Source organism: Nocardioides lentus (assembly GCF_039529515.1).
GTDB lineage: Bacteria > Actinomycetota > Actinomycetes > Propionibacteriales > Nocardioidaceae > Nocardioides > Nocardioides lentus.
In genome coordinates this window covers 1-55779 of the sequence record NZ_BAAAMY010000010.1, presented here as the reverse complement: position 1 = coordinate 55779, position 55779 = coordinate 1, and the positions used below count along the sequence as shown (strand labels likewise).

Annotated in this window: 57 protein-coding genes (1 of these 57 only partly in view); 20 read left to right on the top strand and 37 right to left on the bottom strand. The window is 73.5% G+C overall.

All coding sequences use genetic code 11. From position 1 onward, the window contains the following. Together sucB and ABD158_RS16905 are read left to right on the top strand one after the other, a co-directional pair. Positions 1-1096 carry the 3' portion of a 2-oxoglutarate dehydrogenase, E2 component, dihydrolipoamide succinyltransferase gene (gene sucB / locus ABD158_RS16910; RefSeq protein ID WP_344008788.1) on the top strand. Its footprint begins 881 nt before the window's first position, so only the last 1096 of its 1977 coding nucleotides appear in the window; its start codon lies beyond the left edge, outside the window; it ends in the stop codon at positions 1094-1096. 28 nt (positions 1097-1124) lie between these two features. Beyond that, positions 1125-2015, top strand: a complete 891-nt coding sequence (locus tag ABD158_RS16905) for a TIGR01777 family oxidoreductase (RefSeq protein WP_344008786.1) — start codon at positions 1125-1127, stop codon at positions 2013-2015. A gap of 380 nt (positions 2016-2395) precedes the next feature. On the opposite strand, the gene ABD158_RS16900 is transcribed toward ABD158_RS16905, so the two are convergent. Beyond that, positions 2396-3025: a hypothetical protein gene (locus tag ABD158_RS16900; RefSeq protein ID WP_344008784.1), complete on the bottom strand. Its 630-nt coding sequence runs from the start codon at positions 3023-3025 to the stop codon at positions 2396-2398. Between the two features lie 69 nt (positions 3026-3094). Here ABD158_RS16900 and lipB point away from each other — a divergent pair, with 69 nt between their 5' ends. The 5 genes from lipB to ABD158_RS16875 are packed head-to-tail and all read left to right on the top strand — an operon-like array spanning position 3095 to position 7259. Next, positions 3095-3841, top strand: coding sequence for a lipoyl(octanoyl) transferase LipB (gene lipB / locus ABD158_RS16895; RefSeq protein ID WP_344008783.1), 747 nt, complete (start codon positions 3095-3097; stop codon positions 3839-3841). Positions 3842-3855: 14 nt separating this feature from the next. After that, the gene (locus ABD158_RS16890) at positions 3856-4596 is read left to right on the top strand and encodes a hypothetical protein (protein ID WP_344008782.1); all 741 of its coding nucleotides are present in this window, start codon (positions 3856-3858) and stop codon (positions 4594-4596) included. Between the two features lie 29 nt (positions 4597-4625). Beyond that, a complete protein-coding gene (locus tag ABD158_RS16885) occupies positions 4626-5498 on the top strand; it encodes a hypothetical protein (protein WP_344008781.1) in 873 nt (290 codons plus the stop codon). Positions 5499-5534: 36 nt separating this feature from the next. Continuing rightward, positions 5535-6449 (top strand): lipoyl synthase, encoded by a 915-nt coding sequence (gene lipA / locus ABD158_RS16880; RefSeq protein ID WP_344008794.1) that lies wholly within the window; start codon positions 5535-5537, stop codon positions 6447-6449. A 60-nt stretch (positions 6450-6509) separates the two neighbouring features. Further along, the gene (locus ABD158_RS16875; protein ID WP_344008780.1) at positions 6510-7259 is read left to right on the top strand and encodes a DUF4191 domain-containing protein; all 750 of its coding nucleotides are present in this window, start codon (positions 6510-6512) and stop codon (positions 7257-7259) included. Between the two features lie 66 nt (positions 7260-7325). Here ABD158_RS16875 and ABD158_RS16870 read toward each other — a convergent pair whose 3' ends face one another. Genes ABD158_RS16870 through ABD158_RS16855 form a run of 4 tightly spaced genes read right to left on the bottom strand, consistent with a single transcriptional unit; the run spans position 7326 to position 9608 of the window. Then, positions 7326-8090 carry a hypothetical protein gene (locus ABD158_RS16870; protein ID WP_344008779.1) on the bottom strand — a complete coding sequence of 255 codons (765 nt, stop codon included), beginning with the start codon at positions 8088-8090 and terminating at the stop codon, positions 7326-7328. Positions 8091-8093: 3 nt separating this feature from the next. Beyond that, positions 8094-8753, bottom strand: coding sequence for a SatD family protein (locus tag ABD158_RS16865; RefSeq protein WP_344008793.1), 660 nt, complete (start codon positions 8751-8753; stop codon positions 8094-8096). Positions 8754-8805: 52 nt separating this feature from the next. After that, on the bottom strand, positions 8806-9216 hold the full coding sequence (locus tag ABD158_RS16860; protein WP_344008778.1) for an RDD family protein: 411 nt from the start codon (positions 9214-9216) through the stop codon (positions 8806-8808). Positions 9217-9257: 41 nt separating this feature from the next. After that, positions 9258-9608 carry a hypothetical protein gene (locus ABD158_RS16855; protein ID WP_344008777.1) on the bottom strand — a complete coding sequence of 117 codons (351 nt, stop codon included), beginning with the start codon at positions 9606-9608 and terminating at the stop codon, positions 9258-9260. Positions 9609-9776: 168 nt separating this feature from the next. On the opposite strand from ABD158_RS16855, the gene glnA reads away from it, so the two are divergent. Beyond that, positions 9777-11207 (top strand): type I glutamate--ammonia ligase, encoded by a 1431-nt coding sequence (gene glnA / locus ABD158_RS16850; RefSeq protein WP_344008776.1) that lies wholly within the window; start codon positions 9777-9779, stop codon positions 11205-11207. A gap of 110 nt (positions 11208-11317) precedes the next feature. Here glnA and ABD158_RS16845 read toward each other — a convergent pair whose 3' ends face one another. From ABD158_RS16845 to ABD158_RS16770, 16 genes are all read right to left on the bottom strand, one after another. Beyond that, positions 11318-11665 carry a type II toxin-antitoxin system PemK/MazF family toxin gene (locus ABD158_RS16845; RefSeq protein WP_344008775.1) on the bottom strand — a complete coding sequence of 116 codons (348 nt, stop codon included), beginning with the start codon at positions 11663-11665 and terminating at the stop codon, positions 11318-11320. Next, positions 11652-11882, bottom strand: coding sequence for a ribbon-helix-helix domain-containing protein (locus ABD158_RS16840; RefSeq protein ID WP_344008774.1), 231 nt, complete (start codon positions 11880-11882; stop codon positions 11652-11654). Before ABD158_RS16840 ends, ABD158_RS16845 begins: the two co-directional genes overlap by 14 nt. A gap of 72 nt (positions 11883-11954) precedes the next feature. Then, positions 11955-12386 (bottom strand): organic hydroperoxide resistance protein, encoded by a 432-nt coding sequence (locus ABD158_RS16835; protein WP_344008773.1) that lies wholly within the window; start codon positions 12384-12386, stop codon positions 11955-11957. 56 nt (positions 12387-12442) lie between these two features. Beyond that, entirely contained in the window at positions 12443-13132 is a 690-nt protein-coding gene (locus tag ABD158_RS16830) for a LeuD/DmdB family oxidoreductase small subunit (RefSeq protein ID WP_344008772.1), read from the bottom strand. Next, positions 13129-14394, bottom strand: a complete 1266-nt coding sequence (locus ABD158_RS16825; protein WP_344008771.1) for a 3-isopropylmalate dehydratase large subunit — start codon at positions 14392-14394, stop codon at positions 13129-13131. Before ABD158_RS16825 ends, ABD158_RS16830 begins: the two co-directional genes overlap by 4 nt. A gap of 7 nt (positions 14395-14401) precedes the next feature. Further along, a complete protein-coding gene (locus ABD158_RS16820) occupies positions 14402-15298 on the bottom strand; it encodes an isocitrate lyase/PEP mutase family protein (RefSeq protein WP_344008770.1) in 897 nt (298 codons plus the stop codon). Positions 15299-15305: 7 nt separating this feature from the next. Beyond that, complete coding sequence (locus ABD158_RS16815; protein WP_344008769.1) at positions 15306-17003, bottom strand: FAD-dependent oxidoreductase; 1698 nt, start codon at positions 17001-17003, stop codon at positions 15306-15308. Further along, a complete protein-coding gene (locus ABD158_RS16810; protein ID WP_344008768.1) occupies positions 17000-17962 on the bottom strand; it encodes a phosphoglycerate dehydrogenase in 963 nt (320 codons plus the stop codon). Before ABD158_RS16810 ends, ABD158_RS16815 begins: the two co-directional genes overlap by 4 nt. Next, the gene (locus ABD158_RS16805; protein WP_344008767.1) at positions 17959-18924 is read right to left on the bottom strand and encodes a cyclase family protein; all 966 of its coding nucleotides are present in this window, start codon (positions 18922-18924) and stop codon (positions 17959-17961) included. Before ABD158_RS16805 ends, ABD158_RS16810 begins: the two co-directional genes overlap by 4 nt. Then, positions 18921-20561 carry an alpha/beta fold hydrolase gene (locus ABD158_RS16800; RefSeq protein WP_344008766.1) on the bottom strand — a complete coding sequence of 547 codons (1641 nt, stop codon included), beginning with the start codon at positions 20559-20561 and terminating at the stop codon, positions 18921-18923. Before ABD158_RS16800 ends, ABD158_RS16805 begins: the two co-directional genes overlap by 4 nt. After that, positions 20558-21364, bottom strand: coding sequence for an ABC transporter ATP-binding protein (locus ABD158_RS16795; RefSeq protein WP_344008765.1), 807 nt, complete (start codon positions 21362-21364; stop codon positions 20558-20560). Before ABD158_RS16795 ends, ABD158_RS16800 begins: the two co-directional genes overlap by 4 nt. A gap of 9 nt (positions 21365-21373) precedes the next feature. Beyond that, positions 21374-22204: an ABC transporter ATP-binding protein gene (locus ABD158_RS16790; protein WP_344008764.1), complete on the bottom strand. Its 831-nt coding sequence runs from the start codon at positions 22202-22204 to the stop codon at positions 21374-21376. Next, the gene (locus ABD158_RS16785) at positions 22201-23160 is read right to left on the bottom strand and encodes a branched-chain amino acid ABC transporter permease (protein ID WP_344008763.1); all 960 of its coding nucleotides are present in this window, start codon (positions 23158-23160) and stop codon (positions 22201-22203) included. The genes ABD158_RS16790 and ABD158_RS16785 overlap by 4 nt, the downstream gene beginning before the upstream one ends. 4 nt (positions 23161-23164) lie before the next feature. Next, positions 23165-24046 (bottom strand): branched-chain amino acid ABC transporter permease, encoded by an 882-nt coding sequence (locus ABD158_RS16780; protein WP_344008762.1) that lies wholly within the window; start codon positions 24044-24046, stop codon positions 23165-23167. A 73-nt stretch (positions 24047-24119) separates the two neighbouring features. After that, entirely contained in the window at positions 24120-25319 is a 1200-nt protein-coding gene (locus ABD158_RS16775; protein ID WP_344008761.1) for an ABC transporter substrate-binding protein, read from the bottom strand. A 186-nt stretch (positions 25320-25505) separates the two neighbouring features. Continuing rightward, positions 25506-26270: an IclR family transcriptional regulator gene (locus ABD158_RS16770; protein WP_344008760.1), complete on the bottom strand. Its 765-nt coding sequence runs from the start codon at positions 26268-26270 to the stop codon at positions 25506-25508. Between the two features lie 117 nt (positions 26271-26387). Here ABD158_RS16770 and ABD158_RS16765 point away from each other — a divergent pair, with 117 nt between their 5' ends. Then, positions 26388-27935: a hypothetical protein gene (locus tag ABD158_RS16765; RefSeq protein WP_344008759.1), complete on the top strand. Its 1548-nt coding sequence runs from the start codon at positions 26388-26390 to the stop codon at positions 27933-27935. Positions 27936-27964: 29 nt separating this feature from the next. Further along, positions 27965-28252 (top strand): hypothetical protein, encoded by a 288-nt coding sequence (locus ABD158_RS16760; protein ID WP_344008757.1) that lies wholly within the window; start codon positions 27965-27967, stop codon positions 28250-28252. 146 nt (positions 28253-28398) lie between these two features. Here the strand turns inward: ABD158_RS16760 and ABD158_RS16755 are convergent, their stop codons facing one another. Then, positions 28399-29349, bottom strand: a complete 951-nt coding sequence (locus tag ABD158_RS16755; protein WP_344008755.1) for a class II glutamine amidotransferase — start codon at positions 29347-29349, stop codon at positions 28399-28401. 123 nt (positions 29350-29472) lie between these two features. Between ABD158_RS16755 and ABD158_RS16750 the strand changes: the two genes are divergently transcribed. After that, positions 29473-30294 (top strand): ScoMcrA-related endonuclease, encoded by an 822-nt coding sequence (locus ABD158_RS16750; protein ID WP_344008754.1) that lies wholly within the window; start codon positions 29473-29475, stop codon positions 30292-30294. A 120-nt stretch (positions 30295-30414) separates the two neighbouring features. Here the strand turns inward: ABD158_RS16750 and pgm are convergent, their stop codons facing one another. Together pgm and glgC are read right to left on the bottom strand one after the other, a co-directional pair. Further along, a complete protein-coding gene (pgm, locus tag ABD158_RS16745; RefSeq protein ID WP_344008753.1) occupies positions 30415-32055 on the bottom strand; it encodes a phosphoglucomutase (alpha-D-glucose-1,6-bisphosphate-dependent) in 1641 nt (546 codons plus the stop codon). A 73-nt stretch (positions 32056-32128) separates the two neighbouring features. Beyond that, entirely contained in the window at positions 32129-33394 is a 1266-nt protein-coding gene (glgC, locus tag ABD158_RS16740; RefSeq protein ID WP_344008752.1) for a glucose-1-phosphate adenylyltransferase, read from the bottom strand. A gap of 358 nt (positions 33395-33752) precedes the next feature. On the opposite strand from glgC, the gene glgA reads away from it, so the two are divergent. The 3 genes from glgA to ABD158_RS16725 all read left to right on the top strand — a co-directional run bounded on the left by glgA (position 33753) and on the right by ABD158_RS16725 (position 39675). Beyond that, positions 33753-34940 (top strand): glycogen synthase, encoded by a 1188-nt coding sequence (glgA, locus tag ABD158_RS16735; protein ID WP_344008750.1) that lies wholly within the window; start codon positions 33753-33755, stop codon positions 34938-34940. A gap of 90 nt (positions 34941-35030) precedes the next feature. Continuing rightward, the gene (locus ABD158_RS16730) at positions 35031-38087 is read left to right on the top strand and encodes a DEAD/DEAH box helicase (RefSeq protein WP_425573226.1); all 3057 of its coding nucleotides are present in this window, start codon (positions 35031-35033) and stop codon (positions 38085-38087) included. 76 nt (positions 38088-38163) lie between these two features. Further along, positions 38164-39675, top strand: coding sequence for an AMP-binding protein (locus ABD158_RS16725; RefSeq protein WP_344008749.1), 1512 nt, complete (start codon positions 38164-38166; stop codon positions 39673-39675). A gap of 32 nt (positions 39676-39707) precedes the next feature. On the opposite strand, the gene ABD158_RS16720 is transcribed toward ABD158_RS16725, so the two are convergent. From ABD158_RS16720 to ABD158_RS16695, 6 genes are all read right to left on the bottom strand, one after another. Then, a complete protein-coding gene (locus ABD158_RS16720; protein WP_344008748.1) occupies positions 39708-40517 on the bottom strand; it encodes a GntR family transcriptional regulator in 810 nt (269 codons plus the stop codon). A gap of 9 nt (positions 40518-40526) precedes the next feature. Beyond that, positions 40527-41576 carry a 4-hydroxythreonine-4-phosphate dehydrogenase PdxA gene (pdxA, locus tag ABD158_RS16715; protein WP_344008747.1) on the bottom strand — a complete coding sequence of 350 codons (1050 nt, stop codon included), beginning with the start codon at positions 41574-41576 and terminating at the stop codon, positions 40527-40529. Beyond that, positions 41573-42850, bottom strand: coding sequence for a four-carbon acid sugar kinase family protein (locus tag ABD158_RS16710; RefSeq protein WP_344008746.1), 1278 nt, complete (start codon positions 42848-42850; stop codon positions 41573-41575). Before ABD158_RS16710 ends, pdxA begins: the two co-directional genes overlap by 4 nt. Continuing rightward, entirely contained in the window at positions 42847-43866 is a 1020-nt protein-coding gene (locus tag ABD158_RS16705; protein WP_344008745.1) for a 2-keto-3-deoxygluconate permease, read from the bottom strand. Before ABD158_RS16705 ends, ABD158_RS16710 begins: the two co-directional genes overlap by 4 nt. A 350-nt stretch (positions 43867-44216) precedes the next feature. Beyond that, complete coding sequence (locus ABD158_RS16700) at positions 44217-45188, bottom strand: catalase (RefSeq protein ID WP_344008744.1); 972 nt, start codon at positions 45186-45188, stop codon at positions 44217-44219. 100 nt (positions 45189-45288) lie between these two features. Continuing rightward, a complete protein-coding gene (locus ABD158_RS16695; protein ID WP_344008743.1) occupies positions 45289-45471 on the bottom strand; it encodes a hypothetical protein in 183 nt (60 codons plus the stop codon). Between the two features lie 121 nt (positions 45472-45592). Here ABD158_RS16695 and rraA point away from each other — a divergent pair, with 121 nt between their 5' ends. Then, complete coding sequence (gene rraA, locus ABD158_RS16690) at positions 45593-46066, top strand: ribonuclease E activity regulator RraA (protein WP_344008741.1); 474 nt, start codon at positions 45593-45595, stop codon at positions 46064-46066. Between the two features lie 24 nt (positions 46067-46090). Here rraA and ABD158_RS16685 read toward each other — a convergent pair whose 3' ends face one another. Next, positions 46091-46447, bottom strand: a complete 357-nt coding sequence (locus ABD158_RS16685) for a nuclear transport factor 2 family protein (protein WP_344008740.1) — start codon at positions 46445-46447, stop codon at positions 46091-46093. Between the two features lie 78 nt (positions 46448-46525). On the opposite strand from ABD158_RS16685, the gene ABD158_RS16680 reads away from it, so the two are divergent. Continuing rightward, positions 46526-47413, top strand: coding sequence for a MerR family transcriptional regulator (locus ABD158_RS16680; RefSeq protein WP_344008738.1), 888 nt, complete (start codon positions 46526-46528; stop codon positions 47411-47413). A gap of 7 nt (positions 47414-47420) precedes the next feature. Then, positions 47421-48281, top strand: coding sequence for an Fpg/Nei family DNA glycosylase (locus ABD158_RS16675; protein WP_344008737.1), 861 nt, complete (start codon positions 47421-47423; stop codon positions 48279-48281). A 12-nt stretch (positions 48282-48293) separates the two neighbouring features. On the opposite strand, the gene ABD158_RS16670 is transcribed toward ABD158_RS16675, so the two are convergent. Then, complete coding sequence (locus ABD158_RS16670) at positions 48294-49481, bottom strand: 4-hydroxybenzoate 3-monooxygenase (protein WP_344008736.1); 1188 nt, start codon at positions 49479-49481, stop codon at positions 48294-48296. Positions 49482-49567: 86 nt separating this feature from the next. Between ABD158_RS16670 and ABD158_RS16665 the strand changes: the two genes are divergently transcribed. Together ABD158_RS16665 and ABD158_RS16660 are read left to right on the top strand one after the other, a co-directional pair. Further along, the gene (locus ABD158_RS16665) at positions 49568-50068 is read left to right on the top strand and encodes a 2'-5' RNA ligase family protein (protein ID WP_344008735.1); all 501 of its coding nucleotides are present in this window, start codon (positions 49568-49570) and stop codon (positions 50066-50068) included. Positions 50069-50177: 109 nt separating this feature from the next. Further along, on the top strand, positions 50178-51338 hold the full coding sequence (locus tag ABD158_RS16660) for an FUSC family protein (RefSeq protein WP_344008734.1): 1161 nt from the start codon (positions 50178-50180) through the stop codon (positions 51336-51338). 7 nt (positions 51339-51345) lie between these two features. Here the strand turns inward: ABD158_RS16660 and ABD158_RS16655 are convergent, their stop codons facing one another. From ABD158_RS16655 to ABD158_RS16645, 3 genes are all read right to left on the bottom strand, one after another. After that, positions 51346-51828, bottom strand: a complete 483-nt coding sequence (locus ABD158_RS16655; protein WP_344008733.1) for a DinB family protein — start codon at positions 51826-51828, stop codon at positions 51346-51348. Between the two features lie 76 nt (positions 51829-51904). Beyond that, a complete protein-coding gene (locus ABD158_RS16650; RefSeq protein WP_344008732.1) occupies positions 51905-52846 on the bottom strand; it encodes an alpha/beta fold hydrolase in 942 nt (313 codons plus the stop codon). 60 nt (positions 52847-52906) lie between these two features. Continuing rightward, positions 52907-53332 carry a hypothetical protein gene (locus tag ABD158_RS16645; protein ID WP_344008731.1) on the bottom strand — a complete coding sequence of 142 codons (426 nt, stop codon included), beginning with the start codon at positions 53330-53332 and terminating at the stop codon, positions 52907-52909. 150 nt (positions 53333-53482) lie between these two features. Between ABD158_RS16645 and ABD158_RS16640 the strand changes: the two genes are divergently transcribed. Then, positions 53483-54241, top strand: coding sequence for a response regulator (locus ABD158_RS16640; protein ID WP_344008729.1), 759 nt, complete (start codon positions 53483-53485; stop codon positions 54239-54241). 34 nt (positions 54242-54275) lie between these two features. On the opposite strand, the gene ABD158_RS16635 is transcribed toward ABD158_RS16640, so the two are convergent. Next, positions 54276-54662, bottom strand: a complete 387-nt coding sequence (locus ABD158_RS16635; protein ID WP_344008728.1) for a hypothetical protein — start codon at positions 54660-54662, stop codon at positions 54276-54278. Then, a complete protein-coding gene (locus ABD158_RS16630; RefSeq protein WP_344008727.1) occupies positions 54652-55470 on the bottom strand; it encodes a signal peptidase I in 819 nt (272 codons plus the stop codon). Before ABD158_RS16630 ends, ABD158_RS16635 begins: the two co-directional genes overlap by 11 nt. Positions 55471-55779: the final 309 nt, after the last annotated feature.

The following is a 55779-nucleotide window of genomic DNA, read 5'->3' as shown; positions in this document are numbered from 1 at the left end:
GCCAGCCGACGCGCAGGCGCGGACCGCGGGCTCCGAGGCCCCGGCGCCCACCAAGGACCGCCAGGCCGAGCAGCCCGTGCGCGAGGAGGCCTCCTCGGTCGACTCCGGCGCGGCCAAGGCCACCGACAAGCCCGGGACCGGCTCGGGCGGCGACGGCCACGGCTACGTGACCCCGCTGGTCCGCAAGCTCGCCGCGCAGCACGACGTGGACCTGTCCCAGGTCACCGGCTCCGGCGTCGGCGGCCGCATCCGCAAGCAGGACGTGCTCGACGCGGCCAAGGCGCGCGAGTCCGCCCCCGCCGAGGCCCCCGCCGCCCCCGCGGCGTCCGCCCCCTCGGGCGGGTCGTCCTCGGCCGCCCAGGCCCCGTCGAACGACCCCTCGCCGCTGCGGGGCACGACCGAGAAGATGTCGCGGCTGCGCAAGGTCATCGCCAAGCGGATGGTCGAGTCGCTGCACACCTCGGCCCAGCTCACGCAGGTCGCCGAGGTCGACGTCACCAACATCGCCCGCATGCGCGAGGCGAAGAAGGCCGACTTCCTCGCCCGCGAGGGCGTCAAGCTGACCTACCTGCCCTTCTTCGCGAAGGCCGCGATCGACGCGCTCAAGCAGCACCCGTCGCTCAACGCCACGATCGACGAGGAGGCCGGCGAGGTCACCTACTACGACCGCGAGAACGTCGCGTTCGCCGTCGACACCGAGAAGGGCCTGCTCACGCCGGTCGTCAAGGACGCCGGGGACCTGTCGATCGCCGGGCTGGCGAAGAAGATCGCCGACGTCGCGGAGCGCACCCGGACCAACAAGATCGGTCCGGACGAGCTCGGCGGCGGCACCTTCACGGTGACCAACCTCGGCAGCTTCGGGGCCCTGTTCGACACCCCGATCATCAACCAGCCGCAGGTCGCGATCCTCGGGCCCGGCGCCGTGGTGAAGCGCCCCGTGGTGATCGACGACCCCAACCTGGGCGAGACGATCGCGGTGCGCCACATGGTCTACCTCGCGCTGACCTACGACCACCGCCTGGTGGACGGCGCCGACGCCGGCCGCTTCCTGCGCGAGGTCAAGCAGCGCCTCGAGGCCGGACAGTTCGAGGTCTGAGCGTCATGACGGACAGGGTGGTGTCGCGGTGAAGGTCGTCGTCTCGGGGTCGTCGGGATTCCTCGGCACCCACCTGGTCCGCCGGTTGAAGGAGCGCGGCCACGAGGTCACCCGCCTCGTGCGCCGTGCCTCCGAGGCCTCGGACGAGTCGACGTGGGACCCCTACGAGGGTGCCGTGGACCGCACCCTCGTGGGGACCGCCGACGTCGTCGTCTCCCTGGCCGGCTCCCCCACCGCGGGCAACCCGCACTCGAAGAAGTGGGCCGCCGAGCTGCGCGAGAGCCGCGTGACGACCACGCGCCTGCTCGCCGACGTGATCGCGGAGGCGGAGAGGCCGCCGGCGTTCCTGGCCGGCAACGGCATCTCCTACTACGGCGACCGCGGCTCCGAGGTGCTGACCGAGGACGCCGACTCCCGCGAGGGCTCCCTGCTGACCGACGTCACCCGCGACTGGCAGGAGGCCGCGGAGCCCGCCGTACGGGCGGGGGCGCGGACCTGCGTCCTGCGCACCGCGCCGGTGATGGACCGGCGCAGCGCGCCGCTCAAGCTGCTCCTGCCGCTGTTCAAGGCCGGACTCGGCGCGCGGCTGGGCGACGGCAGCCAGTACTTCCCGATGATCTCGTGCCGCGACTGGGTCGCCGCCACCGTGTTCGCCGCCGAGCACGACGAGGTGTCGGGCCCGCTGAACCTGTGCTGCCCCGACACCCCGACCAACGCCGAGTTCACGCAGGCCCTGGCCTCGGCCGTGCGCCGCCGCGCGTTCCTCGCGGCCCCGGCGTTCGTGGTCGACAAGGCCGGCGGCGCGATGTCGGGCGAGGTGCTCGGCTCGATGCGCACCCGCCCGAAGGCCCTCGAGGACGCCGGCTTCACCTTCCGCGACGTCGACGTCCGCGACGTCATCGCCACCGGCCTGCGCTGACCCCCGGCCCCACCGGAGGTCGAGGCGCGAGGGACCCCCGGTCTGACCGGAGGTCGGGGCGCGAGGGCCCCCCGGGCCCCACCGGAGGTCGAGGCGCGAGGGCCCCCCGGGCCCCACCGGAGGTCGAGGCGCGAGGGCCCCCCGGGTCCCACCGGAGGTCGAGGCGCGAGGGCCCCCCGGGTCCCACCGGAGGTCGAGGCGCGAGGGCCCCCCGGGTCCCACCGGAGGTCGAGGCGCGAGGGCCCCCGGGTCCCACCGGAGGTCGAGGCGCGAGGGCCCCCCGGGTCCCACCGGAGGTCGAGGCGCGAGGGCCCCCCGGGTCCCACCGGAGGTCGAGGCGCGAGGGCCCCCCGGGCCCGAGCCACGAGACCCCGCAACCCTCAGACCGGCTCCACCTCCGCCAGCAGCCACTCGCCGTCGACGCGGCGCCAGGTCAGCAGGTGGTCGGTCGGCTGGTCACCGGGCAGCGCCGTGGGTCTGACCTCGTCGCCGACGACCAACCCCCCGACGACCTGGTCGGTCACCGCCATCACCCGGGTACGACGGTCCGCGCGGCGCAGGTCCGCCCTCAGGACCTGCGTGGTGAGGTCCTCGACGACCAGGCCCCGCTCGACGTACGACGCCAGCGCGGCGACGTCGCGCTCCTGCGCCGCCGAGCCGGGCGCGTAGAGCGCGGCGAGGTCGTCGAGGTCGCCGTCGGCCCAGGCCCGCGCGCGGGCGGCGTCGAAGCTGCGGAGCATGCGCAGCCCCGGCGGCGTCGCCGGCTCGGCCAGCAGCGGGTCGCTCGGGGTCGCGGCGACGGGGGCCACGTCCGGGTAGCGCTCCGCGGGCTCGTCGACGCTCGCAACCACCGCCACCGCGCCGACGACGACGGCCGCGACGAGGATCCCGACCAGGAGCACGACGGGCGCCCCGGTGCGGACCGGGGGTGCCTCCCGGGCCGGGGTGGTCCCGGTGGGTCGGGCCGGGCGCAGCGGTCGGGGGCGACGACGGGGGGCGGCGTGGCGCATGCCTCGAGCCTGCCCCCGCGGCGACGACGTCGCATCCACTCATCCACAGGCCCGGCGTAGCCTGGCCGCGTGGACGCAGCGGACCTCGACGTACGGCTGGTGGGCATCGGCGACGACGCGGTGGACTACCGCGACGCCTGGGAGCTGCAGCGCGAGGTCCACGCCGGTGTCGTCGCCGGTGGCCCCGGGACCGTGCTGATGCTCGAGCACCCACCCGTCTTCACCGCCGGCAAGCGCACCCGTCCGGCCGACCACCCGGCCGACCCGGGCGGCGCCCCGGTCCTCGACGTCGACCGCGGCGGCACCATCACCTTCCACGGCCCCGGCCAGCTCGTCGGCTACCCCATCGTGCGGCTGCCGCAGCACGTCTTCGTCGTCGACTACGTCCGCCGGGTCGAGGAGGCGCTGATCGGCGTCTGCCGCGAGCTCGGGGTCACGACCGCGCGCGTCCCGGGCCGCAGCGGCGTCTGGCTGCGCGCCGACGAGCCCGGCCGCGGCACCCGCCCCGAGCGCAAGATCGCCGCCCTCGGCATCCGGGTCTCCAAGGGCGTCACCATGCACGGCTTCTCGCTGAACTGCGACGTCGACCTCGGCTGGTTCGACCGGTTCACCCCCTGCAGCATCGACGACGCCGGGGTCACCTCCCTGTCGGCCGAGCTCGGCCGCGACGTGACGGTCGCCGAGGTGCTGCCGGTCGTCGAGCGTCATCTGCGCGGGCTCCTGGCCTGGGAGCCGTACGACGCGACCCCCGACTACGAGCCCCGGCCGGACCCGGTCCGTGGCCCCCGTGTCGAGGTCCTCGCGCCGGGCGCCTGACCGGGTCGGCCGCCGTGCTCGCGGACCGCTCCTCCGGCGTGCGCGGGCTGGTCGTCGCCGTGGTGGTCGTGACGACGCTGTGGACCGTGGCGTCCGTGGCCCTGCTCCGGGCCGCAGCGGCCTCGGAGCGGCTCGTCACCGACACCGGGGGACGGCTGGTGCCCGCCACGACCTGGGACGCGGCGGCCGAGGCCATCGCGTCCGCCGGCACCGTGGTCCAGCCCGCCGTGCTCGTGCTCGCGGCCGTCGCGGTGCGCCGCGCCTCGCGGGTGGGCCCGTGGCTGCTGGTCGCCGCGGTCGCGCTGCTGCCGCCCCTCGTGCTGGTGGTCGCCGCGGTGCCTGGCTCCGGGGAGCGCGCCGGGCTCACGGCCGCCGCGGGGCCGGGGGTGGGCCGGTGGGCGCTGCTGATGCTCGCGGTGGCCGTGTGCGGCGCGCTGGCCGGTCTCGCCGCGCGCCACCACCTCCCCTCGGTCGTCGCGGCGGCCCTGGTGGTGCCCACCGCGGTCGCGGTCCGCGCCGTCGTGCGTGACGTCTCGGCGGCTCCGGCCGCGTCGGCCGGGCTGCCCGCGGTCGCGCGGGAGTCCGTGCTGCTGGGCGGCACCCGGATCAGCAGCGCCGGCGGTGAGGCGTACGTCGGCGCGCTCGAGGGCGGCGTCCGGGTGGTGGTCCTGATGCTCGTCGCCGCGGCCGTGGCGGCGTCCGCCGCGGGCTTCCTGCGGGTGCTGCGCCAGGACGACGCCGAGCAGCAGGTGTAGCGCCGGCTCCTCCGGGGAGGCTGCGCGACATGGACCTCCGCGCGGCCGCCCGGCCCTCCCCCCGGCGTACGTGGGTGCTGGCGGTGCTCGGGGTGGGCGTCTGGACGGCGCTCGTCGCCCTGCTCGCCGGGGCGTACGTCGTGGAGGCGACCTCGGAGTCCGTGCCGGCGATCAGCCAGTGGTCCGACGTGGCGGACGGGCTGGCGATCACGACCCTGCTCGCCGCCCTCGCAGTCACCGCGTCGCTGCGGCGCCGCGACGCCGGTGCCCGGCAGCTGGTGCTCGCGGCGCCGCTGCTGGTGCTCGTGCCCCAGGTGGTGGTGGCCGTGCGCGTCGCGGTCCTGTGGCGGGCCGAGGCGCCGGAGCTGCCGCTGGCCGGCGCCGTCAGCCCGTCGGTGACGCCGGTGGGCGCCGGTCTCGGGGCGTACGTCGGGGCCGTCGCCGCCGGCGGCCTGAGGCTGCTGCCCCTGGTCCTGCTCGCGGGTGTGCTCGGCCGCCTCGCCGGACGGCTCGGTTCCGCCGGTGGGCTCGTCGTGGCCGCCGCTTGGGTGACGGCGCTCGTGGCGACCACGGAGGTCTCCGGGACGCCGTCGTACGCCGCCACCCGGCCCGACTCCGGCCTGCGCACCGCGATGGAGGTCGTCGTCACCGGGGAGCCCGAGCCGTTCGTGCCGCAGACGGACGTCGGGTGCCACCCCCTGGTGGGTCCGCTGTGCGGCGAGGACCTGTCGCTGGGCCCGGCGTACCTGTATCCCGCGGCCGCGCTGCTGGCGGTCGCGGCGCTCGCGGTCGCCTGGTCGCGGGCCCTGGACGCGGCCACCGGCGCGACCGTGCGCCACACCCGGCGGCACGCGCACGACCGGGCCCCGGACGATGACGGCCCGCGCACGGCCCGGACGTAGAGTGGGCGCGTGACCATCGCACCCGACGGACGCAAGATGCTGCGCCTCGAGGTCCGCAACAGCGAGACCCCGATCGAGCGCAAGCCCGAGTGGATCAAGACCCGCGCGAAGATGGGTCCGGCCTACAAGGAGCTGCAGGACCTCGTGAAGGGCGAGGGCCTGCACACCGTGTGCCAGGAGGCCGGCTGTCCCAACATCTTCGAGTGCTGGGAGGACCGCGAGGCGACCTTCCTCATCGGTGGCGACCAGTGCACCCGCCGCTGCGACTTCTGCCAGATCGACACCGGCAAGCCGCAGCCGCTCGACCGCGACGAGCCCCGCCGCGTCGCGGAGTCGGTGCAGAAGATGGACCTGCGCTACGCCACCATCACCGGCGTCGCCCGTGACGACCTGCCCGACGGCGGCGCGTGGCTGTACGCCGAGACCGTGCGCGTGATCCACGAGCTCAACCCCGACACGGGCGTCGAGAACCTGATCCCCGACTTCAACGGCAAGCCCGACCTGCTGCGCGAGGTCTTCGAGTCGCGGCCCGAGGTGCTGGCCCACAACGTCGAGACGGTGCCGCGGATCTTCAAGCGGATCCGCCCGGCGTTCCGCTACGACCGCTCCCTCGACGTGATCACGCAGGCCCGCGAGTTCGGCCTGGTCACCAAGTCGAACCTGATCCTCGGCATGGGCGAGACCCGCGAGGAGGTCTCGACGGCCCTGCAGGACCTGCACGACGCGGGCTGCGAGCTGATCACGATCACCCAGTACCTGCGCCCCTCTCCGCGCCACCACCCCGTCGAGCGGTGGGTGAAGCCCGAGGAGTTCGTCGAGCTCAAGGACGAGGCCGACCAGATCGGCTTCTCCGGCGTGATGAGCGGGCCGCTGGTGCGTTCGTCCTACCGCGCCGGCCGGCTGTACCGTCAGGCGATGGACGCCCGGGCCACCACCCCGGCGACCGCCTGACACAGCCCCGTCCGCGTCGGCGACGACACGGGCGCCCGAGCCGCGAGAGGCACCACCCCGATGTCGAGCACCACCCCGAAGCCGTCGCGCGCGGAGAAGCGCGCCGCGAAGAAGGCCGCCAAGGCCAACGGTCAGCCGGGTCGCATCGCGCAGATCCGCGACACGTACCGGATGACCAAGAAGGGCGACCCGAAGATCGGGCCGATCCTGCTGGCGACGTTCGTCGTCGGCGCCCTCGTCGGCTTCGGCATCTTCTGGTTCATCCCCGGCCCCCGGCTGCTGTTCTCGATCCCGGGCGCGCTGCTGTTCGGCCTGCTCGCCGTCGTCATCGTCTTCGGGCGCCGCGCGCAGAGCTCGGCGTACGCGCAGATGGAGGGGCAGAAGGGGGCCGCCGCCGCGGCGCTCAGCATGCTCAAGCGCAACTGGAAGACCGACCCCGCCGTCGGCTTCAACAAGCAGCAGGACGTCGTGCACCGGGTCATCGGCCCGCCCGGCATCGTCCTGGTCGGCGAGGGTGACTCCCCCGCGCGCCTGCGCACGCTGATGACCTCCGAGCGCAAGAAGCACGAGCGCGTCCTCGGCGACGTGCCCGTCAGCGAGGTCGTCTGCGGCCGCGGCGACGGCGAGGTGCCGCTGCCCAAGCTGGTCAAGCACATCCAGAAGATGGACAAGAAGGTGAAGCCCGCCGAGCTCACCGACGTCCGCGCCCGGATCAAGGCCGTCGACGCCCGCCGCGGCGCCGTCCCGCTCCCCAAGGGCCCGGTCCCGACCTCGATGAAGGGCATGCGCGCCAACATGCGCGGCCGCTGAGCCCTCGCCCACCGGCCCGGCACCCCGGGTCCCGACCTCCGGGCCCCCGTCCTCAGCCCGTGGTCCTCAGCCCGCGCTGGCGACGAGCGCCAGCGAGCCCAGCGCCAGGGACCAGCTGACGAAGCTGCCCACGAGGAAGTACTCCGTGAGCGCGTGGATGGCGACCTGCTCGCGGCGCGACGACAGCTCGGGCCAGCGCAGCAGGCCCTTGGCCGCGATCACGATGCTGGCCGCGGTCACCTCGCCGGCGAGGCCGAGGCCGAGGATCACGAGCCGCTCCATGGGTCCGAGCAGCCGCCCGCCCTTGAGCTCGACCGCGGGGTGCTCGGCGGAGTCCACGAGCTGCGGGGCGGCGGTGCGGGTGGCGCCGAGCACGAGGCGCACGACGAGGTTGGCCGTCGACAGCTGCACGGCGGCGACCGCGGCGACCATCAGCAGGCGGTCCGGGTCGTCGGCGGCTGCGTCCCACGGCAGCGCCGCCGCCCAGCGCCGGAACGGGCCCGCCACCTCGTCGGCCAGCGGCGACAGCAGCAGCGCCAGCGTCACCCCGACGGCCAGCACCGTCAGCGCGAGCGCGGCGTCGACGGGGCGGTCGGTGTCGCCCGTGCCTCCCGCGTGACCGGTGGCCCGTCGTACGGCGAGGCTCCAGGCGACCACGACCGCCGAGGCCCCCAGCAGCACGACGATGTCGCGGGGCCCGGCGCCGACCAGCACGCCGAGGAGCGGCACGACCAGGGCCCCGACCAGCTCCGGCACCACCGGTGCGGACCAGCGGCCCCGGACCAGGTCCACGACGGCCACACCCAGGAGCAGCAGCGCCAGCCAGACCACGAATCACACCCCTCTCAGCAGCTGCTCGGCGGCGAGGAGCGCCGCGAGCCCGTCCCCGCGGACCCGCTGGGAGACGGCGGACGCCGAGATGCCCTCGCTCTCGGCGAGCTCGAGCTGCGTCCGGCCCTCCAGCAGACCCAGGAGAAGCCTGGCGGAGCGCACCGACATCGGTCCGGCGACCTGGTCGCGACACACCAGCAACGCCTCGACGAGCGCCGGGTCCGGCCCGGGCACGGCGGCCTGCGGGTCGGCGCGGTACGCCGTGCGCCGGTGCCGCAGGCCGCCCCGGGCCGCCTCGGCCTCGACGGCGACGATGGCGTCGCGCGCCGCCCACCAGGCGGGGCCGTCCTCGATGCCGCCGGCCGCGTCGACCTCGGTGACCTCGCCCCAGCCCACGCCGAAGCGGACGTCGACGCCCGGCTCCCCCGTCAGCAGCATCAGGCGCAGCCACAGCGTGGCGTGCAGGGCCTGCCCGACGCCGGCGAAGGCGCCCTGGAACTCGTCACCCACCGTGACCCGCAGCGGCGAGAGCGCTCCCAGCCGGTCCGCACCGCCCAGCACCGCGACGACCCGCTCGTGGAGCAGCCGGCGGTCGACGGCCGCGCGGGAGGACACGAGGTCCGCGATCACCACCGCCCGCGGTGATGAAGTCTTCTGCTTCATTGTCACCGAATGAAGGTATCACCTTCACATTGCGCGGATGAAGCGCAGTGCTTCAGCGGCGCGGCAGCCTCACGGTCCGCGTCGCGGCGATCACGTCGTGCAGACCCCGGCCGTCGGGCTGGAACACCAGCGGCGGGATCACCAGGGCGATCATCACCTGCCGCAGCAGGATGATCGCGGGCCACGCCGCCGTGGGGCGCCCGATCGGGGCCGTGCGGAGCCCGGTGACGAGCTTGCCGAAGGATCCGCCCAGCAGGATCGTGAGGACCGCGCTCTCGAGGATGAAGACGCCCAGGGTGTAGAGCCCGGGCGCCGGGTCGCCGGAGGCCGAGTAGTAGCCGTCGAAGCCCAGGAAGAGCAGCACCACCAGCGTCGAGGCGACCCAGTCCACGACCAGCGCGACCATGCGTCGCGGCCAGCTCGCGTACGACGGGTCGACGGCGGTGTCATCGGTGTCGGCCACGGCTCCACGTTATCCGGGCGCCGGTACCGCCCGGCGGGTGCTCAGGACGTCTGCGCCCAGCCCGCGACGGGCAGCGCCAGGTACACGCCGACGCTGCAGCCGTCGACCTGGGCGAGGACGGCGTCGCGGAGCCGCTCGCAGCGCGCGTCGCGATCGGCCGCGCGGCTCTCGTGGTGCTTCGAGTGCACGTGGACCACGAGGTCGAGGCCCCCGGAGTCCAGCGGTCCCCGCGCGCGGAACCGGAGGTCGACGTCGCCGGGCCCGAGCGGGTGGTCGTAGGGCTCCTCGGGGCACGCCACCGCGAGGGAGACCGCGTGCGGCAGGGCCGCGGCGAGCCGGCGCAGCCGCGCCTCCCCCACGCTCGCGGCGTGCACGACCTCGACGATGGGCACGGCGGCAACCTAGCGCCCGGTCCACCCCCGGGAGTCCTGTAACACGCACGAAACAAACGGGATACGGTCGGGAAACTGCCCGTCCCTAGGTTGGTCACGATCCCGGGGGCACCCTCGCCCCCGACCGCTCCTACCCCACCGGCCCGCGCCAGCGGCCAAGGAGGATGAATGTTCGCGAACAGCGACGAACTGCTGAAGTACATCAAGGACGAGGGCGTCGAGATGGTCGACGTCCGCTTCTGCGACCTGCCCGGCATCATGCAGCACTTCACGGTGCCGGTCTCGTCCTTCGACCAGTCGGTCTTCGACGACGGCCTCGGCTTCGACGGGTCCTCGATCCGCGGCTTCCAGGCCATCAACGAGTCCGACATGCAGCTGTTCCCGGACCCGACCACGGCGTACATCGACCCGTTCCGCACGGCGAAGACGCTGAACGTCAACTTCTTCATCCACGACCCGATCACCGGCGAGGCCTACTCCCGCGACCCGCGCAACATCGCGCGCAAGGCGCTGGCCTACCTGGCGAGCACCGGCATCGGCGACACGGCGTACTTCGCCCCCGAGGCCGAGTTCTACATCTTCGACTCGGTGCGCTACTCCACCGACGTCAACGCCGGCTACTACCACATCGACTCCGTCGAGGGCTGGTGGAACTCGGGCAGCGAGGGCCAGGGCGGCGAGGCCAACCTGGGCTACAAGACCCGCCTCAAGGGCGGCTACTTCCCCGTCGAGCCCTACGACCACTACTCGGACCTGCGCGCCGAGATGGTCAAGCACCTCGAGGCCTGCGGCCTGCAGGTCGAGCGCGCGCACCACGAGGTCGGCACGGCCGGTCAGGCGGAGATCAACTACCGCTTCGACACCCTGCTCAAGGCCGCCGACGACGTCATGAAGTTCAAGTACCTCGTCAAGAACACCGCCTGGGCGGCCGGCAAGTCGGTCACCTTCATGCCCAAGCCGATCTTCGGCGACAACGGCTCCGGCATGCACGTGCACCAGTCCATCTGGAACGAGGGCTCGCCCCTGTTCTACGACGAGACCGGGTACGGCGGCCTCTCGGACATGGCGCGCTGGTACATCGGCGGCATCCTCAAGCACGCCCCGTCGCTGCTGGCGTTCACCAACCCGACCGTGAACTCCTACCACCGCCTGGTGCCCGGCTTCGAGGCCCCGATCTCGCTGGTCTACTCCTCGCGCAACCGCTCCGCCTCGGTCCGGATCCCGATCACCGGGTCCAACCCCAAGGCCAAGCGCATCGAGACCCGCTTCCCCGACCCCTCGGCCAACCCCTACCTCGCGTTCTCCGCGCTGCTGCTCGCCGGCCTGGACGGCATCAAGAACAAGATCGAGCCCGCCGCCCCGATCGACAAGGACATCTACGAGCTGCCGCCGGACGAGATGGCCGAGATCGACCAGGTCCCCACGAGCCTCAACGCCGTCCTCGACGCGCTCGAGGCCGACCACGAGTTCCTCCTCGTGGGCAACGTGTTCACCCCGGACCTGATCGAGACCTGGATCGACTACAAGCGCACCAACGAGATCGCGCCCGTGCAGCTGCGCCCGCACCCGCACGAGTTCGAGCTCTACTACGACATCTGAGCCACCCGCTGAGGTGGTCGAGCCTGTCGAGACCACGACGACCGCCGGTCCCCGCACAGGGGGGCCGGCGGTTCGTCGTCGTCGGGGTTGCGCCGCACGGACGAGGCTCCTCAGAGCTGGAGGTGCAGCCGCAACGCGTCGTCCAGCTGACGCTCCACGGCGAGTGGGATCCGGCCCACCACGGCGCCGATGCGCTCGACCGCGACCGACCGCACCTGCTCGGCCTGCGCCTTCGAGTCCCGCCGCAGTCCGGTGTCGGCTGCGGGGAGCAGCACCTGGAACGGCAGCACCCGATCGGTGCTGCTGGTGACGGGCACGACGGTCAGGACACCGCGGCCGAGCCGTGCCGCCGCGGCGTTGGCGTCGTCGTTGCTGACGAGCACCGCGGGGCGACGCTCGTCGGCCTCGCTGCCGCGGGACGGATCGAGGTCGACGAGCCTGATCTCACCGCGGCGCATCGGGGACGCCGTCACCGTCGACCGCGGACCACGCCTCCGCCTCGGTCGAGCGCTCCCACTCCTCCCACGCCTCGGCGTAGGACTCCGTGAGACCGGGGTGCGGCAGTCGCCGGACCGCCTGCTGGACCGCCGCGGAGCGCGACGGCAGACCCTCCTGCTCGACGTACGCGTCGAGCGCCGCGACGTCCGCGTCGGTCAGGCTCACACTCAGCTTCACACCGCTGATGCTACCGCGGTGGCACCGGCACCCAGCTCACCCGACGGGACCGCGACGGTCGGCGCCACCCGGTCACGCGGTGGCGACCGCCCGGACCTCGACGTCGATGTTGCCGCGGGTGGCGTTGGAGTAGGGGCACACCGCGTGGGCGGCGTCGGCCAGCTCGACGCAGGTCGCCTCGTCCACGCCGGGGATCTCGACGGTCAGGACCACGGCCAGACCGAAGGCCTCGCCCACCGGACCGATGCTCACCTCGGCGGTGACCAGGGAGCCGGACGTGTCGATCCGGCGCTTGCGCCCGACGGCACCCAGGGCTCCCTGGAAGCAGGCCGCATAACCGGCGGCGAACAGCTGCTCGGGGTTGGTGGCGCCGCCGGGGCCGCCCATCTCGGTGGGTGGGGCCAGGTCGACCTCGAGCAGGCCGTCGTCGGTCCTGGCCCGACCGGCGCGGCCACCCGTGGCGCTGGCCCGTGCCGTGTAGGCGATGCGGTCGAGAGACGTCATGGAGGGACTTCCTTCTGTCGTGGGCGTGATCTGGTTCGCGTCGGAGACGGGGGCGCCTACCCGGCGGCGGTGGACCCGTCGGGGGTGACGCCGTCGGCGGCGGGCGACGCCGCGGGGGTCGTGCGGACCGCGAGCGGGCTCTCGACGTCACCCACGGGCGCGGCGGCGGGTGGCGGGGTCGGGCTCCCGGGCCCGTACTGCTGCTTGAGCAGGTTGAGGCCGCCGCCGGCCTCGGTGACGTTCACGGCGTGCCGGCTGGGTGGGGTGCCCTGCACCGTCCGCCCGGTGCGGGTCACCGTCACGCTGGCGGACTTCCAGTCGACGACCACGTCGTCCCAGCGCTCCACCAAGTCACTGATGCCCGGGACCGTGACCATGGGCATGCCCTGGTAGAGCTCGCCGCGCCAGAAGCCGGGGGCGAAGCTCTCGGCCACCACGGCGACGATCCCGGCGTTGCGCATCGCGATCATGGCCGGGTAATGGGGGTGGCCGTAGCCGAAGTTCCGACCGCCGACGATCACGTCGCCGTCCCGCACGTCGTCGACGAAGGCCGGGTCGTACGCCGTCATCAGGACGGACCGGAGCTTGTCGGGGTCGTAGTACTTGATGTTCTCGACCCCGATGACGAGGTCGATGTCGAAGTCGTCGCCGAAGACCCAGGCCACCCGGCCGCGGAAGACGGACGGGACGGCGGGCCCGGTGGCCGGGGCGGACGAGGCCGGGCCGGTGTCGGTCGAGGCGCTCACGCCATCACCTCCCGAGGGTCGGTGACGACGCCGCGGAGGGCGGAGGCGGCCACGGTGTAGGCGGAGCCCATGTAGATGTTGGCGTCCGTGGAGCCCATGCGGCCGGAGATGTTGAGCACCCCGGTGGAGATCGCGTTGTCACCGGGCGAGAGCGGCGAGGCGTACCCGACGCAGAAGTCGCAGGAGGCCTCCGCCACGTTCGCCCCGGCGGCCTTCAGCACGTCCAGGAGGCCCTCCGACGCGGCCTGGTCGTAGATCCGCTTCGAGGTCGGCACGACGTTGAAGGTCACGCCGTCGGCCACCCGACGGCCCTCGAGGATCTCGGCGGCGGCGCGGATCTCCTCGATCCGCCCGCTCGCGCAGGAGCCGATGTAGGCGTGCTGCAGCGTGGTGCCGACGAGGTCCCCGACCGGCTTGGTGTTGCGTGACTTCGCCGAGCCCGGGAGCACGACCTGCGGCGACAGCGCCGACAGGTCCACCTCGTGGGTCGCGGTGTACACGGCGTCCGGGTCGCTCCAGACGGGCTCGAGCTCCTCGCGCTGCACGGACCGGGAGTACTCCAGCGACAGGTCGTCGGGGTTGAAGATCGCGGACACGGCACCGGTGAACATCGCCATCGCGCACAGTCCCTGGCGCCGGTCGATGGACATCGACTCCGCTCCCGGACCGACGTACTCCATCACCTGGTGGGCGCAGGCGTCGGCGCCGTGCTCGGCGATGATGTGGTGCAGCAGGTCGCGGTTGTCGACGCCGTCGGCGAAGCCGCCCTCGAGGTGGAACCGGGTCGAGGCGGGGACGTCGAGGTGCACGGCCCCGCTGACCCACGCCTCGAGCAGGTCCTTGCGGACCCCCCAGCCGAGGGCGCCGAAGGCGCCCAGGCCGGAGACGTGCCCGTCGAAGTGCACCAGGAAGCGACCGGGGGCGGCGTAGCCGAGCTCGGCCGCGACCTGGTGGCCGATGCCCGCCCCCTCGTGGACGGCGACCCCGTTGAGCCGCGCCCAGTCGCGGGTGACGTCGTGCATCTCCTTCTCGCGCTCGTTGTTCCTCGTCGTCATGTGGTCGATGAAGAGCACGTAGCGCTCGGGCTCGCGCACCCGGTCGATGCCGAACTCCTCCTTCATCTGGCGGAACATGACGTCGGTGTAGCCGGGGTAGTCGTAGGCGATCATGTAGTCGGGGCGGAACGGGTGGTTCTCGCCGGCGCCGACGCGCTCGAGCCGGCCCGCGCGGGCCAGGATCTTCTCGGTGATGGTCGAACCCATGGGGGTCTCAGAGCTCCTCGGGGTCGGGCAGGTACTGCTGCTGGCGGCGCTCGATCTCGGGGAAGCCGATCATCTGCACGAAGTCCTCGTGCGCCATGTAGCGACCGGAGACGTCGGGCAGCGGCTCGCCGGCGGTGAGGCGGGTGAAGGAGTCGCGGACCGCCGTGGCGGCGGCGAGGATGCCGTGGGTGGCGATCATCGCGACCTTGATGCCGGCCTGGGCCATGGCCTCGTCGGTGAACTCCCGCTCGACCCACGTCCAGGCGGTCAGGGAGGCGACGAGCGGCACGCCGGTCAGCTCGTGGCAGCGCTGCCACTCCTCGAGCCCGGTGAAGGTCTTGGACACGGGCATGATCAGGTCGGCGCCCGCGCCCACGTACGCCTCCGCCCGCTTGAGCGCGTCGTCGCCGACCGCGTCGGTGCGGGCGATCAGGAGGACGTCGTCGCCCAGCCCGTCCTTCGCGGCGCGGACCTTGCCGGTGGCCTCCGCGATGGGGGTGACCTCCACCGGGTCGCCCACGCAGACCGGACAGCGCTTGGGCGAGACCTGGTCCTCCATGAAGACCGCGGAGACCCCGGCGCGACGCATCGAGGCGGCCGTCCTGCCGGCGTTGATGGCGTTGCCGTAGCCGGTGTCGATGTCGGCGATGATCGGCAGGGAGGACGCCTCCCTCATCCTGCGGACGGCGTCGACGCCCTCGGTGGCGGTGAAGACCTCGGCGTCGGGCATGCCCAGCGCGGCGGCGACGGCGAAGCCGGACGCGCACAGCGCCTCGAAGCCCGCCTGCTCGGCCAGTCGTGCGGAGAGGCCGTCCCACACGCCGGGGGCCTTGACGACGCCCTCCCGGGCGATCAGGTCGCGCAGCGGTGTCGGCCCCGTGACGGGGCTCGGGTTCGCGCTCATGTGGAGCTCACTCCTTCGGTTCGGACGTGGGTCGCGCCGGGGCGCCGCGGGTCGCGGCCCCCGTCGGGTGGCCGACCATGTGGTTGGCGGCGCACCAGGCGTAGGTGAAGTTGCGGGTGTTCGCGAGGCCGGTGACGTAGCCCTTGAGCTCGCGCGTGGCCGCGGCGTTGCCGGAGGCGTAGAGGCCCGTGACGCTCGAGCCGTCGCGTCGCAGGACCCGCGCGTCGGCGTCCACGGCGAGGCCGAGGGAGCTGAGGCCGACGCCCAGGACGCGCAGCGGGAGCGCGTGGAACGGGCCGGTGGAGACCGGGCCCAGGTTGGGGTGGGGGTAGCGGGGGTCGCCGTACGCCGCCTGCGCGAACGGCAGGTGCCCGCGCTCGAAGTCCTCGTCGTGGCCGACCTCGGCGAACCGGTTGAACCGGTCGACGGTCGCGGCGAGTCCGACCGGGTCGATGCCGGTGCGCTCCGCCAGCTCCTCCAGGGTGTCGGCCGTGGTGACCGCCTCGGGGTACGGGTCGCCGGGAGCGAGGGGCCCGAGCGGGTACTGGCGGCGGAAGCGGTCGTCGACCACCAGCCAGCAGGGGAAGTTCCGCCACCGCTTCCGGGCGGCGTCGTAGGTGCGGATGCCGCGGATGAGCGCGCCGTAGTAGCTCTCGTCGCCGAAGCGCTCGCCGTCGCGGTTCACGACGAGCGAGTGGGGGAAGCCGAGGTTCTCCAGCAGCTGGCTGTAGAGCGGCTCGTCGGTCCCCGGGTGCACCGCCTCGTCGAAGCGTGCGCCCAGCACGACGAAGGGGTCGGCGCCCCGCACGACGGTGGCGCCGACCTGCTGGCCCAGGGCGAGCCCGTCGCCGGCGACCACGGGAGGGGCCGCCTCGATCAGCTCGGGGAGGTCCTCGAGCTCGGCGGCGTCGGGCGCGTTGCCGTAGCCGCCGACGGCCAGCAGGACGCCGCGTCGTGCGCGGACCTCCACCGGGCCGGCGGGGCCCTCGGCCACCACCCCGACGACGCGGTCCACTCCCCCGTCACGCTCGGTGAGGAGCCTGCTCACCCGGTGCTCCAGGCAGCACTCCACCCCGCGGCGCACCAGGGCCTCGCGGACGAAGGCGGCGGCCAGGCCCAGGCCGTGGGTCAGCAGGTCGTCGCCCTCGCGCTCGCGGGCGAGCGCGAGACGGGCCGCGACGTCGCCGCCGAGCACGTGGTGGAACTCGTCGCGGCTGACGCCCGTGCGGTAGTAGACACTCGGCCGGAGCCGCCCGCGCCAGGCTCCGAGCTCGGCGCCCGGGACGACGCACTCGAACAGCCGGCCCTCGGTCGTCGAGCCGGGTCCGGGACCGTAGAGGTCCGAGGCCCGGCGTACCGGGGTGAAGGGCACGCCCGCCTCGGCCAGCGAGCGGGTCGCGGCGACCGCCGACTCCAGGTAGGCGCGACGGGCCGGGCGGTCGACCGGGCGTCCCTCGCCCTGCACGTGGTCGAGGTAGGTCTCCGTGGCCTCGAGGGTGTCCCCGCCGCCGCTCGCCTCGTCGAGGTGGTTGGCACCGGCCCAGCACCAGCCGCCGCTGTAGGCGGCCACCCCGCCGACCATGGTCGAGCGCTCCAGCACCAGGACGCGGGCGCCGAGGTCGTGAGCCCGGATCGCGCCCGCGAGGCCGCCGAGGCCCCCGCCGACGCAGACCACGTCGTACTCGTCCTTGTCGGGTCCGGTCATGAGGCGCTCCTGGGGTGCGGTGTGGTGCGGGGCCGTGCGAGCGCGTCGATCACGCGGTGGGCGCACTGTCGGCCCACCGCCCTCACCGACGACTCGGAGTAGCCGGCCCCGTGGGGCGAGAGCAGGACCCGGGGCGCCTCGAGGAGAGGCGAGCCGGAGGGCAGCGGCTCCTCGGCGAACACGTCGAGGGCGGCACCTGCGAGGTCCCCGCGGTGCAGGGCGGCGACGAGGGCGGGCTCGTCGACCACCCCGCCCCGGGAGCAGTCGACGAGGACCCCCTCGGGGCCCAGCAGCGCGAGTCGGCGGGCGTCGACGAGTCCACGGGTCGCGTCGGTGAGGGGCACGTGGACGCTCACGGCGTCGGCGGCCGCGAAGAGGTCGTCGAGCGGCACGGGCTCCGCCCCCGCGGCCCCGACCTGGTCGTCGTCGACCGCGGGGTCGTGGGCCAGGACCCGCATCCCGAGGGCCGTGGCGAGCGCGGTCAGCCGCCGCCCGACCCGGCCCAGACCCAGGACGCCGAGGGTCCTGCCGTCGAGGCCGGGGCCGACGACGGGGGCCCAGCGGCCGGCGCGGACCGCGCGGTCGTTGTCGCCCAGGCCGCGGCTCAGGTGGATCAGCTGGCCCACGGCGTACTCGGCGACCGCGTGGGCGTTGCCGTCCGGTGCGTTGACGACGGCGATCCCCCGGGCGGCGAGCCAGACGTGGTCCACGTTGTCGGTGCCGGCGCCGTTCTTGGCCACCACCCGGAGCCGGGTCGCGTGCCGGAGCAGGTCGGCCCCGACGGGCTCGAAGCCGAAGATCCAGGCGTCCGTCGTCGTGAGCGCGGCGACCAGCGCGTCCCCCCGCAGTCCGGGAGCCACCTCGACGTCGCAGCCGGAGTCCTTCAGCAGGGCCACCGCCTCGCGGTCGCGCACGCCGAAGCTCGGCGAGGTCGACAGGACCGACCACCGCGCGCTCACAGCACCGCCACCGGGGAGAGGGGGCTGCCGGTGCCGCCGGGGATCCGCAGGGGCGCGGCGACGAGCAGGACGTCGCTGGTCGCCCGCTGCGCGAGCTCCTCTGCGAGCTCCTCCAGGTCGAGGTTGTGCAGGAGGTGCACGCCGAGGTGCACGAGGGCCAGCACGTGCACGGGCAGCGGGTGCGCGGCGTCGAGGGCCGGGAAGGTGTCACCCGGGCCGTCGGTGCCCAGCAGGCCGCAGTCGAGCTCGCCGACCACGCGCATCGCCGAGGGGTGCAGCCCGGCGATCGCGCCGTACTTCTGCTCGGCGCTCCGGCCCTCCGCGTCGGCCGCGCGCCGGTGGCCGGCGACGGCGCGGGGACGTCCGGTGCGCACGAGCAGCGCGTCACCGGGTCGGACGTCGGGAGCGGCCGCGCGCAGGTCCTCCTCCGTGACGGCGTCCCCGGGCTCGAGGTGGTCGACACCGCGCAGGCGAGGGACGTCGACGAGGACGCCCCGGGTCACGACGGGGCCGCCGGTGACCTCCAGGTCGCTGACCCGTGCCCCGTCGAGGTCGGCCATGGCGGCGAACTCGCGCCCGTTCCAGCCGGTGCCGTGCAGGCCGACGTGGCACAGGGCGTCCATGTGGGTGGTGTCGAGGCCGTGGCACTGCACGTGGAGCTGGTCGCTCGCCGCCTGCACCGGGCCTCCTGCGTTGGAGCCCCAGGCGGTGATCATCTCGTGCCGGGCCGCGGAGCCCAGGGCCTGCGGGTAGTACGGCGGCGCGCCGGGGTCGAGCGGGGCGCCGAGCGGCACGACGGCTCCGCTGCGGGCGGCGGCGAGTCCCCGGCGGACGTTGTCGTCGGTGACGAGGTTCAGGGTGCCGCGCTCGTCGTCGGGGCCCCAGCGTCCCCAGTTGACGCGGACGCCGAGGTCCTCGGCGTAGCGCCGGGCGGCGGTCGGGTCGTGCGCGGAGGCGCTCACCGCAGGAACTCCCGGTAGAGGTCCATCGTGGCCCGTGCGGCGTCCGCGTCGGGGTCGGGCCACCAGACGGTCTCGGGCGTGGCCACGAGCGTGAGGAGGTCGCCGGGCACCAGGTCGGCCGCGTCCTGCAGGGTGTTGGCGAGCATGTCGTGGGGACCGGCCGTGATGATCGCCGGCCGGGTCAGCAGCGGCAGGCGGCCGCGGGTGTCGTAGTCGAACGCCGCCCGGTAGGCGCGGTCGTAGGTCTCGCCGCTCTCGAGGATGCCGACGGCGTACCGCTGGAGGTCCTCGGCGCGGGGCAGGCCGATGGCGCGTGCGGAGGCGTGGTCGACCGCGTACCAGGGCCAGAACAGGAAGGCGTCGCGGCGCCAGGCCCAGGCCCGGGGCAGGTGGGAGCCGAAGCGGTCCGGGGTGAGGTCCGGGAAGTAGCGGGCCAGCAGGTCGTCGCGGAACTCGTCGCTGACCATCGGAGGGGCCTCCATCACCACCCGGCCGACCCGCCCGGGCTCGGCGATGGCCATCTCCAGCGCCACGCAGGCGCCGGTGTGCGACCCCCACACGTCGAGGTCGTCCCAGCCCAGCGCCCCGGCCACGGCGAGCGCGTCCTGGGCCAGGTCGGCGATCGTCGGGTGCTCCGGACCGGGCTCCGACAGGCCGTTGCCCGGGTAGTCCAGCGCCGCCACCGGTCGGTCGTCGGCGGCGAGGCCGTGCACCACCGGGGTGAACTGCTCGGAGGAGCCGCCGCCGGTCGACAGCACGAGGACGGGTCGGCCCCTCCCCGACCCGGCGCGGCGGACGTGGGCCCGCCCGCGGTCGGTGGCGACGTAGGCGTGCCAGAGGGCGCCGTCGACGTCGGGGGCGGTGGGGGGCGGGCCCGTCGGGGCCGGCGCCTCGGCGGCGGCCGACGACGTGAGGGCCTCGACGGCGTCCGCGACGTCCGGGGCGTCCACCTCGGTCGCCCCGCGCTCGGCGAGGGCGGCGGCACCGGCCTCGAGGCCGTCCACGGCCCGACGCCACCACGTCGCGAAGGCGGCCGGGTCGGTCGCGGCGGCGACGAAGCCGTCGGAGAGCTCGGGGACGTCGGGCGGGGGCGGTCCGACGGTGCGGGCCCGCCGCGGGTCGTCGGCCCGCACGAGGCGCCGGTCGCGCAGGAAGGTCCACAGCGCCGCCAGGTGTCCACCGTCGGTGGCCGGGTCGCCGGGTGGCGGCGTCCGTCCGCCCGCGTGCCACCCGCGCGCGGAGTCGAGGTCGGCGACGAGGGTCGTGGCCGGCTCGAGACCGTCGGCGACCCCGGCCGCGTACGCGACCGCCAGGTCGAGGACGACGAGGTCGCAGGTCCCCGTCCGCACCCAGTCCAGCGCCTCCACGGCGGCGCGGGCGGCCTCGGTCGTCGTCACGGCGCGCAACCGGGACGAGCCACCGCAGCCGGGCATCTCGACGGCGACCACGAGCCGACCGCCGACCCGTGCCGCGAGGTGTCCCGCGACCCAGGCGGCGGACCGCGTCGGTCCGACCAGCACCACGACGGCGCCGCCCCTCGGCGCCCCGCCGCCCGCGAGCTGCAGCCTCAGCTGTCCGTGGGTGGTGGTTGCGTAGTGCGGGCGCACCCCGGCCGGGGCGTGCATCTGACCGCTCACGCGCGCTCCTGCCCGTGGGCGGCGGAGCCCTCGGCGAGGGCGCTGTCGAGCTCCGGCGCGGCGATCTCCGGGTCGAGCCCGAGGTGGCGTGCGATCAGGTCGGGGTCGGCCTCGAGCTCGGCCGGGGTGCCCGCCGCGACGATCTCGCCGCGGTGGATGAGGTAGGCCTGGTCGCACAACGGCAGGGCCACGGCGGCGTTCTGCTCGACGAGGAGCACGGTCGCGCCGGCGGCGTGGATGGTGGAGATGGCCTCGAAGACGATGTCGACGAGGGCCGGCGACAACCCCATGGAGGGCTCGTCCAGCAGCACCGTCGTGGGCTTCGTCATCCACGCCCGGGCGATGGCCAGCATCTGCTGCTCGCCGCCGCTCATCAGCCCGGCCGGCTGCTTCTTGCGCTCGGCGAGGCGCGGGAACATCTCCCAGACCTCCTCGAGGGCCGCCGTGCGCCGTCCGCGGGCGAAGGAGCTCAGCTGGAGGTTCTCGAGGACCGTCAGGGGTGCCACCACCATCCGTCCCTCCGGCACGAGGGCGAGGCCGCGGCGGGCGGTGCGGTGCGCCGGCACGCCCGTGATGTCACGACCGTCGAACCTCACGCGGCCGCTGTGGGGCTTCATCAGGCCGGCGACGGTGTTGAGGGTGGTCGACTTGCCGGCACCGTTGGCGCCGAGCAGGGTCGTCAACGAGCCGCGTCGCACCTCCATGGACAGCCCGGTCAGGGCCGGGATGGTCCCGTAGCGGACGTGGAGGTCCTCGACCGCGAGCAGGACGTCGGGCTGGGACGTGGCGGGGCTGGAGTCCATGGGTCGCTCCTACTTTCCGAAATAGGCGCGGCGCACCTCGGGCCGGCGCAGGCAGGGGGCGGGCGCGTCCTCGGCGATGACCTCGCCGGCGGCGATCACCGCGACGCGGTCGCAGACCCGCTCGATCAGGCGCATGTTGTGCTCGACCACGACGATCGTCATGCCGTCCGCACGCAGCCGCTCGAGGAGGTCGGCGATCGGCGACCAGTCCGCTTCGTTCATGCCGGCGGTGGGCTCGTCGAGCATGAGCAGGCTCGGCCGGGTGGCCAGGGCCCGGGCGATCTCGACCCGGCGCATGTCGCCGTACGACATCGTCTCGGCGAGGACGTCGCCCCGGCCGCCGAGCCCGACCACGTCGAGCAGCTCGTCGGCGGCCTCGCGGCCGGCGCAGGTGTCGGCCCGGTCCCGGGGGGAGCCCACGAGGCTGCCGAGCAGCGACGCACGACGGTGCCGGTAGCCCCCGGCCCGCACCTGCTCGGCCACCGTGAGCCCGCGGAAGAGGCGGATGTTCTGGAACGTGCGGGCCACCCCGAGCGCGTTGACCGCTCGGGCGTCACCCCCGGTCGCGTCCTCGCCGTGGATCCTCACCCGGCCGCCGCTCAGCGTGCCGAAGCCGGTGAGGAGGTTGAGCAGGGTGGTCTTGCCGGCGCCGTTGGGGCCGGCGATCCCGAAGACCGTGCCCGCCGGGACCGTGAAGTCGACGGAGGAGAGCACGTGCAGGCCGCCGAACGACTTGCTGACCCCCTCGACGGACAGGGCGGGGACCGAGCCGGCCGGGTCGTCCGTGCCCGCGGGTCGGGCGCCGGTGTGGGGAGTGGACTGGGGAGCGGTGTGCGTCATCGTCGTGCCCCTGCCTCGATGTCGTCGGAGAGCGCCGTCGACCGACCCGGGTCCTCCGTGTCGGACGCGCCGGACCCTGTGCCGCGCGGTGCGGTCGCGTCGCGGCGTCGGGCGGCATGCTTCTCCCGGAAGCGGCGCCAACGCAGCGGGTCGATCAGCCCGCCGGGCAGGAAGATGATGATCAGCAGCAGCAGGACGCCGTTGATGATCTCCTGGCCCTCGGTGATGTACTGGCTGATGTAGACGGGCATGCCGGTGAAGACCGCGGCGCCGATGACGGAGCCGAACCAGTGGTAGGCCCCGCCGAGCACGACGCTGGCGATGATCGTCACGGCCAGGTCGATGTAGAACGTGTTGGGGTCGATGTAGCTGAGCTGTGCCGCCTCCATCGATCCCCCGAGCGCTCCGACGGCGCCGGAGATCCCGAAGGCGATGATCTTGACCTGGGCGACCGAGACGCCGAGCGCGGAGGCGACGTCGGGGTCCTCGCGGGTGGTGTCGGCGGCGACGCCGAACTTCGAGCGCTTCAGCGACCACATCAGCAGGCAGACCAGGGCGAGCATGAGGGCCATCTGCGGCAGCGTCATCACGTAGGGCACGACCTGGCCCTGGGAGCCCCCGGTGTACTCCCCCAGGTTGGTGACGAACACCCGCGTGATCAGCATCAGGGCGACGGTCGCGAGCGCCATCCAGTGGCTCGACAGCTTGAGGAACACCCGACCGACGACCAGCCCGAACAGTCCGGTGATCCCCATCGACACCACGAGCGCGGGCAGCAGGCCGAGCCCCGCCTCGCCGTACAGCCAGATGGTCAGGTAGGCGCCGACGGCGGCGAAGGAGACGGTCGCGAAGCTGAGCACGCCGGCCCAGAGCTTGACGTACGTCGAGAGGGCGAGGACGCCGCCGGCCAGGGCGAACATGACGGCGCTCTGCAGCAGGACGAGGTTGGGGTTCATGTCGTCACGCCCTCTGGAAGCTGGCGGTGCCGAGGATGCCGGTGGGACGCCACAGCAGCACGACCAGCACCAGGCCGAAGGTGATCGCGTCCTGGTACGACGCGGAGATGTAGGAGCCCGAGAGCACCTGGAAGACGCCGATGAGGACGCCGCCGAGGGCGGCTCCGCGGATGTCGCCCATGCCCCCGAGGACCACCGCGGCGAAGCCCTGCAGCAGGAGGGTGTCCCCGAGGTGGAAGTTGAAGCTCTGCCCGCTCGCCAGCAGGATCCCCGCCAGCCCGGTGACCGCGCCGGAGAGCATCGCGGCGCCGATGATCATGACCTGCGGGTTGATGCCGGCGATCTGGGCGGACCGCTTGTCGTAGCCGACGGCGCGGATGGCGGCGCCGAGGTTGGTCCGGTGCAGGAGCAGGTAGGTCGCGGTGATCACCACGACCGCGCACACGAGGGCGAGCACCTGCGTCTGCAGCAGCTCCAGCCCACCGATGCTGATCCGGCCGCGCGGGACGGAGTCGGGCGGGTAGCCGACCGGGGTGGCGGCGGTGGAGATGCTGGCGACCTCGCGGATCGCGATCCACATCCCGATGCTGGCGATGACCGCTCCGAGCAGGGAGACCCCTCGTCGGCGCAGCGGCTCGAACGCGACCTGGTCGACCAGGACGGCGATCAGGCCACCGGCCACGATGCCGACGACCGCGGCCGCCCAGAACGGGAGCCCGTAGGAGCTCGTGGCGAAGTAGGTCACCAGTGCGGCGCCGGTGGCGTAGACGCCCTGCGCGAGGTTGAGGATCTGCATGGTCGAGAAGACGATGCTGAACCCGACGGCGAACAGGGCGTAGACCGCTCCCGTGCACACGCCGTTGATGATCTGCTCGAGGAGGAGCACCGGACTTCCTTTCGTGGGGCGCCGGTGGTGCCGCGTGCGCCCGGCGGGACCGGGCGCACGCGGCGCCGTCGGGTCAGTTGGCGGCGGGCTCCCACGGGGCGATGACGCCGTCGGGAGCCGTGTAGGAGACCGGCTTCACGGCCGACTCGGCGGTGAGCTGTCCGTCCTCGAACGCCACCGGGGTGCCGTAGATCGTCTCGTCGATCCCCTCGAGGGCGCCGAGCGCGTCGGAGAGGCTCTGGCGGGTCACCTCGCCGTCGATGGTCTCGATCGCGGTCGCGAGGGTGTAGATGGCCATGTAGCCCTGGGCGGCGAAGTCGTCGGGCTCCTCGCCGTACTCCGCCTCGTAGGCGTCGGCGAAGTCCGCACCCATGCCGGTGGCCTCGCTGGCCAGGAAGTAGACCGGGAACGGCACGCCCTCGAGGGCGCGCGGCTGGGAGTCGAAGACGCCGGACCCGCTGATCGTCTGACCGGAGACGATCTGGCCGTCGTAGCCCTTGTCGTCGAGGGCGGCGATCAGCCCGACGGCGTTCGACTGCGTGCCGACCACGGCGATGGCGTCGGCGTCGAGGTTGATGAGGTCGGTCGCGGCGCTGGTGAAGTTGGTGGTCGTGGAGAGGGTGCCGACCTGGCCCTTGTTGTCGACCCCGGCGTCGGAGAACCCCTGCTCGAAGGCCTCGGCCTGGCTGACGATGCCGCTGTTGTCGGTCATCACCGCGTAGGCGACGGACTCGATGTCCTCGCTGTCGACGACGTCCGTGGCGAGCTTCTCGTTGGCCGGCTGCGGCATGGTGACGGTGCGGTAGACGTACGGCGGCGAGGCCAGGTCGAGGTCGGTCGCACCCCAGAGCACCAGAGGCATCTCCTGCTTCTCCGCGATGGGGGCGGCGGCGCCGGCGACGGTGCTGAGGATGCAGCACGTCGAGGCCACGATGTTCTGGTCGGCCGCGAGCTGGGCGGCGACGCTCGCGGACTTGGCGGGGTCCTCGGACCCTTCCTTCTCGACCAGCTCGAGCTGACGTCCGCCGCCCATCAGGTCGCCGTCGTTGATCTGCTCCTGGGCGATCCGGGCGCCGTGGATGAAGGTCTTGCCGGCTCCGGCGATGGGTCCGGTCTCGGCGACGATGGCACCGATCTGGATGGCGTCGCCCCCGCTCCCGGAACCGCCACCCTGGGCGCAGGCGCTCAGGGCGAGGGCCGACGCCGCCATCACGCCGAGCGCGGCGCGTCGCCGGCCCCTCGCGGATCGGGTGTGGGGAACGAGAGCGCGCACGGGAGCCTCCTGGGTCGGGGTACGACCGCACGGCGGGGACCTGGCCTCACTGCCGCACAATCGTGTTTCGCATTCCGGAACATGTACCGGAATACGATCCACGCTAGGACCGTCGTGTGACGCACGTCAACAAGTTGCACCCGGTGAGTTTCTTTTTTCGGTTATCGTTCCGGATTACGGAACGCGCTAGGCGAGCTGACGGGAGAACTGGCGGGCCGCCTCGATGACGAGCTCGATGGCGCGGTCGCGCTGCTCACCGCGGAACCGGTCGACGGGGCCGCCCACGCTGAGGGACGCCACGAGTCGGCCGTCCGCTCCGCTGACCGGGGCCGCCACGGCGCCCACGCCGACGATGTAGTCCTCGCTCGAGAGGCAGTAGCCCTGCTCGCGCACCTCGGCGAAGCGGGCGCGCAGCGGTTCGGTCTCGCTGATCGTGCGGTCCGTGTAGGACCGACGCTCCATCCCGAGGACGAGGGACTCCAGCTCGGGCGAGTACGCCGCGAGCACGACCGGGCCCGCGGCGACGTGGTAGGGCATCACCGACCCGGCGGAGAGTCCGTGCACCTGCAGGGGGTTCGCGCCCACCACCGTCTCGATGGTCACGGCCCCCAGCTGGCCCGGGACCATCAGGAAGGCCGTGTCGCCGAGCTCGGCCGCGAGGTGGCGGAGGAACGGCAGCGCCTCGCTCCGCAGGTCGAGGTCGGACCGGGCGATGCCGCCCAGCGCCATGACCCGGGGGCCCAGCCGGTAGCCACCGCTCTCGGAGCGCACGAGCCACCCGACGGACACCAGGGTGCGGAGCAGCCGGAACGTGGTGGTCTTGTTGAACCCCGACTCCGCGGTGAACTCGCTCAGCGAGAGCTCCCGCCGGTCGGTCCGGAAGAGCTCCAGCAGCTGCGCACCCTTGACGATGGACCCGACGATGTTCTTGGGGTCGACCTCTTCCTCCATGCGCCGTAACGTAGCGCAATCCGGAACGCGTGCCGCGTTCGTCATCGAGACGGCGCTGTCAGTCGCGCTGCGGGACGAGTTCCGTCCTCTGTCGGTGGCGCGTGGGACGGTCTGGGGGTGCGCGATCCGCTCCCCCGGCTCACCGACGGCCCCTCGATCTACGAGCTGGTTCGCGACGATCTCGACGGCCTCGGCCGCCTGACGACTCCGCGGCTGAAGCTGCCGGACGAGCCGGAGCCGGCGCCGGGCGACCTGCCGTGGGCGCACGGCGCTCTCGACGGCGTCAACGAGCGCTTCGGCCGTGAAGCAGATCCCGTGCAGGCCGCCGTCGTCGCAAGCGCCCTGGTCGCGGCGCTGCGGGAGCCGACGCCGCCGAGGCTGTGGGACCTGCACCTGCTGCTGCAGGAGGAGGGGGCCGCCGGCTACGTCGAGCCGCTGCTCGATCAGCTCGTCGCCACCCGGCCCGACCCCGAAGCTCTCTCAGGCCTCGCGACGTGGCTCGCGACCACCTCCGCCCACCGGGACCCGGTCAAGATCGGTCTGACGCTGCTCGGACTGATCGGGACCGACGCCGTCCGCGACGTCGTGCTGACCCTCGGCGCCCACGAGGAGCTCACCCGACAGGCCGCCCTCGCGCTGCACCGCGGATCGAGCTCACCCGACCGGGACGTCTGGACGCTGGCGCAGCGCGTCGAGGAGTGGGGCCGCATCGAGTGCGTCCACCTCCTCCGGGGGACGACCGACCCCGAGATCAAGGACTGGCTGCTGCGCGACGGCTACCGCAACGGGGTACTCCTGGAGTACCTCGCCTTCACCGCGGCGAGCACCGGCGACCTCCTCGGCGCCCTGCGACGACCCGGCGTCGACCGCGCGCTGCTGACGTCGGCCGGCGAGATCATCGAGGCGGTGATCGAAGGCGGACCCGCGGAGGACCTCGGCGACCTCGGCGAGGCCCCGGCGCTGCTCGACGCCTACCTCGACCTGCTCGCGGAGCGCGCGGAAACGGTCGTCGATCTCGACGCCGCCGTTGCGATCCTCACCGTGCTGCTCGACGAGCACCCGACAGCGGCCAGCGAGATCGCCTGGCCCGAGGCCGACCGCGCCCGGATCGCGGGCAAGGCCGCCCACGTCGTCGGGTTCGCCTTCTGGCCGGACGTGGTCCGGGAAGCCCTGGCCGCCGACGCCCGCGGCACGTTCCACCGCGCCAATCGAGTCGCGCCCCGGGTCGGCGTCGACACTTTCGACCTCCACCTGGACCGCGTCCGCGCCGACCCCACGGGTTCGTCGTGGTTCCACGCCTGGCAGGTCGCCGACACCGAGCGGCGTCGCGACGTTCTCGTGGGCGTCGCCCGCGACGTGTTCCTCCCCGACGGACCCGACGACACCCCCGTGGTCGACGTCGGCGTCGGCGTCGCCTGGCGCAGCCCTCTCGACTGGACCCTGCAGGAGCTGCGGAGCCACCCCGGGCTCGGCGCGGACCTGGTCCTGCTCGGGCTCACGCGCAGTCAGAACCCGAACATGGCGCTCCAGGTCCTCGGTCGCTGGCCGGTCGTGGCCTGGCCGGTCGGCGCGACGGACGCGCTTACCCGCCTGCGCGGCTGCGGGCTCGACAGCTACCGCGATTCGCACGTCGAAGGGCTGCTCCGCCGGGCGACCACCGAATGACACCTCTCGGCACCGGCGTCCGGACCGCAATGGCGTTCGACGACGCCACGCCGAAGCAAGTGGTGCGGGCACTGAAGGAGTTCGACGGGCTCGGGGCCGGCGCCCCCTGGGACCTACGGATTGATCGCGAGGAGGACTACTTCCTCGCGCACGAGGAAGTAGCAAGATTCACGGCTTTCCCGGGCTCGGCCCAGGCCTCGTCGAAGCCTGGCTTCACGGTCGTCCGCACCATGTCGCGTGACGTCGAGGACGTCCGGCTCGAGGTCGCAATTGAAGAGTCCGTGCCCGGTCTGACCGTTCCGCGCGCCGGCCCTTGAGGGAGTGGGCTTCGACAAGGCCGTTCTCGCGCCCGGCGTGGGCGGCCAGTGCGGCCGCGCCACCATGGCTGGCGACAACCGCCAAGGAGCGACGCCTCGGGCCGGGCGGACCACGGTTCCTCGCCGGGAGCGACGCAGGTGTTCAGCTAGACCGTCAGCGTCTTGACGGTCCGGGAGACGTGGTCACCCGTCCGCTCGAGGAACACGATCTCGCCGAACTCGACGTGCGACCAGCCCTCGGCGTCGTCGGTCAGGGCCTCGGAGGCGAAGATGGCGACCGACGCCTCGTCCTCGCCGCACGCCTCGAAGTCGTACGACGCGTCGTCGCGCGGGACGGGGCGACCCATCAGCAGGTACATCGGCTCCAGGAGCATCGAGAGGGCGAAGTCGTCGGTGCCCGGACCGGACTCGCGCAGCTTCTTCCAGTCCCCAGCCGGGTCGGTCTCGCCCTGGTGGCCGAGGCCGACGTTGACCCCGATGATCCGACCCGGCGACACCAGGGCCATCTTCAGCTTGGTCAGGGCGGGGAGGTCGAGGGCCTGCATCGCCTCGGAGATGAGGCGGATCATCGTCTCGATTGCGCGTCGGACGTCCTGGTCGCTGTCGCCCTCGAGCAGGGAGAGCAGGAGCACGTAGAGGAACTCGGTGTCCGTCGAGCCACGCATCTGCTTCAGGTACCGGTCCTCGCAGTGCGGCAGCAGCTCCCGCTGCAGGAGCATCCAGCCCGGGAGGTCGCCGTTCTGGGCGAGGATCCAGGGGGTCTCGTCGAACGAGAAGGGGTGGCAGTTCTCGTCGACCATGACGGCCTTCGCGTTGTAGGCGGCCGCGCGCACGTGGGCGAGCATCGTGCTCGCCCGCAGACTCGGGACGGTGCGCTCCACGTTGTCGTCGTAGAAGGCGGGCATGGGCCGGCGGTAGACGAAGGGGGCCTCCGGCGTGAGGAGGTGCTCGCTCCAGGCACCGAACCCCCAGCCCGCCAGCTGCAGGTCCGGGTAGTGCTCAGGGTCGAGAGCCTGGTTGACCAGGCTGTTCGACGGCGTGAGCAACAGGCTCTCGAGCGGGACCTCGGGCCCGAGGTAGGCGAGGACTCGGCACATACGTCTCCTTCACTGACTCCAGGACGTGCCGCGGTCGGCATCGACGAGCGTCGTCACCCTACGGGCGGGAGCCGGGTTGCGCGGATCGTCGCTCTCGGGACCCACGGCACTACCGTCGAGGTCGTGGTGACATTCGACGAGGTCAAGCCGGAGCACGTGCTCCGCGCACTGAAGGAGTACGACGAGCTCGGGGGCGACGTCTTCCTGGCGAAGTACGGCTTCGGCCGCGCGACGGACTACCTGCTCGTGCACGACGGTCGGGACTACGACTCCAAGGCCGTCCTGGGCGCGGCCCAGGGTCACGCGGTCGGTCGTCCGGCAACCCACGACCAGTTCAGCGGGGGTCGCACGGGCGCCGCGAAGGTCCTGGAGGACCTCGGCTTCGAGGTCGTCCGCGGATCGTCGCGCGACGTCGCGGACGTCGGTCCCGTGGAGGCGCAAGCGGCCTGGGCCGCCGCCGCCCGCGAGGTGCTGATCGACGCCGCCCGCCGCTACCACTCGATCACCACCTACCGCGAGCTCGCGGACGAGGTCCAGAGCAGATCGGGAGTCACGACCTCCCAGCTGATGCACCACTGGATCGGTGACGTCCTGCTCCAGGTCGCCCGGGAGAACGCCGAGAAGTCCGAGCCCGCTCTCATGGCCCTGTGCGTGGACGCCCGAGGCCGGGTGGGACCGGGTTACGCCAAGGCCGTCGAGGCCACGACCGGCGCACCGCCGTCCGAGCCCGACACCCACGCCGCCCAGGAGCGCCTGCGCTGCCACCAGTTCTTCGGCGCACCGGACCTGCCCTCCAACGGCGGCCGCGTCGCCCACACCCCGCAGGTCGCCCGTGCCCGCGACCGGGTGGCCAAGGCCGCGGCCCCGGCCATGCGACCTCCGCAGGTGTGCCCGCGCTGCCACATGGCCATCCCCGCGACCGGCGTCTGCGACCAGTGCGGCTGAACGGTCACGGCTAGTCCGGTTGAGGCCGAGTGACGGGGCCGTGGAGCACGTCCTTTCAGTCCGACACGCGCGCGACCGAACGACGGACCACCGCCTCGCGCAGCCGGTGCGGGCGATCGATCAGCCCAGCGCCGCCGACACGACCTCCCGCGCCTCGGCCTGGACCTCCGCGAGGTGCTCGGGCCCGCGGAAGGACTCGGCGTAGATCTTGTAGACGTCCTCGGTGCCGCTCGGTCGCGCGGCGAACCACGCCGACTCTGTGGTCACCTTCAGCCCGCCGATGGCCGCGCCGTTGCCGGGCGCCTCGGTGAGCCTGCCGGTGATCTCCTCCCCCGCCAGCGACGTCGCCGTCACGTCCTCCGGTGACAGCGCGGCGAGCTTCGCCTTCTGGGCGCGGTCGGCGGGCGCGTCGACCCGGGCGTACGCCGGCTCGCCGTGCTCGGCGACCAGCGCGGCGTAGTGCTCGCTCGGGCTCTTGCCGGTCGCGGCCTGGATCTCGGAGGCCAGTAGGCACAGCAGCAGGCCGTCCTTGTCGGTGGTCCACGTCGAGCCGTCGCGGCGCAGGAACGACGCGCCGGCCGACTCCTCGCCGCCGAACCCGAAGGAGCCGTCGATCAGGCCGGGCACGAACCACTTGAACCCCACCGGCGTCTCCACCAGCGGAGCGCCGACCTGGGCCGCGACGCGGTCGATCATCGACGACGACACCAGCGTCTTGCCGATCCGCGCGTCCGTGGGCCAGTCGGGGCGGGCGCCGCCGAAGAGGTAGCCGATGGCGACGGCGAGGAAGTGGTTGGGGTTCATCAGCCCCGCGTCGGGGGTGACGATGCCGTGGCGGTCGGCGTCCGCATCGTTGCCGGTGGCGATGTCGAAGTCGTGACGGCGCTCGATCAGCGAGGCCATCGCCGAGGGCGAGGAGCAGTCCATCCGGATCTTCTCGTCCCAGTCCAACGTCATGAAGCGCCACGTGGGGTCGACCAGCGGGTTCACCACGGTCAGGTCGAGACGGTGGCGCTCGGCGATCTCGCCCCAGTAGTGCACGCTCGCGCCGCCCAGCGGGTCCGCACCGATCCTCACCCCCGCCTCCCGGACCTTCTCGAGATCCACCACGCCGGGGAGCTCGTCGACGTACTGGCCGAGGAAGTCGTGGCGCTGCACCTGCGTGCGGGCCCGCTCGAGCGGCGTACGACGCACCTCGGCGAGGCCGCCGCGGATCAGCTCGTTCGCGCGGGCGGCGATGACCTTGGTGGCGTCGGAGTCGGCGGGGCCGCCGTGGGGCGGGTTGTACTTGAAGCCACCGTCGGCCGGCGGGTTGTGCGACGGGGTGACGACGATGCCGTCGGCCAGGCCGGAGCCCGTCGTACGGCCGCCGTTGGCCAGGATGATCGCCAGCGAGACCGCCGGGGTCGGCGTGTAGCCGTCGCGGCTGTCGACCATCACGATGACGTCGTTCGCGACCAGCACCTCGACCGCGGTCGCCCACGCTGGCGTGGACAGCGCGTGGGTGTCGGCGCCGAGGAACAGCGGGCCGTCGTACCCCTGCGTGCGGCGGTAGTCGACGATCGCCTGGGTGGTGGCGAGAATGTGCGCCTCGTTGAACGACGTCTTGAGCGACGACCCGCGGTGACCGCTGGTGCCGAACGCCACCTGCTGGTCAGCGTCCTCGGGGTCGGGCTGGCGGGTGTAGTACGCCGTGACCAGCGCCGGGACGTCGATGAGGTCCTGCGGCTGGGCGAGGGTGCCGGCGCGGGATGCGGTCATGAGGTTGCCTTCCTGCGTGCGGGGTCTCGTGGCTCACCGGCTCGTGCCTCGCCGGTTCGCACCTCGACCTCCGTCAGACGATCTTCTGGTCCTTGGCGAGCACGGTCAGGCCGTCCTCGACGGTGAAGCTGCGGGCGCGGTCGGCCTCGGGGTCGACGCCGATCTGCGCGCCGGGCGGGACGACGACGTTCTTGTCGAGGATTGCGTTCTTGACCACCGCCCCCTCCCCCACGTGCACCCCGTTGAGCAGCACGGCGCCGTCGATGCGGGCGCCGGAGTCGACGCGCACCGACGGCGAGAGCACCGAGTCGCGCACGGACCCGCCGGTGACGAGCACGCCCGGGGAGAGGATCGAGTTGAACGTCGTCACCGGCGTCATCCCCTCGCCCTCGGTCAGCTTGACCGGCGGCTGCGGGCCGTAGGTGGTGTAGATCGGCCACTCGCGGTTGTAGAGGTTGAACACCGGCAGGTGGGCGACGAGGTCCATGTGGGCGGCGTAGTAGGAGCCCATCGTCCCGACGTCGCGCCAGTAGCCGCGGTCGCGGTCGTTGGCGCCCGGGACGTCGTTGTCCTTGAAGTCGTAGACGCCCGCCTCGCCGCGCGCCACGAACGCCGGGATGATGTCGCCGCCCATGTCGTGCTTGGTCTCGCCCCACTCGACCGCGGCGTCGCGGGTGACGGCCTCGCGCAGCGCGTCGGCGTCGAAGACGTAGTTGCCCATCGAGGCCAGCACCTCGCCGGGGCTGTCGGGCAGGCCGGTCGGGTCGGTCGGCTTCTCCAGGAAGGCGCGGATCCGGGACGGCGAGGCGGGGTCGACGTCGATGACGCCGAACTGGTCGGCCAGCCCGATCGGCTGACGGATCGCGGCGACGGTCGCGGCGGCGCCGGAGGCGATGTGCGCGTCGACCATCTGCGAGAAGTCCATGCGGTAGACGTGGTCGGCGCCGACGACCACGACGATGTCGGGCTTCTCGTCGTTGAGCAGGTTCAGCGACTGGTAGATCGCGTCGGCCGAGCCGAGGTACCACTGCTTGCCGACCCGCTGCTGCGCCGGCACGGGGGTGACGTAGTTGCCCAGCAGCGTCGACATCCGCCAGGTCGTGGTGACGTGGCGGTCGAGGCTGTGGGACTTGTACTGCGTCAGCACGACGACCTGCAGGTAGCCGGAGTTGACGACGTTGCTCAGCGCGAAGTCGATCAGCCGGTAGATCCCGCCGAACGGCACCGCCGGCTTCGCCCGGTCCGCCGTCAGCGGCATCAGCCGCTTGCCCTCCCCGCCGGCCAGCACGATCGCGAGCACCTTCTTGCGGCCCTGCGCACGGACGGTCGAGGTGGTCATGGCGCCAACCTAGTCGTGACCGCCGTCACCGAGCGAGGACGTGTCACCGGAGCTCGAGGTGCTCGGAGGTCGAGGTGCTGCGAGCCCCGGCGAGCAGCCACGAGACCCCGCTCGATGACCGCGGTCGAGCGGGAGGGATCTCGTGGCTCGGTCGCTGAGCGACCTCACACCTCGATCTCCGATCACCGGAGGTCGAGGTGCTGCGAGCCCCGGCGAGCAGCCACGAGACCCCGCTCGACGACCGCGGCCGAGCGAGAGGGATCTCGTGGCTCGGTCGCTGAGCGACCTCACACCTCGATCTCCGGGCGGGCGCGGACGACCTCGCACCCCGATCTCCGGCGCCGTTAGGTTGAGCCGCATGCGAGTCGACGTGCTGTCCAAGGAGTACCCGCCGGAGATCTACGGCGGCGCCGGGGTCCACGTCGCCGAGCTGGTCCGGGCGCTGCGCGCGGTGCCCGACGTCGACGCGCGGGTGCACTGCTTCGGCGGGCCGCGCGACGAGCCCGGCACCACGGCGTACGCCGACCTCACGGAGCTGTCCGGCGCCAACGCCGCCCTGAAGACCCTCGGGGTGGACCTGGCGATGGTCGGCGGCTGTGAGGGGGCGGACCTGGTGCACTCGCACACCTGGTACGCCAACATGGCCGGCCATCTCGCCTCCCTCCTGCACGGCGTCCCCCACGTCGTCTCCGCGCACAGCCTCGAGCCGATGCGGCCGTGGAAGGCCGAGCAGCTCGGCGGCGGGTACGCCGTGTCGAGCTGGGCCGAGCGCACGGCGTACGAGGCGGCGACGGGGGTGGTCGCGGTGAGCGCGGCGATGCGCGACGACGTGCTGCGCAGCTACCCCGACGTCGACCCGACACGGGTCCACGTCGTCCACAACGGCATCGACACCGACCTGTGGAGCCCGGTCACGGACCCCGACCGCGTGCGCGCGCTGGGCGTCGACCCGGACCGCCCGAGCGTGATCTTCGTCGGCCGCATCACCCGGCAGAAGGGGCTGCCGCTGTTCCTGCGGGCCGCGGCCGAGCTGCCGCCGGAGGTGCAGCTCGTGCTCTGCGCCGGGGCGCCCGACACCCCGGAGATCCTGGCCGAGGTGCGCGGGCTGGTCGACGGCCTCGCCACCGCCCGCGACGGCGTGGTCTGGATCGACGAGATGCTCCCGCGCGCCGACGTCGTCGCGCTCCTGAGCGCCGCGACCGTCTTCGCCTGCCCGTCGGTCTACGAGCCGCTCGGCATCGTCAACCTCGAGGCGATGGCCTGCGAGACCGCCGTCGTCGCCACCGCGACGGGCGGCATCCCCGAGGTGGTCGTGGACGGCGAGACCGGGTGGCTGGTGCCGATCGAGCAGGTGCAGGACGGCACCGGCACCCCGGTGGACCCGGACCGCTACGTCGCCGACCTCGCCGCTGCACTGGTCGACGCGGTCTCCGACCCCGAGCGGGCCCGGGCCCACGGCGAGGCCGGGCGCCGTCGGGCGCAGGAGTCGTTCAGCTGGCCGGCGATCGCCGAGCGCACGCTGGAGATCTACCGGTCGGTGGTCTGAGAGCCGAAGCACGCGTCACCGCACTCACGATCGCCTCGCCCGAGCTGCGTCTCGGCCAGGTTGTCGGTCGTTCGTGACAAGCTCCCCGCCGTGGACGAGGGGCTGTACGAAGACGTCATCACACACCAGCTGGCAGCACGCCTGGAGAGCTTGCTCGGCGTGGAGATCGACCGTCGCAAAGTCGACGAGGCCGACGCCTCTGGAGTTCTTGCGCGACATCTTGGATCCATCGTCGAACGACGGTTGGGGGTGGAGAAGGACCCAGAGCGTCGGCTGCTCCTCGCCAACCAGGTCCTCGCCGCTGTCGATCCCGACTCGAGCGAGGTCCCCGGCCCCCTCCAGCAGCTCCACGCCGTGCGCCAGCCTGACGGCCCCGGTCATCTCGGCCGCTACCGCCATCGCCCGAGCACGCCACTGAACGACCCGGCGCTGCTCACCAACGCCCACGGCGAACCCAGCCTCGCGGGTGAGCTGAAGGCCGAGATCGGGTCGGCTGACTCGATTGATCTGCTGTGTGCCTTCGTCATGTGGCGCGGCCTGAGACTGCTCGAGAAGCCACTCCTCGACGCACGAGCAGCCGGCGTGCCCCTTCGGGTGCTGACGACGACCTACATCGGTGGCACCGAACGCCGGGCCCTCGACCGCCTGGTGCGCGACTTCGGCGCCCAGGTCCGCGTCCAGTACGACGCCGCGCGGACCCGCCTGCACGCGAAGGCCTGGCTGTTCCGCCGTCGTTCGGGTTTCGACACGGCGTACGTCGGCTCATCGAATCTCTCGACAAGCGCACTGCTTGACGGCGTCGAATGGAACGTCCGGCTGTCACGCGCGGCCACCGGGAGTCTCCTCCAGAAATTCGAGGCCACCTTCGACACCTACTGGAACGCCGGCGAGTTCGAGGACTACGACCCGGACCACGACCGCGACCGCCTGGACGACGCCCTTTCGTCCGCTCGTGGGCGTGGTGCAGCTCCCCTCAGTCTGGAGATCTCAGGGCTCGAAGTTCGGCCGTACCCGTACCAGCAGGAGATCCTCGACGCACTCGATGCGGAGCGGGTCGTCCACGATCGCCACCGCAACCTGGTCGTCGCCGCGACCGGGACGGGCAAGACCGTCATTGCCGCCTTGGACTACCGGCGGATGCCGGACCGACCACGCCTGCTCTTCATCGCCCACCGCAAAGAGATCCTCCAGCAGTCATTGAGGACGTACCGCGAGGTCCTGGGCGACGGCAGCTTCGGTGAGTTGTACGTCGACGGCAAGCGACCCGAGCGCTGGCAGCACGTGTTCGCCAGCGTCCAGTCCCTCTCCGCGTACGGCATCGCCAACGTCCCGAGCGACTCATTCGACGTCGTCGTGGTCGACGAGTTCCACCACGCCGCGGCACGCACGTACCGGAACGTCCTTGCTCATCTCAGGCCGAGCGAGCTTCTCGCTTTGACAGCAACGCCTGAGCGCGCGGACGGCACCGACATCAGGTCGTTCTTCGGCGGCCGCACCGCCGCGGAGCTGCGTCTGTGGGATGCCCTGGGAGCCGACCTGCTGTGCCCGTTCCACTACTTCGTCGTCGCCGACGGCACCGATCTCCGACGCGTCTCCTGGGTCAAGGGTGGCTACGACGCGAACGAGCTGTCCAACCTCTACACCGGCAACGATGCGCGCGCCCGGATCGTGCTCAACGAGCTGCGGGACAAAGTCGTCGACATCGGGGGTATGCGAGCCCTCGGCTTCTGCGCGGGTGTCGACCACGCCCGCTACATGGCCGACACGTTCCGAAACGTCGGCATCCCCGCCCAGGCCGTCAGTGGCGACACTCCACCCGCGGAGCGCGCGCAGGCGCTCGCCGACCTGCGGGCCAAGCGGCTCAACATCCTGTTTGCTGCGGACCTCTTCAACGAGGGCCTCGACATCCCCGACATCGACACCGTGCTGATGCTGCGACCCACGGAGAGCGCCACCGTGTTCCTGCAGCAGCTGGGGCGTGGGCTGCGCCGTACCCCGGACAAGGCGGTGCTGACCGTCCTCGACTTCGTGGGCTCCGGACGCAAGGAGTTCCGCTGGGACCAGCGCCTCCGAGCCCTGACCGGCAACACCCGAGCGGGCATCATCCGCCAAGCCGAGGGAGGCTTCCCCTTCCTCCCGTCGGGTTGCCAGATCGTGCTGGACCGCGAGTCACAGCACGTGGTGCTGGACAACCTGCGTGCCCAGATCTCGAACCGGTGGGCTGACATGGTCGGCGAGCTCAGGTCGTACGGCGAGCGGGACCTGCGCAACTTCCTGGAGGAGTCGGGCCTCGAGCTGAGCGACATTCTCCGCAAGGGGACCCGTTCGTGGACCCAGCTCCGTCGTGATGCCGGCCACGCCACATTGCCCGGGTCGGACCGCGAGGACAAGCTCCTCAAACGGGTTCGCGCCTTCGCGCACGTTGATGACCGACCACGCGCCTCGACGTACCGCTCGATCCTGTCCGACGACGCACCGGCGTACGACGACATGACGCCCACCCAGCAGCGGATGGCACGGATGTTGACGTGGTCGCTCTGGTCGGACGGCGGAGGGCACAACTCCGTCTCGGAGGCGCTCGCGGCCCTTCGCGCCGAGGTCGCGACCCGGCGCGAGATCTCCACCGTCGTCGACATCTCGTTCGACGCCGCTCCACACGTGACGTACGAGCTCGGAGGTCCATTGCGTGACATCCCACTGCAGATCCACGCCCGCTATCAGCGAGAAGAGATCCTCGCTGCCCTCAACTTTCCCCGCATGCCGAACAGCTTCCGGGAAGGGGTCTGGTACTCCCCCGAGCTGAATGTCGACGTCTTCTTCGTGACGTTCAAGAAGTCGGAGTCCGACTACAGCCCGACCACGATGTATCGCGACTACCCGATCAGCTCGACGCTCTTCCACTGGGAGTCCCAGTCCACGACCTCGGTCGCGTCAAAGACCGGCGCCCGCTACATCGACGGCTCCAGCACCGTCCTGCTCTTCGCCCGGCCCGAGCAGACCGATGAGTTCGGCACCTCGCCGTACCTGTTTCTGGGTCCAGCGACGTACGTCTCGCACAGTGGCGATCGGCCCATCGCATTCACCTGGCGGCTGCGGCGCGCCATGCCGACGGAGTTCTTCACGCAGGCGTCAGCGGTGGCTCAGTAGGGCCTCTGCCAACGAGATGGGCGCGCCACCGGATGCGAGTACGGTCGCCAGCGTCCCGACCCTGAAGGAGTGCGTCATGAGCAACGTCGCCGACGCCGTCTTCGCGCACGGCAGCGCGCACCCGACGCGGGTGGCCGTCCGCGCCGGTGACCTCGAGGTGACCTTCGGCGAGCTGCGCGACCACGTCGCGTCGTACGCCGGCCGCGTCCGCGACGCCGGGATCGCGCCGGGTGACCGGGTGGTGCTGATCGCGCCGACGGGCGCGGAGTTCGTCGCCGCCTACTACGGGCTGCACGCCGCCGGCGCGGTGCTGATCACGATGAACGTGATGGCGACGGCCGCGGAGGTCGACTACGTGCTGGAGGACTCCGGGGCCTCGCTGGTCGTGGCCTGGCACGAGGCGGCCACCGCGGCGGGTCGGGCGGCGGAGGGCCGGGGGCTGCCGCTGTGGGCGCTGCCGCCGCTGCCGGCCCGGCCGACGGACGACGCGGCTCCCGTGTCCGCGCCCGTGGACCGCGCCGACGACGACACCGCGATCATCATCTACACCTCCGGCACGACCGGCCGGCCCAAGGGCGCCGAGCTCGGGGTCGGCGGCATCGGTGCGCTCGTCGAGGCGGCCCGTCACCAGCTCCAGTTCGACCCGACGACCGACCGGAACGGCACGGCGCTCCCGCTGTTCCACGTCTACGGCCAGCTGATGGTCATGCACATCGCGATCTCGCTGGGCACCCCGGTGTCGCTGCTGCACCCCTTCGACCCCGCCGCGATGATCGCGATGATCCGCGAGCACGGGCTGACGTTCGTCGCGGGCGTGCCGGCCATGTGGATCGCGATGCTGCACGTCGCCGGGGACGCCGGCCGCGACGACCTCGCGAGCGTCCGGGTGGCGTCCTCCGGCGGGGCCTCCCTGCCGGCGGAGGTGATCGACGCGTTCGAGCGACGGTTCGGCGTCCGGCTCCGGGAGGGCTACGGCCTGTCCGAGACGTCGGGCTGGGCGACGTCGTCGCCGCCGGGGGCCGAGCCCAAGCCGGGCACCGTGGGCCGCGCGGTCCACGGCATGCGGCTGGAGGTGCGCGACGCCGCGGGCCGCCCCGTCCCCACAGGCGAGGTCGGCGAGGTCTGGGTCTCCGGGCCGATCGTCATGAAGGGCTACTGGAACCGACCCGAAGCCACCGCCGAGACGATCCGCGACGGCTGGCTGCGCACCGGCGACCTCGGGACGCTCGACTCCGACGGCGACCTGCGCATCGTCGACCGGCTCAAGGACATGATCATCCGGGGCGGCTACAACGTGTACCCGCGCGAGGTGGAGGAGGTCCTCCACACCCACCCGGACGTCGTCGAGGCCGCCGTGGTCGGCGTGCCGGACCCCCGGTACGGCGAGGAGGTGGCCGCCGCGGTCGTGCTCCGCCCGGGCGCGACCCTGGACGCCGAGGAGCTGCGCCGCTGGGCCAAGGAACGCCTCAGCGCCTACAAGGTGCCCCACCTCGTGCAGGTGCTGCCCGCCCTGCCCAAGGGACCGTCGGGGAAGATCCTCAAGCGCGCCCTCGACCGGGACGCGCTGCGCGCCGCACCGCCGTCCTGACCGCGCCCGCCGTCAGCCCCGGGCCGAGCGGGTCAGCGGCCCCGCCGGAGCGCGGCGACCTCGGCGAGGGTCTGCTCCAGGAGCTGCCCGACCCGGTCGAGCGCCCCGGCGTCCGTGCCCTCGCCCGCCGCCGCGGGCAGCTCGGGGCGCAGGCCGACGTCGAAGGCCACGAGGTCGGAGCGGTGCCAGGTCGAGAACACCTCGACGACCTCGCCGCGCTGGTCGCGGCTGGTGCCCTCCAGCAGCAGGAGGGGGTCCCGCTCGTCGACCCCGAGGGCCTCCGCCAGCGGCGTGCCGGCGGCGACCGCGCGGATCGTGCGGCTGCCCGCCGCGACGCCGCGGCCGGTCGCCGCCCGGACCAGCTGGTGCAGCGAGCCGTCCTCGAGGGCGGCCGCGTCGATCGCCGTCGCCACCGAGGCCGGGAGGTAGGTCCGGATGAACGCCACCGGGCGCCCGTCGACCCGTCGCAGCCGCTCCAGGACGTGGACGTCGGGGCCGAGCAGGTCGGCGTACTGCGGCACGTCGGCCGGCTCGAAGCGCAGGACGGTCGTGCTCGTCGTGCTCCCCGCGCCCTGCAGCTGGTCCATCAGCCCCGACGACATCTCGACGTCGCGGTGGAGCTCGGTCTGCGGGGCCACGACCGTGCCACGGCCCTGCGCCCGGCGTACCAGCCCTTCGGCCTCGAGGGTCGCCAGCGCCTGCCGCACCACTGACCGCGACACCGAGAACTCCTCCTGCAGGGCGCTCTCGCTGGGCAGCAGCTCCCCCGGCGTCAGCTCGCGGTCGTGGATCCGGCCGCGGAGCCGCGCCGTGACCCGGGCGTGGAGGGGTGTCCTGGCCATGGCCTCAGGCTAGGACGTCGCCGTCTCGGAGGCGGTGCCCTGGGCGGTGCGCCAGACGTGGTCCCAGCCCGGCGCCAGGGCGGCGGCGCGCTCGGCGGCGAGCACGAGGCTGGCCTCGCGCGCGACGCCCTGACCGGCGATGTCGAAGGCGGTGCCGTGGTCGACCGACACCCGGACGACGGGCAGGCCGACCGTGATGTTGACGCCCTCGTCGCCGTAGACCGCCTTGAACGGCGCGTGGCCCTGGTCGTGGTAGCAGACCACCACCAGGTTCCACTTCCCCTGCACCGCCTGCGGGATCAGCGCGTCGGCCGGGAGCGGCCCGTGGACGTCGAGCCCGGCCGCGCGCGCCCGCTCCACGGCCGGGGCGAGGACGTCCGCGTCCTCGTCGCCGAAGATGCGGTTCTCGCCCGCGTGGGGGTTGAGGCCGGCGAGACCGATGCGCTCGTCGGGGCGACCCAGCGCCTTGGTGAACGCGCCGACCAGCTCGAGCACGGCATCGGTCCGCTCGGGGGTCACGTCGTCGATGGCCCGGCGCAGCGAGACGTGGGTGGTGAGGTGGAAGAAGTACAGGTCGCCGGCCGAGAGGACCAGGGAGAAGTTCGAGACGCCGAACTCGTGGGCGAGCAGCTCGGTGTGACCCGGGAACTTGTGCCCGCCGGCGTGCATCGCGGCCTTGTTGAGCGGCGCGGTGACGATGGCGTCGACGACCCCCTGCTTGGCCAGGGTGCAGGCCTCGACGACGAAGCGGTGGGACCCGTCGCCCGCGTCGGGGTGGATCTCGCCGAACGGCACGTGGCCCAGCGACGGGCCTGCCTGCAGCACCTCGAGCGTGTCGGGGTCGTTGGTGGCCTCGCGGACGTCGCCCAGCACGCGGACCTTCGCGGGGTCCTCCCCCACGACCTCGCAGCCACGGCGCAGCGAGTCGGCGTCGCCGATCACCACGGGGACGGCGCGCTCGCGCAGGTCGGGGTGGTGGAGCATCGTGCGCGCGGTGATCTCGGGGCTGATCCCCGCCACGTCGCCGAGGGTCAGGGCCAGGACGGGCTTGTCGGTCATCGGGTTTCCTCCGGGGTCGGGGACGGATCAGGAGCGGTGCTGGTCAGGGTGTCGAGCATGCGGAGCAGGGTGGCGTCGTCGCCGAACCCACCCGCCTTCGTGACGACGGGCAGGCCGTCCAGGTCGCCGCCGGCGACCTCGCCGTGGGGCACGCCCTCGAGCAGGCGGCCGCGGATGCGGACGCCGTGGGCGCCCGTCGCGCGCAGCGTGGCCTCGGCGCCGTCGCCGCCCACCAGGACGACGCCGTCGAAGCCGCCGGCTCCGAGCCAGGCGGCGGTACGACGGCCGAGCGCGGTCGCGAGCGCGGCGCTGCGGCCGGGCTCCGAGCGCTCCTCGGGGGAGACGAGCACGACCGGCCCGTCGCCGGCGGGGGCCGCCGGGTCGGCGGCCGGGCCGAGCAGGTCGTCGACGTCCGTGGTGACCACCGTGGTGTCGTCGCGGCCGGCCACGAGCGCGACCACCTGGTCGCGGGCGGTCGCGTGGTGGGAGGAGACGAGGACGAGCGGGCGTCGTACCGCCACGGTCGGGGGCACGACCTCGGGGTCGCCGCCCCACCGTCGCGCCAGCGGCGCGGCGAGCCCGGCGGAGCCCACCGGGACCACCCGGGAGCCGAGCGCGACGACCACCGCGGCGACGCGGTCGAGGTCGGCCTCGTCGCGCGCGTCGACGGCCACGACGTCGGCGCCGGTGGCCGCCCAGGCGGAGGCCACCGCCTCGGGGTCGACCGGGTCCGCGGGCGCGGGGGCCGACACCGAGCCCGGCACCAGGTCGCTCACGTGGTCGTGGCGGACCGGGGTGACGGGGTCGCGGCCGGCGGGCGAGGCCGACACGGGCACGCCGTGCACCGTCAGGACCCCGTCGCGGACCTCCCGACCCATGGCCGGGTAGGCGGGGCAGAGCACGACGAAGGCGTCGGGCCGCGTCCGACGGCGCGCCGCGAGCGCGCCGCGCACCTGGCCGGCGGCGGAGCCGCGGAGCGTGGAGTCGACCTTCAGGTAGAGGTGGTCGTCGGCGCTCAGCGCCTCGGCCTCGACGGCCTCACGGGTCAGCGCGGCCGCCTCGCCGACCGGCAGGGCGCGGCCGTCGGTGGAGACGGCCAGCACCCCGGGCGCCGTGGGCGCGTCGGCGTCGAGGACCATCCGCAGCGTGCTCGGCCACCCGGCCACGGCGAACTGCACGCCGCAGTCGTTCGCGCCGGTGAGGTCGTCGGCGACCACCAGCACGCGCGCCGGGTGGCCGCTCGTCCTCGCCTGACGGGCTGTCGCCCCGCTCACGCCCTCGCGTCCTCGACGAGCTCGACGCCGTCCTCGTCGACGACCGTGAGCCCGCCCTCCCGCTTGAGCACCCAGGCGGCGATGGCCGGGGCGAGGATGGCGGTGATGAGCGCGGAGGCGGCGACCTGGGCGGTCGCGGTCTCGACGTACGGCGCGAAGCGGGGGTCCGCCGCGGCCACGATGGCCGGGGTGGCGATGGCGTTGCCCGCGGTCGTGCCCGCGGCGAACCCGAGCCCGCTCTTGATGCCGCGGCGCAGCACGAGCTTGTAGGACAGGTAGACCAGCGCTCCCGTCACCGGGGCGACGATGGCGCCGACCACGAGACCGGAGGCGCCGCCCCGCACGACGTTCTCCAGGTCGATGCCGGTGCCGAGCCCGAAGGCGAAGAACGGGATGACGATGGACGGGGTCGGGCGCATGATCTCGCGCCACTTCGGGTCGAGGTTGCCGACGAGCATGCCGAGCAGGAACGGCAGCACCGCGCCGAGGAGCAGCAGACCGGGGATCGCGGCGAGACCCGAGGCGCCGAGGAAGAGCATCGTGAAGAACGGCCCGTCGTTGACCGCCGAGGCCATGTAGGCGCCGCGGTCGCGCTTGTCGCCGTACCTGCCTGCGAACGCGAGCCACAGCCCGCCGTTGGAGTTGTCGATCGCCACGAGCAGGGCGAGGATCGACACCCCCGCGATGCCGTCGATCCCGACGATCAGGCCGAGGCCGACGACCAGGGCCGCCGGGATCAGGGACTTCGCGACCAGGATCGTCGCGGCGTGCGCCAGCACGGGACCGCTCGTGCGCACCGTGACGTGGGTGCCCGTGGCGAAGATCAGCAGCGCGATGAGGGCGAGGGCGCCGTCGCGGAACAGCGCCGTGGTGAAGCTGCCGATCTCGAGGGCCGGCATCGCGAACGTCCCCACGATCGAGCCGAGCACGAGCGGCACCAGCATCAGCCCACCGGGGATGCGGTTCATCGTGTCGTAGATCGGGACGAGGGTCTTCTCTGCTGCGGGGTGGGACATGGGGCTCCGTCGTCGAGGTGGACCGGTCAGTACGAGTTGTCCGTACAGGTGGTCCTACTGTGAGACCGGCCACGACGGCTGTCAACCCCCGGGTCCTCCTCTCACGTCCACCCGATCGGTCCCCCGCGGCCCTCGCCCCGCCCGAGAGGTCGGGAGCGGCGCTCGTGCGTGACCACCCGGCGTGGGTCGCGCGTGACGGCCCCGGCGCGAGGCGCAGTCGCGGGTCGGGGTCGGCGGCCGGGCGACGGACGGGGGTCACGTCACCGCGTACGCCGGGGGGCCGCGCACCTGCTGCTCGTCGTCCCTCCCGGGCCGACCCGGTGGTGCCCCCGGAGCCGTCGCCGGAGGGGTCAGCGCAGGTGCATCGGGCACGCGGCGCCGCTGCGGCGGCGGGCGGACTCGGCGTACACGAAGGAGCGGATCCGCAGGATGGGGTCGTCGGAGGGCTCGATGCCGTCGACGAGGCGCATCGGGTCGTGGACGAGGACGTCGCCGTCGCGCTCGCGGGTCCGGTCGAGGTCGGTGATCTCGATGCCGCCCATGTCGACCCACTCGCGGTCGGCGGGCCAGGCCTTGCTCGGGTCCGTGGTCTGGTCGCCGTCCGCGGCGAGCTGGACCATCACGCGGTAGGTGATCGGCAGCTCGTCGACGATGCCCGCCATCAGGTAGTCGGGGTCGGCGTCGGCCCACTCGTCCGGCGGCAGGCTGTGCTCACCGGCGTCGGGGACCAGCGTCCAGCGCACCCAGTGACCCCGGTCCTCGGCGTCGACCAGACGGAACGCGTTGAGGGAGTGGAAGACCATCGTGGCCCAGCTGCGGGGCGGGGCGCCCACGGTCGCGACGACCTCGCCGGCGGCGGCGACGTCGGGGTGGTCCGCGAGGAACCGTGCGGTCGCCTCCTCGCCCTCGTGCTGGGCGCGCAGCAGGTCGCGGAAGTCCTCGGGGGTGCCGGCCGGGAAGACGGGCCAGTCCTGGCAGACGAGGTCGGTACGCCGCCCGTCGGGCAGGTAGAACTTGACCGCCATCCCGCGCGGGTCGCCCTCGGTGGAGTCGCGCTCGTCGGTGCTGGGGAAGCCGTTGGAGTAGCGCACCGTCACCGGCACCGGCTCTCCCTGCAGGTGGGTCGCCCGGCTGAGCCCACGCGCCCGCGGGGTGGCGGTGAAGGTGCCGGACATGACCACGCCCTTGTGGTGGGTGACCCGCTGCCCGTCCGGCGAGCCGAGGACCTCGACGACGGTGTCGACGACGTCGAGGGCCAGGGCCCGCATCTCGTCGTTGCTGCGGGTCGCGGACTCGGCCGCGGACTGTCGGGTCACCGTCATGGCGGGCTCCAGGGGTCGACGTGTGGCGATTGTCACCCCCGGGGCCGGTGTCGACAAGACCCGCGAGGACCGTGCGGCGGGAGCTCCCGCCGCGGCGCGGTCAGGCGGCGTGGTCGGCGTCGGCGGTGCACACGCGCAGGTCGGGCCCGTCGTCGGCCGTGCCGACGACACCGTCGACGGGGCCCACCGGACCGTCGGTGGGGTGGTCGCCAGGGGCGTCCCGGCGGGCCTCGAGGCGCACCTCGGCCCCGCAGACGGAGCAGGGGCGGCGGTCGGCGTACACGTCTCGGAGCCTACGCACCCGTCGGCCGCCGACGCCCGCGCGTGGTGGACTCCTCCCGGAGCGGCGTCGACCCGCCGCCCCGGCGACACCTGCGCGCCGACCCCCATGCCGAGGAGCCCCCATGAGCGACGTCACGCCCACCGCCGACCTGGTCGACGAGCACGGGGAGGCGCTGGAGTCGTGCGACACGCAGCTGCGCAGCTTCGGTCGCCGTCGCCGGTTCACCGGCGAGATCGTCACCGTGCGCTGCCACCAGGACAACGCGCTGCTCAAGTCGGTGCTCGGCGAGCCGGGCCACGGCAAGGTGCTCGTCGTCGACGGCGGCGGATCGCTCCACACCGCCCTGGTCGGCGACGTGATCGGCGACCTGGCCGTCTCGAACGGCTGGGCGGGCATCGTCGTGCACGGGGCCATCCGCGACTCCGCGCTGATCGACGGCCTCGACCTCGGGGTGAAGGCGCTCGGCACCAACCCCCGCAAGTCGAGCAAGGACGGGACCGGGGAGCGCGACGTCGTCGTCACCTTCGGCGAGGCCGTCTTCACCCCCGGCCGCACGCTGGTCAGCGACGAGGACGGGGTCGTCGTCCTGCCCTGAGGCGCCCCGGGCCCACGCCGCCGCTCAGGGCGCGATGTGGAGCTCGGCGACCAGGTCGTCGACGAGGGTGAAGCGGTAGCGCAGGTCGGCGACGCCGCCCGGGAAGTCGCCCTCCAGCCGCTGGACGGCGACCCACCGGGTCGGGTCGTCGTCGTCGCGCTCGGCGCCGACCAGCTCGGTGGTGTACGTGTACTCGCCGCCCGCCGCGGCCAGGAAGTCGCGCACCTCGTCGCGGCCGCGGTAGGTGTGCCCCTGGTCGGTGACGACGACGTCGGGCGCGAAGGTTCGGGTGGCGGCGTCGGTCTCCCCCGCGGCGTGGGCCGCGAGGTAGGCCCGGACGGTGGTGGGGAGCTCGTGGGCCTGGATCGGTGTGGTGGTCATGGCGCCACGCTGGGGCGTCCCCACCCGGGAGGGTCAAGCGCTGGACCCTCCCCCGGGGAGAGGGTGGAGACTGCCCGGGTGCTGGCGATCGGTGAGTTCTCCACCCTGACCCACCTGAGCGTCCGCACCCTGCGGCGCTACCACGACGCGGGGCTGCTCGTGCCGGCCGCGGTGGACGAGGCGACCGGCTACCGCTCCTACGCCCCCGAGCAGATCCCCACCGCGCAGGTGATCCACCGGCTGCGCGAGCTCGACGTCCCGCTGCCGGCCGTACGACGGATCCTGGCCTCCCCGGACCCCACCGACCGGGCGGCGCTCGTGGCCGCGCACCTGCGCGACCTGGAGGCCGAGCTGGCGCGCACCCGCGCGGCCGTGGCGTCGCTGCGTCGGCTGCTGGAGCCCACGCCGCCGCCACTGGCCGTCGAGCTGCGCGCGGTGCCGGCGACGACCGTCGCCGCGGTCGAGGGCGAGGTCGCGCACGACGACCTCCTGGCCTGGTACGCCGGGGCGATGGCCGAGCTGGACGCGGCGCTCCGCTCGGGGCAGGACGCCGGACACGACACCGGACACGACACCGGACCGACCGCCGGCCCGCCGGGCGGGGCGTTCGACAACGCGCTGTTCGAGGTCGGCCGCGGGCACGCGCTGGTCCACCGCCCGACGACGCGACCGCCGCGGCGCGGGCGGGTGCACCCGGTCCTCCTGCCGGCCGTCGAGCTGGCCGTGACCGTCCACGCCGGGCCGCACGACGACATCGACGTCACGTACGGCGAGCTCGGGGCGTGGGTGGTCGCCAACGCGCTCGCCGTCGCCGGGCCGGTGCGCGAGACCTACCTGGTCGGCCCGCGGGACACCGCCGAGCCCGCGGCGTGGCGCACCGAGATCGGGTGGCCCGTGTTCCGGGTCGCCGCGTCGCGGACGCCGTCCGGACGACCCGGGCCGGCCGGTTGGGACGCACCGGGATGATCGCGAGGTGCCCGAAGGCCACAGCATCCACCGTCACGCGCGCCGTCACCGCTCCCTGCTGGGCGGACGGCGGGTGCGGGCGTCGAGCCCGCAGGGGCGCTTCGCCGAGGGCGCGGCGCTGATCGACGGCGCCGAGCTCGTCGCGACGGAGGCGTGGGGCAAGCACCTGTTCCACCACTACCGCGACCAGCCCGAGGCCGAGCCGCTGGTGCTGCACGTCCACCTGGGGTTGTACGGGAAGTTCCGCGAGGGTCACGGCGAGCCCGACGAGCCCCGCGGGGCGCTCCGGCTGCGGCTCGTCGGCGAGACCGACGGCTCCGAGGGCGACGACGAGGCGCCCTGGCTGGACCTGCGCGGACCCACGGCCTGCGAGCTGCTGCTGCCCACCGAGCGCGACGCGCTCCTGGCGCGGCTCGGCCCCGACCCGCTGCGGCCCCGCACCGACCCGACCCCCTGGCTCGAGCGCGTCGGGCGCAGCCGGGCGCCCCTCGGCACGCTGCTGATGGACCAGTCCGTGGTCGCGGGGATCGGCAACGTCTACCGCGCCGAGCTCCTCTTCCGCCACGGCCTCGACCCGCACCTGCCGGGCCGCGACGCCGACCCGACGACGCTGCGCACGGCGTGGGACGACCTGGTGCGCCTGATGACCGCCGGCGTCCGGTCCGGGCGGATCGTGACCACCGAGCCCGAGCACCGCGAGCGCTTCTCCGGCCGCGCCCGGCGGCAGGACGCGCACTACGTCTACGGCCGCGCCGGGCTCACCTGCCGCGTGTGCGGCGCCGAGGTCGTCGACGACCAGCTCGCCGCGCGGCGCCTGTTCTGGTGCCCGTCCTGCCAGCCTCCCGGCGGCGGCGCGCGGAGCCGCTGAGGCCAGGACGCCTCAGCGGGCGCCGGGCCAGCCGGTGTAGGCCTCGGCCAGGTAGGTCGAGCCGGCGACGGAGGAGGCGAGGAGGGCGAGCTCGCCCTCCTGGCGGCGGACGTCGAAGGGGGTGGCGTCGGGGAGCGTGTGGAGCATCGTGGTCATCCAGTACGAGAAGTGCTGGGTCCTCCAGACCCGCCCGAGTGCGCGCTCGCTGTAGGTCTCGAGCGGCGCCGGGTCACCCTTCGCGACCGCGCGCTCGAGCTCCTCGGCGAGCACGCGGACGTCCGCCAGCGCGAGGTTGAGGCCCTTCGCGCCGGTGGGCGGCACGGTGTGGGCGGCGTCGCCGACGAGCACGAGCCGCCCGTGGTGCATCGGCTCCTGCACGAAGCTGCGGAACGGCAGCACCGACCGCGACGTGATCGGACCCTGCCGCAGCGTGTAGCCGTTGGCGCCGACGCGGGAGGTCAGCTCCTCCCAGATCCGGTCGTCGGACCAGTCGGCGACGTCCTCGCCCGGGTCGCACTGGAAGTACATGCGCTGCAGGCTCTCGGTGCGCGAGCTGATCAGCGCGAACCCCCGCGGCGAGTGGTTGTAGATCAGCTCGGGGGCGCTCGGGGGCGCCTCGGTGAGGATCCCGAACCAGGCGAAGGGGTACTCGCGGAAGTACTGCCGACGCGCCGCCTGCGGCACCTGCGCGCGGCACAGGCTGCGCGAGCCGTCGGCGCCGACGACGAAGTCGGCGACGAGCTCGTGCTCCTCGCCCGCGGCGTCGGTGAACCGGACGCGCGGGGCGTCGGTCCCCAGGCCCTCGACGGCCACGTCGGTCACGCCGAAGCGGACGTCGCCGCCGTCGCGCTCGCGGGCGTCGGCGAGGTCGACGAAGACGTCGGTCTGGGGGTAGAGCTGCGTCGCGGCCCCGACGAGCCCGGTGAAGTCCACCCGGTGGCTGCCGCCGCCGAAGGCCAGCTCGATGCCCTCGTGGCGGTAGCCGTCGCGCAGCACCCGGTCCGAGACCCCCGTGTCGACCAGGAGGTCCACGGAGTCCTGCTCGAGGATCCCCGCCCGGTGGGTCTCCTCGATCTCGCGGCGGCTGCGGAGCTCGACCACGACGGACGCGACGCCGGCGCGGGCCAGCAGGTGGGACAGCAGCAGCCCGGCCGGCCCGCCGCCGACGACGGCGACCTGGGTGCGTGTGGTGGTGGTCACGGCTCGAGGGTGCTCCGGTCCCCGGCCCGGGACGAGGGCGCGGTTCCGCTGGACGGAAACAACGGGCCGGCGGGTACCCCTCCCCCATGGACCCCCTCGTCGTGACCCTCGAGCTCGACGAGGAGACCCAGCAGCGGTTCGACGCGGAGCGGCGCGAGCTGTTCCCGGCCGGTCGGACGGCGGTCGGCGCCCACCTGACGCTGTTCCACGCCGTGCCCGGCGAGCGGGAGCGGCAGGTGCTCGCCGACGTGGCGCAGGAGGCGCGGCGGCCCACCTTCGGGCTGCGCGTCCGCGAGGTGATGGCGCTCGGCAGGGGTGCGGCGTACCGGCTCGAGGCCGAGGAGCTCGTCGCGATCCACCGCCGCCTGCAGCGGGCGTGGGCCGACGGCCTCACGCGGCAGGACGGCCAGGGCCTGCGCCCCCACGTCACCGTGCAGAACAAGGTGACCCCCGAGGTCGCCCGGGCGACCGTCGAGCGGCTGCGCGCCGGCTTCGAGCCGTACGACGTGACGGCCGCGGCCCTGGCCGTGTGGCGCTACGTCGGCGGGCCCTGGGAGCCGGTGGAGCGGTTCCCGTTCGAGGGCTGAGCCGAGGGCGGGGCCGACAGCGGGGCCGACAGCGGGGCCGACGCGGCTCGGCGGGCTGTGAGGGTCGTCTCGTGCTCCCCTACTGTCAGGGACGGTCGAGGAGGACGAGATGACACAGATGGAGCACCGCCTGGCGCGCGCCCGGCGGTGGCGCGGGGTCCGCACGGTGACGCGGGCGGAGGTGCGCACCCCGATCCTGCAGGCCGTCAAGGCCTCGGTGGCGGTGGCCGCCGCCTGGGCCTTGGCGGACACCTGGCTGCAGCTGCAGCAGCCCTTCCTCGCCCCCTGGGCCGCGCTGCTGACGGTGCACGCCACGGTCTTCCGATCGGTCAAGGGCGGCGCGCAGATCGTCGTGGCGTCGTTCCTCGGGATCCTGCTGTCCTTCGCCGCGGTGCAGGTGATCGGCTACGGCACGCTCGCCCTGGCCCTGTCGGTGCTCGTCGGGCTGGCGGTCAGCAACGTCCGCGGCCTGCGGACCGAGGGCGTCACCGTCGCGACGACCGCGCTCTTCGTGCTGACCGCGGGCTACGCGCAGAACGAGACGATCCTGATGCACCGCTTCGCCGACACGCTGCTCGGCGTCGGCGTCGGCCTGGTCGTCAACATACTGATCCTGCCCCCGCTGGACCACGGGCTGGCGGAGCGCCAGCGCGACCTGGTCACCACCCGCCTCGGGCGGCTGCTGCTGCGGATGGCCGACGAGATGTCCCACTCCGCCCGCGAGGAGCAGGCCGAGGCGTGGGTCCAGGAGACCCGCGAGATCGACCGTGACCTCGACCGCGCCGAGGAGCTGCTCCGCTTCTCGGCCGAGAGCCACCGCTGGAACCCACGGCGACGGGTCTCGCGCCGCGTCGCCGACGTCGAGGCCGGCGAGGTCGAGCTCGTCCGGCTCGAGGACGCCGTGGCCCGCGCGCGCTCGATCGCCCGCATCGTCGGCGAGGCCGTGGCCACGTCCGCCGAGTGGGACCCCCGCTTCCGCGAGCCCTGGCTCGCCCTCCTCCACGAGGCGGGCGTCCGGGCGACCGACTGGGACCCCTCGCTCGACGAGCTGAGCAACCGGGTCGGCGAGCTGACCGACCAGCTGTCCGGGGTCGAGCTGCCGGGCCGCTTCTGGCCGGTCTACGGCGCGCTGCTGCAGTCGCTCGACGTGATCATCATGGTCGTCGACGAGGTCATCGGCGACGGCGAGGTCGTGCCGGAGTCGCTCGGCGGCCGCGACCGCGACCGTCGTACCGGCGAGAGCAGCGACAGCTCCGACGGCGAGGGGTAGGCGGGCCTCACTCCCGGGCGGCCAGCACCTGCTCGCGCAGGATGTCCGCGTGTCCGCTGTGGTGGGCCAGCTCGCGCAGCACCTGCAGCCGCAGCGCCCAGACCGCCCGCAGGCCCCGACCCCTCACCTCGTCGTCGGGGGCGAGGTCGGCGAGGTGGCGCCGCGCGTCCTCGCAGGCCCGCCGGTGGGCCTCGCGGACCGAGGCGATCGTGTCGTCACGACGCAGCGCGAAGGAGCGGGTCGGCGTCGAGGCGACGCCGAGGTCGCGCAGCGACGTGCCGGTGACGGCCTGGTCGAACCAGACCCGCTCGACGTAGGTCACGTGCTTGAGCAGCCCGAGCAGGGTGGTGGCCGAGGGGACCAGGCGGCGCCGGGCCTCCTCCTCGGTGAGGTCGTCGAGCGCACCGGAGAGGTGGGCGCGGTACTCCTCCAGCAGCTCGTCGATCCGGCCGGTCAGGTCGTCGGTCCAGGCGTGGTCGTGCGGGGTCATGCCCCGAGGGTGCCGGGCGGACGCCCGGGAGGCCACCGTCCGTGCCGTCCCGGCACCTCGGACCCGACCCCGGGCATCACGACGAGAGGAGCGCCCGGACCTGCTCCGCGACGGTCGCCGCCCCGGCGGCGCCCATCGTGATCGTGTAGTGGTTGACGTCCTCCACGTCGTACGGCGCGAGCCGGGGCAGCCGGGTCGCGGCGGCGGTGACGGCGTCGAGGGGATAGAGCCCCTCCGGCTCGTCCATCAGCCCGCGGGGCGCCCGCAGGAACGTGACCGGCAGCCCGGCCGCCGCGACCGCGTCCAGCGCCGCCAGGTGGGCGGGGTGGCCGAACAGCTCGGCGCCGTCGGCGGCCATCGCCTGCACCCGAGTGCTGGGCCGCAGCTCGGGCTCGGTGCCGACGAGGTCGTAGTCGACGTACGCCTCGACCGCCGGGCTCCAGTCGTGGGTGAACGCGGGGTGGTCGCGCCAGAACGCCCGGTACGCCGCCCGGTCCGGGAAGGTCATCGTCAGCCGCCGGCCCGCCGGGCCGAGCGCGGCGGCCACGTCGGGCTCCGCGCCGCTCCCGGAGTCCGAGGTGGCGGCGTCCGGGGCGGCGGCGGGCACGGGCAGCGGCAGTCCCCCGTCGACGAGCAGCAGCGCACGGGCCCGGTCGGGCACGAGCGCCGCGAGCTGCACGGCGACGAACCCGCCCATGGAGTGGCCGGCCATCACGACCGGACCCTCGGTGAGCGCCTCGAGCGCGAGGCGGACGTCCTCCGCGTGCCGGGCCATCCCGTACGGCGGGGGAAGGTCCGCGCTACGACCCCGGCCGCGCAGGTCCGGCGCCACGACGCGGACGCCGGGCAGCGCCGCCGCGACGAGCGGCCAGCTGCGGTGGCTGGCGGTGATCCCGTGGATCGCGAGCAGGGTCGGGGCGGCCGGGTCGTCCGGTCCCCAGAGCCCGACGGCGAGCTCTCCCCCGTCGACTCCGACGGTCGTGGTGCGGTAGGTCGGCTCGGGCGACGTGCTCGTCATGTGACCACTGTGCACCCTCGCACGACCTGCCGGGCGCGTGCGTGGAGCGGCGGACGGCGCTCAGCAGGTGAAGGTGCGGCTCCAGGTGGGGCCGGTCCAGTTCGACAGGCGAGGCTCGACGACGACGCGGAAGGTGAGCGTCGCGCCCAGGTTGAACACGTTCGGCGCGACCAGCGTCGCGGAGCGGGACCCGGTGGTCTCGGTGTCGACCTGGGTGGTGCCGCGGAAGAGCGTGTAGGTGTACTGGGTGTCCTCGAGCCCGGCGTCGGTGAAGCCGTTGACGGTGAAGCGCGCGCCCTTCGACAGGAAGCCGCTGGTGCACTGCGCCGAGCCGTTGACGTCGGCGGGCGCGGTGAGGGTGGCGGTGCCGACGCTCATGGCCGGGGCGGCCCGGCCGGAGAACGCGGCGTGGGCGACCTGCGGGGCGACGAGCAGCACCAGGGCGCAGACGACGACGGAGACGGCGCGGCGCACGTGGTCGGCCACCGGTCCCCCCTCGTCCTCGTCGTCGTCACGGTCCCTCCCCGGGCCGTGGGCACCAGTCTGGCCGCCCCAGGTCAAGCCGTCCCGGCTTCCGCCACAAGCCTCGGGCGCGTTCGGGCTCAAGGAAGACTCAAGGTCTGGCATCCTTCACCCATGACGACGCCCCCCACCCTGGCTGAGCGACGCGCGCTCGTCGTCGAGGACGACGAGGACATCAGCGAGCTCATCAGCTTCACGCTGGCCAAGCAGGGCTTCGACGTCCGCACTGCCCACGACGGGCCGTCCGCCGTCGCCGCCGTCCCGGAGTTCGACCCGGACCTGATCACCCTCGACCTCGGCCTGCCCGGCCTGGACGGTCTCGAGGTGTGCCGACGGGTCCGCACGACCACCGACGCCTACGTCGTGATGATCACCGCGCGCGGCGACGAGGTGGACCGGCTGATCGGTCTCGAGACCGGCGCCGACGACTTCCTGGCGAAGCCCTTCAGCTCGCGGGAGCTCGCGGCGCGCGTCAACGCGATGTTCCGCCGTCCCCGGCGCGGACCGGCCACGCCGGAGCAGCCCGCCGAGGAGCCGGCCCGGGCGATGCCGGGCGAGGACCACGAGGTCCTGCGCCACGGCGCGCTGGTCGTCGACGTCGACGGCCGCCAGGTGCACCGCGACGGCACCGAGCTCGAGCTGACGCGCACCGAGTTCGACCTGCTCACCGAGCTGATGCGCACGCCGGCGAGGGTGTGGAGCCGCGAGGCGCTGCTGCGCTCGGTGTGGGGCAACGAGTGGGCCTCCGACACCCACCTCGTCGAGGTGCACGTCGGCAACCTGCGCCGCAAGCTCAGCCAGGGCGCCGGTGACCGTCGGTTCATCCGCACGGTCCGCGGCGTCGGCTACCGCATGGAGGCGGCCGCCGACTGACGCGTCGGCGGCTCGACCGTCGACCGGTCGTCGCTCAGGAGCTCAGGTAGTCGCTCAGCGCCGCGTCGGCCCGACGGGCCGCGGTGCGGAGCGCGTCCGCGCGACGGCGGGCGGAGCCGAGGTCCATGCGCCGGACGTCGGTCTCGATCTCGCCCGCGAGGGCCGCGAGCTCGCGGGTGCCGGCGGTGGTCGAGGAGACCTTGAGGCTGAGCAGCGCGTCCATCGCCTTGTCGAGGTCCGCCTCGGTCAGGGCGTCGTCGATGCGGGTGACGCGACGGTCGAGCAGCGCCTGGTAGCGACGGGCGAAGGCACGGGCGAACGACTCGTCCTCCATGTCGGAGGCGAGCTTGCCGAGGGCAGACGGGTCCAGCGCCGCGGCGTCGAGCGCCGCGGAACCGGCCGAGGTGTCCTCAGGTGCCACGGGGCCCTCCGTCTCGGTGCTGGTCGGCACCCGGTCGGGCGCTGCTGGGCATGATCGTAGGGGTACCGGCCGCCGCGCGAGAGGACTCCGCGCCGACGGGGCCGTCGATCGGGTCCGCGTCGTCGGTGTCGTCGTCGGTGTCCCGATCGGTGCCCTCGTCGGTGTCCTCGTCGGTGTCCTCGTGGCGCCAGATGCCGGCCAGGCCCATCACCAGCAGCCCGGCGACGGCGCCCCACAGCACGTAGGTCTGCACGACCGGGGCGCGCAGGGCTCGGATGGCGGAGCCGAGGTGCGGCACGACGTGCACGGTCTCCCAGACCTCGTCGCCCTCGAGAGTGGCGGTCCAGGGGTCCTTGTTGTCGTTGTTGTCGCCCTTGGTCTGCACGACCGGGCGACCGTCGGCGGAGGTGGTCACGCCGATCACGCGGTGGGTCTCGACGCGGTGGTCCTCGACCGGGATGTGGTAGCTGATGACGTCGCCGACCTCGACCTCGTCGACCGGCTTGGGCACGGAGACGACGACGTCGCCCGGGGCGATCATCGGCTCCATGCTGCCGGTGAGCATCGTCGCCGTGCGGTAGCCCAGCACGTGCGGGCCGACGGCGAGGAAGCAGAAGACCGCGACCACCGCGCCCAGCACCACCCAGCCGACCAGGCGCACGCCGACACGGGCGGCGCCGGCGGCCCCGGAGGCCCGGGAGAGCCCGCGCGGCGCGGTCCGCGCCGGCGCGGCGTCGGCACGACGGCGCGCGGCGCCGCGGTGGCGGCCGATCTCCGTCGTCCGACGGGGCGTGATCGCGATCGACATCGCGGGCTCCTTCCGGGTGGGTGGTGCGGGTGCGGTGAGTGGTGGTCGTCGGCCACGGGGGGACCGACGACCGGGGCCGAACGGGCGCCTCCTCCCCCCCAGGCGAGGCGCCCGTCCGGCAGGCCGGGTCAGCCGAGCATCAGCGGAAGTCGGCGGTGCGCTGGGTGGCGTCGAAGGTGAACGTGATCGTGTTGCTCAGACCCTGGAAGTCGTTGCCCGCCGCCTGCGGCAGCACCAGCTCCGCACGCAGGTTCGCGACCTTCGCCCCCGAGTTCAGCGCCGTCGTCGCCGCCGCCAGGTCCAGGTTCT

Excerpts from the sequence above, each read along its gene's own strand:
- ABD158_RS16865 (WP_344008793.1), bottom strand. The coding sequence starts at position 8,753 with ATGAAGCAGAAGACTTCATCACCGCGGGCGGTGGTGATCGCGGACCTC.
- ABD158_RS16705 (WP_344008745.1), bottom strand. The coding sequence starts at position 43,866 with ATGTCCCACCCCGCAGCAGAGAAGACCCTCGTCCCGATCTACGACACG.
- ABD158_RS16790 (WP_344008764.1), bottom strand. The coding sequence starts at position 22,204 with ATGACGCACACCGCTCCCCAGTCCACTCCCCACACCGGCGCCCGACCC.
- ABD158_RS16835 (WP_344008773.1), bottom strand. The coding sequence starts at position 12,386 with ATGACGTCTCTCGACCGCATCGCCTACACGGCACGGGCCAGCGCCACG.
- rraA (WP_344008741.1), top strand. The coding sequence starts at position 45,593 with ATGAGCGACGTCACGCCCACCGCCGACCTGGTCGACGAGCACGGGGAG.
- ABD158_RS16900 (WP_344008784.1), bottom strand. The coding sequence starts at position 3,025 with ATGCGCCACGCCGCCCCCCGTCGTCGCCCCCGACCGCTGCGCCCGGCC.
- ABD158_RS16640 (WP_344008729.1), top strand. The coding sequence starts at position 53,483 with ATGACGACGCCCCCCACCCTGGCTGAGCGACGCGCGCTCGTCGTCGAG.
- ABD158_RS16700 (WP_344008744.1), bottom strand. The coding sequence starts at position 45,188 with ATGACGGTGACCCGACAGTCCGCGGCCGAGTCCGCGACCCGCAGCAAC.
- glgA (WP_344008750.1), top strand. The coding sequence starts at position 33,753 with ATGCGAGTCGACGTGCTGTCCAAGGAGTACCCGCCGGAGATCTACGGC.
- ABD158_RS16655 (WP_344008733.1), bottom strand. The coding sequence starts at position 51,828 with ATGACCCCGCACGACCACGCCTGGACCGACGACCTGACCGGCCGGATC.
- ABD158_RS16760 (WP_344008757.1), top strand. The coding sequence starts at position 27,965 with ATGGCGTTCGACGACGCCACGCCGAAGCAAGTGGTGCGGGCACTGAAG.
- ABD158_RS16845 (WP_344008775.1), bottom strand. The coding sequence starts at position 11,665 with ATGCGCCGCGGTGAGATCAGGCTCGTCGACCTCGATCCGTCCCGCGGC.
- ABD158_RS16630 (WP_344008727.1), bottom strand. The coding sequence starts at position 55,470 with ATGTCGATCGCGATCACGCCCCGTCGGACGACGGAGATCGGCCGCCAC.
- ABD158_RS16825 (WP_344008771.1), bottom strand. The coding sequence starts at position 14,394 with ATGGGTTCGACCATCACCGAGAAGATCCTGGCCCGCGCGGGCCGGCTC.
- ABD158_RS16665 (WP_344008735.1), top strand. The coding sequence starts at position 49,568 with ATGGACCCCCTCGTCGTGACCCTCGAGCTCGACGAGGAGACCCAGCAG.
- ABD158_RS16820 (WP_344008770.1), bottom strand. The coding sequence starts at position 15,298 with ATGAGCGCGAACCCGAGCCCCGTCACGGGGCCGACACCGCTGCGCGAC.
- ABD158_RS16815 (WP_344008769.1), bottom strand. The coding sequence starts at position 17,003 with ATGACCGGACCCGACAAGGACGAGTACGACGTGGTCTGCGTCGGCGGG.
- lipA (WP_344008794.1), top strand. The coding sequence starts at position 5,535 with ATGCTGCGCCTCGAGGTCCGCAACAGCGAGACCCCGATCGAGCGCAAG.
- ABD158_RS16685 (WP_344008740.1), bottom strand. The coding sequence starts at position 46,447 with ATGACCACCACACCGATCCAGGCCCACGAGCTCCCCACCACCGTCCGG.
- ABD158_RS16885 (WP_344008781.1), top strand. The coding sequence starts at position 4,626 with ATGGACCTCCGCGCGGCCGCCCGGCCCTCCCCCCGGCGTACGTGGGTG.
- glgC (WP_344008752.1), bottom strand. The coding sequence starts at position 33,394 with ATGACCACCTCGACCGTCCGTGCGCAGGGCCGCAAGAAGGTGCTCGCG.
- ABD158_RS16650 (WP_344008732.1), bottom strand. The coding sequence starts at position 52,846 with ATGACGAGCACGTCGCCCGAGCCGACCTACCGCACCACGACCGTCGGA.
- glnA (WP_344008776.1), top strand. The coding sequence starts at position 9,777 with ATGTTCGCGAACAGCGACGAACTGCTGAAGTACATCAAGGACGAGGGC.
- ABD158_RS16720 (WP_344008748.1), bottom strand. The coding sequence starts at position 40,517 with ATGGCCAGGACACCCCTCCACGCCCGGGTCACGGCGCGGCTCCGCGGC.
- ABD158_RS16755 (WP_344008755.1), bottom strand. The coding sequence starts at position 29,349 with ATGTGCCGAGTCCTCGCCTACCTCGGGCCCGAGGTCCCGCTCGAGAGC.
- ABD158_RS16725 (WP_344008749.1), top strand. The coding sequence starts at position 38,164 with ATGAGCAACGTCGCCGACGCCGTCTTCGCGCACGGCAGCGCGCACCCG.
- ABD158_RS16795 (WP_344008765.1), bottom strand. The coding sequence starts at position 21,364 with ATGGACTCCAGCCCCGCCACGTCCCAGCCCGACGTCCTGCTCGCGGTC.
- ABD158_RS16875 (WP_344008780.1), top strand. The coding sequence starts at position 6,510 with ATGTCGAGCACCACCCCGAAGCCGTCGCGCGCGGAGAAGCGCGCCGCG.
- ABD158_RS16770 (WP_344008760.1), bottom strand. The coding sequence starts at position 26,270 with ATGGAGGAAGAGGTCGACCCCAAGAACATCGTCGGGTCCATCGTCAAG.
- ABD158_RS16785 (WP_344008763.1), bottom strand. The coding sequence starts at position 23,160 with ATGAACCCCAACCTCGTCCTGCTGCAGAGCGCCGTCATGTTCGCCCTG.
- pdxA (WP_344008747.1), bottom strand. The coding sequence starts at position 41,576 with ATGACCGACAAGCCCGTCCTGGCCCTGACCCTCGGCGACGTGGCGGGG.
- pgm (WP_344008753.1), bottom strand. The coding sequence starts at position 32,055 with ATGACCGCATCCCGCGCCGGCACCCTCGCCCAGCCGCAGGACCTCATC.
- ABD158_RS16660 (WP_344008734.1), top strand. The coding sequence starts at position 50,178 with ATGACACAGATGGAGCACCGCCTGGCGCGCGCCCGGCGGTGGCGCGGG.